Raw genomic sequence first — 55767 nt, forward strand, 5'->3', positions numbered from 1 at the left:
TCGACCTCCTGGAAGGAACCCGGGTCCAGGAGCAGCTCGATCCGCTCCCGTGCCGTCAGCTTGCCCTTGGCGTGCTGCGCCGCGGTCGCCTTCTCGCTCGGGCCGGCCAGCACGCGTTCGCGTATGCCGGCCAGTTCCGCGATGTGGGACTTCATCTCTGCCTGCCTCTGCGGTGAGGTGACGTGACATCGGACGCCGCCCGCGGGGCCGCCGTGACGGCGCCCCGGACCCGATCGTGACAACGCGGTCTGACCGGGCGCTGACGGGCCGCTTACGGCCACCGGACCCTCCCGGCGGTCACACCGGTTGCAGCGCCGTCGGAATGCGCGGATCGCCCGTGAGCGCCGGATCGTGCGACAGGATCGCCAGCTCCACCTTCCGCAGCGCGGGCGACGGCTGTATCCCCAGCTCCTCGTCGAGCCTGCGGCGCATCCGGCGGAAGACGTCGAGCGCGTCGGCCTGCCGGCCCGAGCAGTACAGGGCGATCATCAGCTGCTCGCAGAAGCGTTCCCGCAGCGGGTGGTTGGTATGGGCCTCGGCCAGCTCCGCGAGCAGGGACGCGTGCCGCCCGAGCCCCAGTTCGGCGTCGAACCGCAGCTCCATCGCCCGCATCCGGTACTCCTCGTAGCGCGCCCCGGCCAGCTGGCACATGGTGCCGCCGGGGAAGCCGCCGAACACCGGCCCCCGCCACAGCGCGAGCGCCCGGCCGAGCATCCGCGCGGTGTGCTCCGCGTCCCTGGGCCCGGCCGACTCCGCCTGCCGTACGGCCCGTACGAACTCGGCGGCGTCCAACTCGCCCTCGCCGACGCCGAGCCGGTAACCGGCCGGGTGGATCGTCACCCGCGAGGCCGGCCGGTCCGGCTCCAACGACCGCAGTCTGCGCCGCAGTCGGCTGATGTGGGCCTGGAGGGCGTTGGCCCGGTGGTCCGGTAAGGCATCACCCCACATCTCCTCGGCGAGGCTCTCCCCGGACACCGGCCGGCCCTCGCTGACCAGCAGGGTCTGCACCAGCGTGCGCTGCAGATCGCCGCACACGTCCGCCTCACCGGTGGCGGTGCGTATCTCCAGCGCGCCGAGAACGGAGAACCTCAGCATGTCTTTCCCCCTAGATGACAATTCCTCGCCGACGGTGATTTTCGGAGCGGTGCTGCCGTGAAAGAAAGAATGGGCGAACGCGCCGTGCCCCGGCGGGCCTCGATCCGTACCGCGGCCCGCCGGGGCATCTGCTCCGCCGGGACGGGGGGCGGCCGGCGGTTCCTGGGTGGTGCCGGTGCTCGAACGCGTTCGGACAGGCACCGGCCGGGTGGAGCCGAATTCGCGGGCGTCCGCAATTCCCGTCCGCCCGGGGCGGGAAGCGCGTCCGGTCGTGATTCCGGCCGTGGCGGAGAGGGCAGGATTCGAACCTGCGTGGGCCGTTCAGGCCCGACCAGTGCGATGCACACGGTCCCCGATCAACCACTCCGGGCACCTCTCCCCGTGTCCGGCCGCCGTTTTCCGCGCCGTTCACGTCAACCACATTGGCAGTGCCGGCTGACGGAATGCTGACGCGCTTCTGACACGGGTAAATGAATACCCAACTGCTCTTTTCCGGAGTGACGTCACGGTGCTGTACTCCCTTCGACGGAAAACGCTCCCGAAAGGGGTACGGGAATGACCGCGATCACCACCGAGACCGGCACCGACAGTCGGATTCTCGACGCGATACGCGCCCACACCACGAGCGAGAACCCGAGTTCCTTCCTCGCGCTCAACAGCGGAAACAGTGTCTTCACCGTCCCGGGCGCGGACGGTGTCGTCGTCTACCGCCGCACCGGCCGCTGGGCCGTCCAGTTCGGCGGCCCCTTCGCCGCCGAGGAGGACTACGACACGTTGCTGGACGCCTTCCGCAGTCACGTCCGGGACGAGGGCCTGGGGCTGGTCGGCGTGCAGCTCCAGCGCACCGACGCCGAGCGGTACGCGGCGCGCGGCTGCGTCGTCAACCAGGTCGGCGCCTCCTGGGCGGTCAGCCTGGCGGACTTCACGCTGCGCGGCACCAAGTTCATGCAGCTGCGCAACAAGATCTCCCGCGCGCTGCGCAACGGACTCCAGATCCAGGAGGTCGACGCGGCCGACGTCGCCGACGCCATCGCCGCGATCGACAAGGCGTGGCTCGGCTCCAAGGGCGGCGCGCACCAACTGGAGTTCCTGGTCGGCCAGATCGGCGGCCAGGCCCAGGCGCAGCGCCGGCTGTTCAGCGGCACCATCGACGGCGAGCCGGTCGCCTACATCTCCTACTCGCCGGTCTACGGCAGCCGAGCAGGCTGGATGCACGACCTCAGCCGGCGCATCCCGGAGGGCTCCCCGGGCCTGATGGAGGCCATCAACGCGCACGCCATCGAGATCTTCCGCGCCGAGGGCGTCGAGTGGCTGCACTTCGGTTTCACGCCGTTCACCGGGCTCGACGCCGCGTACGAACTCGACGGCCACAGCCCGGGGTTCCAGTGGCTGATGCACGCCCTGTGGGCCGAGGGCGCCGCGCTGTACCCGGCGCAGACCCAGCTGTCGTACAAGCAGAAGTGGGCCCCCGACCTGCTCATCCCCGAGTACGTCGCCTTCGACGGGCCGCAGGCCTCGCTGCCCGGCTTCGCGCACGTCTTCCGCGCCTGCAAGGCGTTCTGACCCGACTCGTCACAGAACAGGAGACCAGGACATGAGCCAGTCCACCGAGGAACTCTCGCACGCCGTGGTCGAGCAGCTGATGGCCGTCATCGGCGCCCCCGACGACGCGCAGGTCGCCGACGCCGCCGACGCCGCCGTGCGCGCCCTGGACGAGCGGCTGCGCGCCGAGGCGGCCGCCTGAGTGGCCGCGCCGCCGGCCGCCCGGGTGCCGGCCGGCGGGCCGGGGGTGGCCCGATCAGACCGGTATCAGTGCCACATCAGTGGTGCACGGAACGCTGGACGTACGTTCGCCCGGTGGTCCGGGTCCGGGAGCACCGCACTGTGCTCCCGTCGCCCGGGTCCGCCGGGCGGGCCACAGCCCGCGGCGGTGACCCCACGCGGGAGCTGAAGTCGACTCGCGGCGCCCGCAGGTCCGCAGGTCCGCGGGGCAGCGGCGCCGCCGCCCGCAATCGGGCACATTCTCCCAAGGAGAGCAACGCATGCAGCGTCCGCACATACAGGAAGCCGTGGCCGCGGCCGCGCCGGGCGGCGAACGCACCGGTGCCTCGGCCACGTTCGCCGAACTGCTCAAACGGGTCAAGGCCGAGGGTCTCCTCGACCTGGACCCGCGCTACTACGTGGGCAAGCTCGCCCTCAACACCGCCCTGCTGGCCGTCGGGTTCGTCGTCTTCTTCGAACTCGGCGACACCTGGTGGCAGCTGGCCACCGCCGTGTGGATGGGGCTGTGCGGCGGCCAGTCGGCGTTCATGTGGCACGACGCCGGCCACAAGGCCATGTTCCGCAGCAAGAAGGCCGCCTCCGCGGTCGGGTACGTGCACGCCAACCTGGTCAACGGGGTCAGCTACGGCTGGTGGGTCAACCACCACAACCGGCACCACAGCAATCCCAACCACCTCGACATGGATCCGGACATCGGCCGGCGCACCGCCATCTTCGACATCAAGCAGTACCCGACCCGCAAGGGCACCCAGAAGTTCGTGGTGCGCTACCAGAGCGTGCTGTTCTTCGTGCTCCTGGTGCTTGAGGGCTTCAAGATGCTGAAGACCGCGGTCAAGTCCATCGTCACCGGCAAGACCAAGCGGCCCGCGCTGGAGACCTTCCTCATCCTGCTGCGCGCCGCCGTCTACCTCACCTGCGTCTTCACCGTCCTGTCCCCGGCGCTCGCGGTCGCCTTCATCGTCGTCCAGCACGCCTCCCTGGGCGTGTACTTCGGCATGATCTTCGCCCCGAACCACAAGGGCATGCAGGTCCGCGACGGCGAGGAGGAGACCCTGGACTGGCTGGAGCGCCAGGTCCTCACCTCCCGCAACATCCGCCCCAGCCTGCTGACCGACTTCCTGTACGGCGGTCTCAACTACCAGGTCGAGCACCATCTGTTCCCGGCCATGCCGCAGAAGAGCCTGCCGCGCGCCCGCGAACTGACCATGGAGTACTGCGCCGAACGCGGCGTGCCGTACCACGAGGTCGGCTTCTGGGCCTCGTACCGCGAGGTCGCCTCCTACCTCCACGAGGTCAGCGCGCCGGTGCGGCGCGGTGACGTCGAGGAGCAGATCCGCCGCAGGGCCATGGAAGCGGCCTGATCCTCCCGAATCCCCTTGACCATCCCCCACGCACCCCCCACCTGGCCCCCGGGCCGCACGCCCGGGTCCGCCGGTGACCCGGGCGGTTCCTTCCCCAGAAGCACAGCGAAAGCTTGCGACGACAGCTTCCAAGGAGCCAGCCCCATGTCCCAGACCACGGCCGCGGCCGGCGGTCTCACCGCTCCCGCCCCGATCGGCGCCCGCCTGGACCGCATGCCGATCACTCCCCTGCACCGAAGACTCACCGCGGTCATCGGCGTCGGCCTGTTCTTCGACACCTTCGAGAACAACCTCTCCGGCACCATCGGCAAGGTGCTGCAGAGCGACTTCGGCTTCGGCGCGACCTCGCTCAAACTGGTCCTGGCCTCCGCGTTCGTCGGCCAGTTCATCGGATCCCTGACGCTCGGCCGGATCGCGGACCGGTTCGGCCGGCGCCGGGCCTTCCTGATCAACCTGGCCATCTACTCGGCCTGTTCACTGCTCGGCGCCTTCGCCCCCAACGCCGCCTGGCTGATCGTCACCCGCTTCCTCGCCGGGCTCGGCATCGGCGCCGAACAGGCCCTGTCCGACTGCTACCTGGCCGACGTGCTGCCCGCCGCCAAACGCGGCCGGTTCATCGCCTGGGCCTACACCCTCGCCTTCTGCGGGGTGCCCGCGGTCGGCTTCGCCGCCCTGTGGCTGGTGCCGCTGACCCCGCTCGGGGTGGCCGGCTGGCGCTGGCTGTTCGTGCTCGGCGCCCTCGGCTCCGCCGCCGTGTGGGTGCTGCGCCGTCAGCTGATCGAGTCACCGCGCTGGCTCGCCGCGACCGGCCGCACCGAGGAGGCCGACCGCCTGGTGGCCCGCCTGGAGGCCGAGGCGGCCGGTAGCGGACTGCCCCCGGCCCCGCCCGCCGCGCCGTCCGAGACCCCGGAGCGGGACACCCGGCTGCGCGACATCTTCCGGCCCCACCTGCTGCGCCGCACCCTCGTGCTGTGGGTGTTCTGCGTCCTGTCGGTCGTCGGCTACTACGGCTTCGGCACCCTCGCCCCGCAGATCGTCGCCGCCAAGGGCTACGGTCTCGTCGCCGGGCTCGGCTTCACCGCGCTCTCCTTCCTCGGCTACCCGGTGGGCTCCGCGCTCGCCCTGCCGATCGTGGACCGCATGGAGCGCCGTACCCTCGTCGCCCTCTCGGCCGCCGCGATGGTGGCCGCCGGACTCGGCTTCGCCTACGCCCGGTCGGCGCAGCTCATCGTGGTGTGCGGCTTCGCGTACACCCTGTTCAGCAACGTCTTCTCCAGCGTCTCGCACGTGTATCTCTCCGAGCAGTACCCGACCGAGATCCGGGCCACCGCCGCGGGTGCCGCGTACTCCCTGTCCAAACTCAGCGCCGGCGCCCTGCCGTTCGTGCTGCTGCCGGTTCTCGACGCGCACGGCCCCGGCGCGCTGTTCGCCGTCATCGCCGCCGCCATGGCCGTCCTGGCCGTCACCGTGCTGTCCCTCGGTGAGCGCACCACCGGTGTGGCCCTGAAGTGAACAACCTTTGTTGTGAAAGGAGTTGAGCATGGCATACGTCATAGGTCTGCCCTGCGTCGACATCAAGGACCGCTCCTGTGTCGACGAATGCCCCGTGGACTGCATCTACGAGGGCAGCCGCGCCCTGTACATCCACCCGGAGGAATGCGTGGACTGCGGCGCCTGCGAGCCGGTGTGCCCGGTGGACGCCATCTACTTCGCGGACGACCTGCCCGAGGAGTGGGGCGACGACCACGCCGCCTCCAACGCCGAGTTCTTCGCCACCCTCGGCTCGCCCGGCGGCGGCAGCGCGGTCGGCCCCCAGGACCATGACTCCCCGCTGGTGAGCGCCCTGCCCAAGGGGGTGTCGGCGGCATGAGCGGCATCCTCGCGGGCAAGCGGGTCCTGGTGACCGGCGTGGTCACCGACGCCTCCATCGCCTTCCACGTGGCCCGGATCGCGCAGGAGGAGGGCGCCGAGGTCCTGCTCACCGGCTTCGGCCGGCTGTCCCTCATCGAACGGTTCGCGGCGAAGCTGCCGAAGCCCGCTCCCGTCGTCGAGCTGGACGTCACCGACCCGGACCACCTCGACACCCTGGCCGAGCGGCTCGGCGCGCACACCGACGGACTCGACGGGGTCGTGCACTCCATCGCCTACGGCCCCCAGGGCGCCTTCTCCTTCCTCGACGGCACGTGGGACGACGTCTCGACGGCCGTGCACGTCTCGGCGTACTCCCTCAAGTCCCTGACCACCGCCTGCCTGCCGCTGCTGAAGCGGCGCGGCGGCTCGGTCGTCGGGCTCACCTTCGACGCGGCCGTGGCCTGGCCGCACTACGACTGGATGGGCGTCGCCAAGGCCGCCCTGGAGTCCACCAGCCGCTATCTCGCCCGCGACCTGGGCGAGTTCGGCATCCGGTGCAACCTGGTCGCGGCGGGCCCGCTGCGCTCCATGGCCGCGAAGTCCATCCCCGGCTTCGGCGAGCTGGCCGACGTCTGGACCACCCGCCGGGCCCCGGCCGGCTGGGACCTCACCGACCCGGACCCGGCCGCCCGCGGAGTCGTCGCCCTGCTGTCGGACTTCTTCCCGCGCACCACCGGCGAGATCGTCCACGTGGACGGCGGGGTGCACATGACGGGCGCCTGAGCGCGCACACGGGAAGGGGGCGGGTGCCGGACCGGCACCCGCCCCCTTCCCGTGGTGTCACTCGGTCGCGCCGCCCGGCAGGATCCGCCGGAAGCCGGCGTACGGCTCCAGCGCCTTCGGCAGCAGCACCGAACCGTCGTCCTGCACGCCCTGCTCCAGCAGCGCGGCCACGGTCCGCCCGATCGGCAGCGCCGAGCCGTTCAGCGTGGCGGCCGGCGTCTTGCGCCCGTCGGCCCGCTTGACCCGGATGTCGGCGCGGCGCGCCTGGAAGGTGCCGCAGTCGGACACCGAGGAGATCTCCCGGAAGGCGTCACCGCCGGGCAGCCACACCTCGATGTCGTACGTCATCCGCGCCGAGAAGCCCATGTCGCCCGCGGGCAACAGCACGGTACGGAAGGACAGTTCCAGCCTGCGCAGACACTCTTCCGCGTGCCCGACCATCAACTCCAGCTGCTCCTGAGCCTGTTCCGGAGCGCAGATCCGCACCAGCTCCACCTTCTCGAACTGGTGCAGCCGCAGCACCCCCCGGGTGTCGCGGCCGTACGCCCCCGCCTCCGCGCGGAAGCAGGGGGTGCGGGCGGTGAACGCGTACGGCAGTGCCCGCGCGTCCAGCAGCTCCCCGGAGACCAGGTTGGTCAGCGGCACCTCCGCGGTCGGGATCAGGAACAGCTCCCGCTCGCCGACCTGGGTGCGGAACAGGTCCTCCTCGAACTTGGGGAGCTGCCCGGTACCCGTCATGGTGTCCCGGGAGACCAGGAACGGCACCGACTGCTCGGTGTAGCCGTGCTCGCGGGTGTGCAGGTCGAGGAAGAAGTCGGCGAGGGCGCGCTCCAGGCGGGCACCGGCGCCGTGCGCCACGCTGAACCGGGCGCCGGACAGCTTCGCCGCGGCCGACGCGTCGAGGATGCCGAGGGCCTCGCCGATCTCCGCGTGGTGCCGGGCGCCGGCCGCCGGACGCGGCGCCGGACCGCCCCGCCGTACCTCCACGGCCTCCTTCTCCGAATCGCCGTCCGGTACGCCGTCCAGCGGCAGGTTGGGTATCCCGAGCAGCAGCTCGGTCAGCGCGCCCGCGGCCGTGCGGGCGGTGCCCTCCGCCTGCTGCACCTCCGCGCGCAGCGCGCGGGCGGCCTCCTTCTCGGCCTCGCTGGGCGGGCCCGAACGGCGGGCCTTCGCCGTCCGGTTCAACTCGGTGCGTAGCCGGGTCACCTCGGCGTTGGCGGCCGAACGGGCGCGCAGCGCACCGCCCACGGCGTCCAGGTCGAGGTCGTAGCGGCGGCGGGCCAGGCGGCGGACGGCGTCCTCGCCGGCCTCGATCAGCTCATTGGGATCGTGCATGGCGGTCTCCTGACGGTGCGGGGGCGAGGTCCGGGACGGGGGTGGCGGTGTGCCGGGTGCCGAGCAGCCGGTAGCGCAGCGGATGGGCCGCGCGCAGCCGGACCGCGTAGAGGAGGCCGCCCACCGCGACCAGCGGCAGCAGCCAGGGCAGCGCGGCGATCACCTTGGAGGGGGAGCCGGTGAGCATGTCGAAGTTGCCGACCACCAGCCACACGGAGGTGGCGAGCCCCGCGAAGCCCAGCAGCGGGGCGAGGGTCTCCTTCCACCAGTGCCCGCGCCCGGCGCGCAGCCGCAGCCCGAGCACCGACAGCGCGGCCAGCGCCTGGAGCGTGACGATGCCGAGGGTGCCGAGGCCGAGCATGCTGGTCGTCAGGTCGGCGTACGGGTCGAGGCCGGCGACCGCGAACCCGGCCAGCACCAGCGCGGTCACCACGCTCTGCGCGACGCTCGCCCGGTGCGGCGAGCGGTGCCGGGCGTGCTCGGCGCCCAGCGCCCGGGGGAGCAGCCCGTCCTGGGCGAGGACCTGGGCGTAGCGGTTGGCGGCGCTGTGCAGGGCCAGGGTCGCCGCGAACAGGCTGGTGCACAGCAGGACCTGGAGCATGGTGCTGCCCGCCGTGCCGAGGAAGTCGTCGCCGAGCCCGAAGAACAGGTCGCCCATCTGCTTGCCCGCGACCTCCCGCACGTGGTCCGGGCCGATCGCGCCCACGGCCAGCCAGCTGGTCAGCGCGTAGAACCCGGCGATCAGCGCGGCGGCCGCGTACGTCGCCCGGGGCACGCTGCGCTCCGGGTCGCGGGCCTCCTTGCCGTACAGCGCCGCCGACTCGAAGCCGATGAACGACACGAACGCGAACATCAGCGAGACGCCGACGCCGGGACCGGCGGCGGTGTGCGGGGAGAACGACGTGGCGGGCAGCGCGTGCAGCCCGTGCCGGACGAGGATCGCCACGTCCAGGGCCGCCAGCACCCCGATCTCGCCCAGCATCAGCAGGGCCAGCACCCGGGCGCTCAGCGCGATCTCCCGGTAGCCGAGCACCGCGGTCAGCACCAGCCCGACCGCCGCGCACCACTCCCACGACACCGTCAGCCCATGGGCCGCCAGCACCAGCTGGGTGAAGTACCCGAGCGCACCGGCCAGCCCGATGGTCGCACAGTTGTACGACAGCAGGGCCAGGTAGCCGGCCGCGACCGCCGGCGGCCGTCCGAGCCCGTCGGCGACCGAGGCGTAGAACCCGCCGGACCCTCCAGTGCGCCGGGCGCTGACCGCGTACCCGACCGAGAAGCACAGCAGGGTCACCCCGGCGAACAGGAACGCGGCGGGCACCCCGGCCCCGTCCCCGAACGCGAACGCGAGCGGAACCGTACCGACCATCGCGGAGAGCGGCGCCGCGGCGGCGACGATGAGGAACAGGATGTGCGCCGTGCCGAGCCGCCCCGACGCGGGCGGCGAACCACTGGTGGACATGGCTACTCCAGTTATGGGGAGAAATGGGGACGTACGGGCAACAGCCGCCCGCGGTGCATCTCAGCGGACGGCTGTTGAAGCGCCCCCGAAGGGGCGCGGGGAACCGCGCGAGCGACCACGAACGAACCGCGGCCGCCGTACGGCGAATCGGGGCAGGCGCTCAGGCCGGTGCTATCGCCAACGCGGTGTTCTGCCCCCCGAAACCCAGCGAATTGCTCAGCGCCAGATCGATCGGCATCTCGGTCAGGGTCTGCGCCAACTTGATGTCCATCCGGGAGTCCGGCATCACCAGGTTGGCCGTGGGCGGAATGAGTTCGTGCTCGACGCTGAGCACGGCGAACGCGGCCTCCACCGCACCGGCCGCGCCGAGGAGATGCCCGGTGACCCCCTTCGTGGACGTCACCACCGGATCCCCGCGCAGCGTCCGCTGGATCATCCGCGCCTCGGACAGGTCGTTGAGCGGCGTCGACGTGCCGTGCGCGTTGACGTGCTGGACGTCGTCGGGATCGGCGCCCGCGTCGGCCAGCGCCGCGCGCACCGCCGCCTCGATGCCGGCGCCGTCGGGATGCGGCGACGTCATGTGGTGGGCGTCGGCCGTCGCGCCGTACCCGATGATCCGCCCGTGGATGTGCGCGCCGCGGGCCCGCGCGTCCGCGACGCGCTCCATCACCAGGATTCCGGCGCCCTCCCCGGCCACGAACCCGTCGCGGTCGGCGTCGAAGGGGCGGGAGGCGGACGCCGGGTCGTCGTGCCGCTTGGACAGCGCGCCCATCTGGGCGAACCCGGCCATGACCAGTGGGGTGATCATGGCCTCGCTGCCGCCGGCCAGCACGATGTCGCAGCGGCCGAGCGCCAGCAGGTCCCGCGCGGTGCCGATGGCCGTCGCGCCGGAGGCGCACGCGGTGGCCACCACGAGGTTGGGTCCGGTCGCCCCGAACTCGATGGCCGTCTGACCGGCCAGCATGTTCGGCAGCTGCATCGGCAGCAGCAGCGGCGACACCCGGCTCGCGCCCTGCTCGCGCAGCACGTGGTGCTGCTCCTCGACGGTGCCCGGACCGCCGTCCGCGCAGCCGAGGACCACGCCCACCCGGGCGCCGTCCCAGGTCTGCGGGTCGAGGCCCGCGTCGGCCACCGCCTCGTGGGCGGCGACCAGCGCGAACTGCACGAACCGGTCCAGGCGGTGGGCCCGGCGTGCGCTGAGCAGGGCTTCGGGGTCGAAGCCGGGTACCCGGCAGGAGATCTGTACGGGGTTGTCCGCCAGCACCGGATCGAGGGCCGCGGCCGGTCTGCCGTCGCAGACCGCCGCCCAGCTCGGCCCGACCCCGATCCCGCCGGGGGTGATCAGACCGAGCCCGGTGACGGCGATGTCCATCGCGGCCATCAGACCTTCGCGCTCCGCTCCTCCATCAGCCGGACCATGTCGGCCACGGTCTCGGCCTCCAGGAGGTCGTCGTCGCTGATGTCCAGGTCCAGCTCGGACTTCAGCAGCAGCGACAGCTCCACGACGGCCAGCGAGTCCAGCTCGATGTCCTCCCGGGTGGCCTCGGGGGTGATGGCCTCGGGCGACACCTTGAGCTTGTTGGACAGGATTTCCTTGAGCTGCTCCAGCATGTCGGTTCCTTTCAAGGATCTTGCTGACGGACGGTCAGATGGTTTGCAGCTCGGGCCAGGTGAGGGTGGCCGCGCCCCAGGACAGCCCGCCGCCGAACGCGGTGAGCAGCACCCGGTTCCCCGCCGTGAGCCTGCCTTCGGCGGTGGCCTCGGCGAGCAGCAGCGGGATCGACGCGGCACCGGTGTTGCCGACCCGCGCGATGTTGCTGAGCCGCCGCTCCTCGGGAATGCCGAGCCGGTCCGAGACGGCCGCCAGGATGCGGGCGTTGGCCTGGTGCGCCGCGAACCGGTCGACGTCGGCCAGACGCCAGCCGGCCCGCTCGGCGGCCTCGGTGGACGCGCTGGTCATACGCTCCACCGCGTGCCGGTAGGTGTCCCGGCCGAGCATCCGGAAGTAGTGGTCCTCCGGGGCGGCCGGGCGGCCCGAGGAGCGCTGCCTGGAGCCGCCCGCCGGGACCTCGATCAGATGGCTCAGCTCGCCGTCGCTGCCGAGCACCAGCGGCCCGAGCGCGCCGGGTTCGTCGGGCGAGCCGGCCCGCAGCACCACCGCGCCCGCGCCGTCCGCGAAGATCACGGCGGTGGTGCGGTCCTCCGGGTTGATGATCGTGGTGAAGGCGTCGGCGGCGATCAGCAGGACGCTGTCGGCGACCCCGGAGGCGATCAGTCCGGCGGCGGACGCGAGGCCGTAAAGGAACCCCGAGCAGACGGCCGCCACGTCGAAGGCGGGCACCTGGCCGAGCCCCAGCCGCGCGGCCACCTGCGGGGCGGTCGCCGGGCACGGCTGGTCGGGCGTGGTGGTGGCCAGCACCACCGCCCCGACCTGCTCGTCGCCCGCCGACTTCAGGGCCCTGAGGCCCGCCTCCACCGCGAGGTCGCCGGTGGAGGTGCCGGGGGAGACGAAGAACCGCTCGGCGATGCCGGTACGGGTGCGGATCCAGTCGTCGGAGGTGTCGAGGCGCCGCGACAGGTCCTCGTTGGTGACGATGTTGGGCGGGACGTACGATCCGATCCCGGTGACGACAGCGGCCCGCCCGGTGCTCATGCGCCGGCCTCCGAGGCGAGGACCTCGACGGGCAGGCCCATGTACGCCATGCGGACCTCGGCCATCTCGTCCGTCCACCGCTCCGCCATGTCGTAGCGCTGCTCGGCGGTGGTGTCGAGGAGGCGGACGCCCGGCCAGACCTCGTAGTCGCCGATCAGGTCGGCGTGCTTGAACATGCCTTCCTGGAACAGCTCCTCGCGGTGGATGACGAACTCCCGGTCCGGGATCTCGTCCCACAGCTTGACGCCCGAGCGCAGGATCTCCAGCAGCCGCGGGGTGTACTCGGGGTGCTTGACGACGTGGTCGCGCAGGATGGTGCTGGCCACGGTGAGGTGGCGGATCTCGTCGATGGCGGTGCCGCGGGAGATCTCGCCCGTCGCCGGGGACAGCGGGGTCCACTTGCGCTCGCTGAGCTCGGCGGCGGGGGCCAGGACGCCCTCGATGATGATGGCGAACACGGCGACGCCGCCGGGGAAGTCGGCCTTGTCGCGGACGACGTCCAGGGTGAAGTCCACCACCGGGTCCAGGACCCGCTTGCGGTAGTCCCGTGCCATCTCCTCGATGTCGCGCAGCAGTGTGCTCTGCGGGATGCCGAGGTCCACCAGGTGCTGGCGGAAGACCCGGGCGTGCCGGGCCTCGTCGATCAGCTGGGTGGCGTAGAACTCCATCTCGGGGATGCCGGGCGCGATGGTCACGTAGTGGCCGAGCAGCCGGGTGGCCAGCTCCTCCGCGAGCGCCCGGAAGCCGAACTCCAGCACCAGGGCCTCGCGCAGCGGTCCGGGTGCCTTCAGGAAGTCGGGGGTGAGGGCGTTCTCGTGGTGGCCGGTGACACCCCTGTCGCGCAGGGTGCCCTGGGCGACGGAGGTGATCCAGTAGGCGAGGTCGCACTCCTCGGGGCCGAGGGTGAGTTCCTTCGCGCCGTCCAGCAGGCCGGGGGCTTTCTCCCAGTCGGCCTCGGGGGCAACGGGTGCGGTCATGATGCGGCGGTCTCCTTCGCCGGACGCAGGGCACCGGCGTACAGCCCGCCGGTGTAGCTGAGCAGCGGCAGGCCCTCGTCCGCGGTGGCCCGGACGACGTGGCCGAGCAGCAGCTCGCTGTCGCCCGCGGCGTGCGCGGAGTGGAACCGGCAGATGTAGTGGGCGAGGGCGCCCGCGATCAGCGGGGCCTGGGCGTAGCGGTCGGCGGTCCAGGCGAGGCCGGCGAAGGCCGCGCTGCCGTCGGGCCGCGAGCTGTCGGCGAACCGCCGTGCCACGTCGGCCTGTTCACCGCCGAGCACATTGATCGCGAACCGGCCCTCGTGGGCGGCGAGCCGGGCGAAGGACGAGCCCGCCCGCAGCACCACGCCGACCAGCAGGGGCGAGCGCGAGACCAGGGTGACGGTGCTCGCGGTGGTGCCGTGCATCCGTTCCTCGGGGCCCGTCGTCAGCACGGACACCGCGGAGGCCAGGTGGTACAGGGCCCGTCGGCGCTCGGCCGGGTCCTGCCGCACCGCCCGGCGCACCGGGGTCGTGGCGGTGGTCATCGCACGGCCTCCGTCTCGCGTACGACGGGACGCGCGGGGACGTGTCCGACCGGCACCGGGTCCATCTCGTGCCCGACCGGCTTGGGGTGGGGCAGGCCCAGGTCGTCCAGGAGGTGCAGGTAGCCCTCCTGGCGCACCGGCTCGAAGGGCAGCGCGAAGGACTTCATGAAGTTGCCGAACAGGCCCCGGTCGCCGAAGAGGTGGAACGGCAGCACCAGCAGCGCCCACTCCGGCTTGACCAGCCAGCACCACAGCGCGGCGACCGCGCCCTGCGTGATGAGGCTGTGCATGACGTTGTAGAGGACGTAGTACGCCTTGTGGATCGGCCGGCCGCCGCTCTTGCGGAAGGCGATGGCGCCGGGGATGTAGCCGATCAGGTCGATGTAGAGGAACAGCCCGAGCGCCGGCAGCCAGCGGATGTCACCGAAGTGGTAGACGATCATGCCGGTCGTGACGGCGAGGCCCACCAGGTACTCGGCGCGGTGCAGCGAGTAGGTGCGCGGGGTCTCGAAGGGGTTCGCCTGGTCCATGGTCAGCTCCTTCGCCCGGTGCTACGCGCCGACCGTGGCGGGCGTGTTCAGCTCGATGCCGCCCTGGATGCGCACGGCCGGGTAGAGGCCGGTCAGGGCCCAGGCGACGGTCTCCTTGATGACCCGCTCGGCGATCGGGTCGAGGATGCCCTCCAGGCTCGGGATGCCGAAGTCGAAGTCGGCGTCGAAGCGGACGGTGACGTCCGCGCCGTCCTGCCGGACCGACCAGACCCCGGTGAAGGAGTCGAAGTCGCCGTCGGACTGCTCGAAGCGGATCTCGCCCTCCTCCGGCAGCACGGTGTCGTCCTCGGTCCAGCGCAACAGGCCGCTGCGGAAGTGCAGCTCCCAGCTGGAGGAGGGCTTGGGGTCGGGGTACGAGGAGTGCACGGTGGTCGCGTTCACGTGCGGCGCGAGGTCCGGGTACTTCTCCCAGCGCCGTACGGCGTGCAGGACCTCCTCGGCCTGCTCCGCGGGTATCAGGGCTTCGAGTTCGACGTGCCGCACGATCAGTTACCGCCTTCCGGCATTGTGGCCGCACCCTTGATCAGGTCACGGGTGGCCAGGTCGAAGGAGTTGACGAGGTAGTCGACGTCGGTGTCGTTCAGCACGGCGGGCGGGGTGAACCGCACCACCGAGCTGCCGTTCATGGAGTGGTTGGCGACCACGCCGTGGTTGAACAGCTCGATCAGCAGCTCGCCGGCGAGGCCCGCCTCGACCAGCTCCACGCCGATGAGCAGCCCCTGGCCGCGGACGTCCACCACCAGCTCGGGGATGTTGCGGTGGGCGACCTCCGCGATCCGCGGCAGCAGCCGGGCGCCGAGGTCCATGGCCCGGGTGACCAGGCGCTCTTCCTTGACGGCACGGACCGCGCCCTGCACCGCTGCCATCAGCACCGGCTGCCCGGAGAAGGTGGCGGTGTGGACGTAGGGGTCCTTGTCGAAGGGACGGAAGGCCTTGCGGGTGGCGATGGCCGCGGACACCGGCATCACCCCGCCGCCGAGCGCCTTGCCGGCCAGCAGCACGTCCGGCACGACGCCTTCGAGGTCGGCGCCCCACCACTCGCCGAGCCGCCCGAACCCGGACTGCACCTCGTCGAGGATGAGGAAGCCCTCGTACTCGCGGACCAGTTCCTCGACGCGCTTGAGGTAGCCCTTGGGCGGGATGATCACGCCGCCCTCGCCCTGGACCGGCTCCAGGATCACGCAGACCTCGCCCGGGTGGGCCTTCAGCTCGGCCTCCAGGGCGTCCGCGTCGCCGAACGGCAGGTGCAGGAAGTCGGGCACCAGCGGGCGGAAGGGCGCCTGGTAGACGTCCTTGGCGGTCGCCGACAGGGCGCCCAGCGTCTTGCCGTGGTAGCCGCCGCGCATCGACACGGTCCGCTTGAAGCCGCCCGCGCGGGCCAGCTTCAGACCGGTCTCCACCGCCTCGGCGCCGGACAGCGCGAAGTGCACCCGGTCGAGCCCGGCCGGCAGCACGGACACCAGCGACTCGGCGGCACGGGCGACCGTCGGCTCCAGCAGGATGCGGGTCGCGGTGGGGTGGGTGCGCAGCTGGCGCTCCACCTCCTCCATGACGATCGGGTGCCGGGCGCCCATGATGAACACGCCGTAGCCGCCCGCGTTCAGGAAGCGCTCACCGTCACTGGTGGTGAGCCAGGCGCCCTCGGACGCCACCTCCATGTGACTGCCGAACAGCTCGGCGAGCGTGGCCCGTCCCTTGCTCAGGTGGGCCCGGTACAGGTTGAGGATCTCGGCCTCGTCGTCGACGACGGGGGCGTGGGGGGAATCGTGCATGACGGTCACGTGTCACTCACTCCCAAAGAGGGGACTTTTGACGTCGGCGATGGGGGCGCCCCGTCAGGGGCGCGGGGTTCTGCTCGATGTGCGGCCACAAACGGGCCCGCGGCCGGCCGACTACGCGAGAACCAGCGGCCCTCCGTCGAAGTACGTCAGCAACGGCTCCGACGCGGCGATCCGGGACGGCGGGTGGAAAGCCAGCGCCCGGGTGGCCGCGGCGGACTGCGCCGACGCGGAGTTCGTGATGAACTCCAGCCCGCCCAGCAGCTCCAGCGCCCGCGCCACGATGTCCGGCAGCGCGTTCTGCACGGCGTACCGGGCGACCAGCACCCGCGCCACCGACTCCTCGTCGCCCGGCTCGGGACCCGTGGCCCGGGCCACGCCCTCCAGGAGGGCCAGCGCCGCCTCCATGTCGACGGCCAGCGCGGCCCGCGTGTCCGCGCTGCCCCGCTTGCGGGTCAGCACCTGCTCGACCAGTGCGGCGGCGGCACCCGCGTATCCCGCGGAGATCAGCATCTCGAACCAGACGAACCCGGCGGACTGGAGGTCGTCCAGGCGCGTGGGATCGTCCGCACCGGCCCGCACCACCATCTCGCTCGGCACGAACACGTCCTCCAGGCGCACCTCGTCGCTCTCGGCGCCGGCCAGCAGGTCGTTGCCCCAGAACTCGTGCACCGTCAGGCCCGGCGCGTCGGCCGGGACCAGGGCGAGCGCCAGCTCGGGCTCGCCGCCGTCCTCGCCGTGGATCGCGGTGGACGCGGTCAGCAGGCTCATCGAACGGGACAGGCTGCACGGCTTCTTGGAACCGGACAGCAGGAAGCCGCCCTCCACCGGGCGCGCGGTCACGGCCGGCTTGAGGATGTTCGCCGCGGTACGGCCCTCCGACCAGCCGGAGGCCAGCACCTGCTGGTCGGGCACGATCTGGTGCAGCAGCTGGGTCTGCGCGGCGGTGAGCCGGCCCGACTTGACGGCCAGCGAGTACAGCATGGCGGCGGTGAAGTGGTGCATGGAGACGGCCGCGACCAGCGAGGGGGAGATCGCGCCGAGCGCCAGCTGCACGCGCAGCGCCTCCAGCGGGGCCGCGCCGTGGCCGCCGTAGGTCTCGGGAATCAGCAGGCCCACGCCGCCGTGGATGCGGAACAGGTCGATCACCGAACTGCCGGGTTTCTCCCGTTCTTCGTACGGGAGTTGCTCCAGCTCCTTGAGCAGTCCGGGGTGGAACCGCTCGCACACGGTCCGGGCGACATCGAGGGAACGCACGGGAAAACCTCCGAGGACTGGGTGGGGTCAGGCGCCGAAGACCGCGTCGTACGGGCTGACGTCGCGGGCGATGCTCACTCCCTGGACGTGGGAGGTCTTGAGCATCGGGTAGTTGGCCTCGCCGAAGGCGCCGCCGGTGCGGCCGGTGCCGCCGTGGCTCGGCAGATAGGGCAGGAAGCCGATGTGGGAGTCGTTGACCTTCAGCAGACCGCCGTTGACGGTGCGCCGCACGAACGTCTCGACCACGTGGTCCGAGCGGGACCACAGGGAGTTGCGCAGCCCGTAGTCGTTGCTGTTGACGAACTGCAGGAACGATTCGAGCAGGGCGTCGTCATGGTCGCGGTCGGCGACCACGATCGGGATCAGCGGGAAGAAGGTCTCCTCGCGGACCACGTCGTACGTGCGCGCCCGGTCCAGGCCGTCCACCCGCACCACCGTGGGCTGGAGGAACACGCCCGTCTCCGAGACCGTGCCGTCCACCTCGGTGCGGTTGCCGCCGGTGACCAGCTCGGCGCCGTTGTCCAGGGCCTGGCGCAGCAGCCGGAAGAAGCGCTCGCTGCGCCGCACCGGCGACAGCAGCACGTCCTCCTCCTCGGGCAGGCCCGGCTTGATGCCCTTGACCTGCTCCTTGACCTCGGCGATCAGCGCCTCGGCGACATCGGGGTGGACCAGCACGTAGTTGGGCACCATGCAGATCTGCCCGGAGCCGTAGAAGGCCTCGGTGATGGCCTCGGCCGCCCACTTCACGTCGGCGTCCTTCCACACCACGATGCCGTCGTTGCCGGCGAGTTCGAGGATCGGCTTCTTGCCGTGGGCCACGCAACTCTGCTCGAAGCGCAGGCCCTCCTGGCTGCCGCCGATGTAGAAGATGTCGTTGATCAGCGGGTCGGCGACCCAGCGGTCCATGGTCTGCTTCGGGTTGGAGCAGACCGCGTTGAGCACGCCGGGCGGGGCGTCGAACTCCTCCAGCAGCGGGGCGACGATGTCGCGCAGCAGCCACATGGTGGACAGCGCGATGCTGCGCGGGGCGCGGACGACCACCGCGTTGCCGGCCATCAGCGCCAGCACGCACAGCGCGGCGCTGGGCAGCGGGGCGTTCTGCGGCGGGTTGAAGGCGACCACTCCGTCGGGCTGGCGGTGGAGGATCAGCCGGCGGCCGTTGTACTCCTTCTCCACCCGCATCTGCTTGGCGTACCAGCGCAGCGAGCCGGGCGCGTAGATCTGGAGCAGGCAGCTCAGCTCCCAGCGGGCGAGCTTGACCGGGTGGGACTCGGCGACCAGCATCCGCAGGAACTCGTCCTCGTGCTTGATCAGTTCCTCGCGGAACCGGGTGCCGAGCCGCATCCGCCGCTCCAGCGGCACCGCCGCCCAGTCGGGGGCCGCCGCGGCGGCCGCCTGGCTGGCCAGGTCGATGGCGGCGTCGTCCGCGATCGCGCAACGCCCGACGACATAGGGGTGCTTGGCCGCCTCGGACTCCGGGTCCTGTTCGAGGGAGCGCTTGAGGCTCACACTGGTGAACACGTCTTCCAGCAGCGAACGCCCGCTGACGGTGTACACCCAGCCGTCGCCGGCGACGTCCTTGCCCGCGATGTAGAGGTCGTAACTCTTCAATCCGGAAGGTGCCTCAGCACTCTCCTCCTGCGCGGCTTCGCGAAGCATCTCCAGCCTTTCGGATATGGCGTGTGGATTTCTTGAAGCAATGCGAGCGTGACAGCGGAATCTGATCCGGCGCTGACACCCGACTGATCCAGCCAACCGGGCACGCCCGCGCCGTCAGTGGGACGTCAGCCGCCGCTGCTTGCATGAGGCGCATGTCACCCGTCGACAGCACCATCCATCGGTTGCGCGAGCTGCCGCGCAGCGAACTGACCGAGGAAATCGAGACAATCGTCCTCAGGAAATTCAAGGTCGTTCTCCTCATGGACGATTCCGAGGACCTCCCCGTCGACGTCTCCTACTTCGACCTCGGGCTCACCTCGCTGCGCCTGACCGAGATACGCCAGAGCCTGGAACAGCTCCTGGACCTGTCGATCAACGTCAACGTGCTCTTCAACGAGCCGACCATCACCCACCTCGTGGACCACCTGACCCAGGCCATCCAGGAAGCTTGAGGAGTCGTTCCATGCCGCGTACGGAATCAGAGCAGGCGCCCGAGCCGGTCGCGATCGTCGGAATCGGGCTGCGGTTCCCCGGCGGCAGCGGCTCACCCGACGAGTTCGACGACTTTCTGCGCGAGGGCCGCAGCGGAATCCGCCCGATCCCCACCGATCGCTGGGACGTCGAGGCGTTCACCCCGACGGGGCCCGACGACAAGGGCAAGATCCGCGCCTCGGCGGGCGGCTTCCTCGACCGCATCGACCTGTTCGACGCGGGCTTCTTCAACATCTCGCCGAAGGAAGCCCGTTACATGGACCCGCAGCAGCGGCTGCTGCTGGAGACGGCCTGGCAGGCGCTCGAACACGCCGGTATCGACCCGGCCCCGCTGCGCCGCGGCAACGGCGGGGTGTACATCGGCGCCAGCTCCATCGACTACGCCCTCGAACTGGACTCACTGCCGTACGAGGAGCTGGACGGCCATCTGGCCTCCGGCATCACCATGTTCCCGCTCTCCGGGCGGCTCTCCTACTTCCTCGGCTGGCGCGGCCCGAGCATGAGCGTGGACACCGCCTGCTCCTCCTCGCTGGTCGCCCTGCACCTGGCCGTGCAGGCGCTGCGCGGCGGCGAGACGGACATCGCGCTGTGCGGCGGCGTCAACGCCCTGCACCACCCGCGCATCCCGGTGATGTTCTCCAACGCCCAGATGCTGTCCCCGGACGGCCAGTGCAAGACCTTCGACGAGGCGGCCGACGGATACGCGCGCGCCGAGGGCTGCGGCATCGTCGTCCTCAAGCGGCTCGGCGACGCCGAGCGCGACGGCGACCGCGTCCTCGCCCTGGTGCGCGGCACCGCCGTCGGCCAGGACGGCGACAGCGCGGGCCTGACCGTGCCCAACGGGCCCGCGCAGGAGAAGGTCATCCGCAGCGCGCTGGCCGCGGCCCACCTCGCGCCCGAGGACATCAGTTACGTCGAGGCGCACGGCACCGGCACCCCGCTCGGCGACCCCATCGAGTTCGGCGCCATCGGCGACGTGTTCGTGGACTCGCACACCAAGGACCGCCCCGTCGTGGTCGGTTCGGTGAAGACGAACCTCGGCCACATGGAGCCGGCCTCCGGCATCGTCGGCGTCATCAAGACCGTGCTCCAGCTGCGCGCGGGGACGATCTATCCGCACATCAACCTGGACAACCCCTCCGGGCGCATCCCCTGGGACCTGTACCCGCTGCGGGTGCCCACCGCGTGCGAGCCCTGGAAGGCCGAGGTGAAGCGCGCGGTCGTCAACAGCTTCGGGTTCGCGGGGACGATCGGGGCCGTGGTGCTGGAGGAGGCACCGGCCCGGGTTGCCGAGGAGCCCGAACTGCCGGGCGCGGCACCGCTGTTCACCCTCTCCGCGAAGAACGCGGGCGCCTTGCGCGAACTCGCCGGTCAGTACCGGCGGTTGCTGGACGAGCGGCCCGAGACCTCCCTCGCCGCGCTCTGCCACAGCGCCAACACCACCCGCGCCCACCACCCCTACCGGGTCGCCGCCCCGGTCGCCGACCGCGCCGCCCTCGTCAAGCTCCTCGACCAGGCCGCGGAGCAGGAGCACGAGGGCCCCACCGGCATCCGCAAGACCGCGTTCATGTTCACCGGCCAGGGCTCCCAGTACGCCGGCATGGGCGCCGCCCTGTACGAGGCGCTCCCCGTCTTCCGCGCCCAGGTCGACGCCTGCGACGAGCTGTTCGCCGCCCACCTCGGCCGCTCCGTGCGCGCGCTGCTGCTCGGCACCGCCGCCGACCCCGAGGCCATCGACCGCACCGAGTACACCCAGCCCGCCCTGTTCACCCTGGAATACGCGCTCGCCCAGCAGTGGATGGCCTGGGGCGCGAAGCCCAACGTGCTCCTCGGGCACAGCATCGGCGAGGTCGTCGCCGCCGCCGTGGCCGGGCTGTTCAGCCTCCCGGACGCCGTCAAGCTGGTCGCCGCCCGCGCCCGGCTGATGCAGGCGGTCACCGCCGAGGGCGGCATGGCCGCCGTCTCCGCGCCGCTGGAGGATGTCGCCCCGCTCCTGGAGGACCACGACGACCTGGCCGTCGCCGGCGTCAACGCCCCTGACCAGACGGTGATCTCCGGCGGCGTCGCGGCCCTGGACGAGGTCGCCGCCGTCCTCACCGGGCGGGGCGTGCGCGTCGAGCGCCTCAAGGTCTCCCACGCCTTCCACTCCCCGCTGATGGCCGAGGTCTACGACGACTTCCGCACCGCCCTCGACGGCATCGAGTTCCACGAGCCGAGGATCAGCCTCATCTCCAACGTCACCGGACGCCTCGCGCGCTTCCGCGAGATCGGCAACGTCGGCTACTGGGTGCGGCACATCGGCGAGCCCGTGCGCTTCCTCGACGGCATCCGCGCCGTCGCCAAGCGCGGCCGGCACGCCCTGATCGAGGTCGGCCCGCAGGCCGGGCTCACCGCGCTCGCCCGCCGCTCGGTCACCGTCGAGGACCACCTGTGGCTCGCCAGCCTGCGCCGCCGCGACACCACCACCGCGACCACCCTGACCGCCCTCGCCGAGTACTACGCGGCCGGGCTCAGCGTCGCCTGGGACGGCTACCACGCCGGGCACCCCGTCCCCGCCCGCGTGGACCTGCCGACGTACGCCTTCCAGCGCAAGCGCTACTGGCTGCCCTCCGCCACCCCGCGCCGCTCCGCCGCGAACGGCACCGCGCGCCACCCGCTGCTCGGCACCGAGGAGCGATTCGCCAGCGGAGTGCGGGAGTTCACCGCCGAGTTCACCGCCGAGGAGCTGGGCGCGCTCGCCGACCTGGCCGCCGACGACCGCACCGTGCTGCCCGCCGGCGCCTACGTCGACCTGCTGCTCGCCGTCCAGGACGCGGTCCAGGGCCACGCCCGCAACGCCGTCCGCGACCTCAGGCTGCTCGCCCCGCTGGAGCTGGCCGCGGAGACGGTCGCCGCGCTCACCACCCGCTGGCGGCCGCGCCCCGGCGGCGGTGCCGAGATCGAGGTGTACTCGCTGGTCGGCGGCGAGGAGAACCTGCACGCCACCGCCACGGTCGCCGCCGAACCCGAACCCCTCGTCCCCGTCTCGGAGCTGGCCGAGCTGGACGCGGGCCTCGCGCCGGCCGCGCAGCACATCGACGACGAGGACATCTACACCGACCTCGCCTCCGTCGGCCGCCCCCAGGGCCCCCGCATGCGCCTGCTCCTCAAGGCCGCCCGGCACGGCGACGGCCTGGTCACCGGCGAGCTGACCGGCCGTGACGCCAGTGCCGTGGAGCACGTCCCGGCCGAGCTCCTGGAGGCCGCCGTGCAGGCGCTGGTCGTCCTGGACCCCGAGGGCCCGGTGTTCGTGCCCCGCGAGATCGCCTCCGTACGGCACTTCCGCAAGCCGCGCGGCGAGCAGCTGCGCGTCCTCGCCCGGGTCCGCGGCGAACAGGACCGGCGCCTCGCCGACGTGCTGCTGCTGGAGAACGGCGACCCGGTCGCCGAACTCCTCGGGGTGCGCATGGCCCGTCCCGAGGGCCGCGGCGGCCGCCGCCGGTTCCTGCACCGCCCCGAGTGGGTGCGCCGCGCCCTGCCCGCGCGTGGCGGTGCCGCCGCCCGGCACATCGTCCTCCTCGACCCCTCGGCCGCCCGCGCCGCCGAACTGGCCGGCGAACCCGGCCTCAAGGTCACCTGGCTGCCCGACCTCACCGATCTCAAGGCCGCCCTGGAGGACCCCACCGTCACCGATGTCTGCCGGCTGTGGCACCAGCGCCCCGAGCCGATGTCCGCCGACCGGCTGCGCGCCGAGTGCGAGGACAACTACCGCGAACTCCTCACGCTCATAGGTGCGTTGGAGACCGCGAACCGGCCGCCCCGGCTGTGGCTGGTCACCGAGGGAGCCCAGTGGCTGCCCGGCGACCCGGCGGGCGACGGCGGCCACCTCGGCGCGGCCACCCTGTGGGGCTTCGGCCGGGTGCTGCTCACGGAGTACGCGCAGTACCGGGCCACCCTGGTCGACCTCGCCCCGGGCAGCGGCCTCGCCCCGCTCGTCGAGGAGTGGCGGGCCGAACCGGCCGGCGAGTACCAGGTCGCCCACCGCCCCGGCCGCCGCTATGTGCGCCGGCTGCTCGCCGGCGACGCCAGCCTCACCTGGACCGGGGGCTTCGAGCTGCGCGCCCCCGACTCCGGTGACCTGTCCGACCTGGTGCTCGCGCCGGTCGCCGACCGGGCCCCGGAGGCGGACGAGGTGCAGATCCGGGTGAGCGCCGTCGGCCTGACCGCCGAGGACGCGCGCGCCGCCCTGGACACCGGGCGCGCCGAACGCGCCGAGGAGACGGGGGATTCCGGGGAGATCGAACTCCCGCCGGTGCTCGGCCGGCTGGCCCGCGGAACCGTGCTCGCCGCGGCCGACGGCACCGGCTTCGCGCCGGGCGACGAGGTCCTCGTACGGCACGACGGGACCTTCCGCGCCACGCTCACCGTGCCCGCCGTCGCCGTCGTACCGGCCGCCGGGGACGACGACCGCGCGCTCCGCTTCCGCCTGGACGAGACCGGCGAGGCCCTGCGCACCGCCCTGTCCGACCCGTCCGGACCGGCCTGGGTGACCCTGCCCGAGGACCTGGCGGAGCGGCCCGAACCGGCGGACGAGGGCCCCGCCGGACTGCGCCCCGACCGCACCTACCTGGTCACCGGCGGTCTCGGCGGCCTCGGCCTGGTCACCGCCCGCAAGCTGGCCGCGCTCGGCGCCCGCCACCTCACCCTGGTCAGCCGCGGCGGCAAGGCCACCGAGGAGGCCGCCCCGCTCCTCGCCGACCTCGCGGCCGACGCCGAGATCGACGTCGTGCGCGCCGACATCTCCCGCCCGCAGGACGTCGAGCGGCTGGTCCGGCACATCGAGGCGGGGCCGTACCCGCTCGGCGGGATCGTGCACGCCGCCGGTTCCTACGACAAGAAGCTGATCTCCGAGCTGACCTGGGAGTCCATCGACGCCCAGCTCGCCGCGAAGGCGTACGGCGGCTGGCTGCTGCACGAGGCCGCCGAGACCTCCTTCCCCGACCTGGAGTTCTTCGTCACCTACTCCTCCATCGCCTCCGTCCTCGGCGGCGCCACCCAGGGCCACTACGCCGCCGCCAGCGCCGGGCTCGACGCGCTCGCCGAGTGGCGCGGCCGGCGCGGGGTGCCGGGCCTGTCGGTCAACTGGGGCGCCTGGGCCCGGGTCGGCATGTCCGCCCGGCTGGAGGAGCACCTCAGCCAGGAGATCGAACGCAGCGGCGTCCGCTTCTTCTCCCCGACCCGCGCCCTGGACACCCTCGCCCGCCTGTGGGGCCGCCCCCGGACCCAGCGGATCGTCGGCGAGTTCGACTGGGACCGCTACGTCTCCGGCAGCGTCAACGGCGACCTGTTCTACGACCGGCTCGCCCGCCAGGGCGCCGGCGAGGACGGCACCGGCCTCGACCTCACCGCCCTCACCGCGCTCCCCGACGCCGAACGGCTCGCCACCGTCACCGGCGTGGTCCGCGAGAAGGTCGCCGCCGTCCTGCACCTGGAGGAGGGCGACGAACTGGACCCCAACAGCGAGTTCGTGTCGCTGGGCCTGGACTCCCTGATGGCCCAGCAGGTCAAGGCCGCGCTGGAGCAGGCGTTCCGGCTGCCCCTGCCGGCCTCCCTCACCCACGACCATCCCACGGTCCGCGCGCTCGCCCAGTTCGTCGACGGGCAGCTCGCCCCGGCGCCGGCGGCGTGACGGCCGGACAGTCAGTCAGACGGTCAGACAGAGACGGCACACCATCATGAGCGACATACCGAGGGAGCGCTGGACGCTCCACCACTTTGCCCGCGCCCACGCCGACACCCGCCCCGACCACCCCGCGATCATCTGCGAAGGCCGCGTCACCACCTACGACAAGCTGCACCGCGACAGCAACCGCGCCGCCCACGCCCTGCACGCCAGCGGGGTGCGGCGCGGCGACCGGGTCGCCTACCTGGGCCGCGAGTCGGCGAACTACTACCTCGTGATGATCGCCTGCGCCAAGGCGGGCGCCGTCCTGGTGCCGGTCAACTGGCGGCTCACCCCGGGCGAGGTCGACCACATCCTGCGCGACTCCGGCGCCGCGCTGATCTTCGTGGACGACGAGTTCTGGGACACGGTCGCGGCCGTACGACCCCAACTGCGCGGCCTGCGCCGGGTGATCCGCGTCGACGGCACCGACGCCGACGGCGAACCCGCGCGCGGCGCCGGGCTGCTCGCCTGGGCCGCCGACCAGCCCGAGAGCGACCCGGTGCCCGGCACCGGACCCGACGACGCCGTCATCCAGATCTACACCAGCGGCACCACCGGGCTGCCCAAGGGCGCCATCCTCGCCCACCGCAGCTTCTTCACCCTGCCGCACGCCAGCCGCGAGCGGGGCGTGGACTGGATCGACTGGCTGCCCGAGGACGTCGCCCTGATCTCCCTGCCGGGCTTCGGCGTCGCCGGCATCGGCTGGTTCCTGCACACCTTCAACGCCGGCGGCACCAGCGTGATCATGCCGCAGTTCGACCCGCAGGAGGCCGTCCGCCTCATCCGCGCCCACGGCGTCACCACCACCTTCGCGGCACCCGCGATGCTCCAGGCGATGGCGTCCGAACGCGGCGCGGGCCCCGAGGCGTTCGTCTCCCTGCGCAAGATCGCCTACGGCGCCGCGCCCATGTCCGAGACGCTGCTCAAGCAGTGCCTGGAGACCTACCGCTGCGAGTTCGCGCAGATCTACGCCAGCACCGAGACCGGCAGCGTCGCGGTCTGTCTGCCGCCCGGCGACCACCACGCCGGCAGCACCCGGCTCACCTCGGTGGGCCTGCCCTGCCCCGGCAACGAGATCAAGGTGATCGGCCCCGACGGCGAGAGCCTGCCGCCCGGCGTCATCGGCCAGGTCTGCGTGCGCGCGCCCTCGCGGATGCTCGGCTACTGGAACCTGCCCGAGGCCACCGCCCGCACCCTGGTGGGGGAGTGGCTGTACATGGGCGACGCCGGATACCTCGACGAGGACGGCTACCTCCACCTCTGCGACCGCATCAACGACACGATCATCGTGGCCGGGCAGAACATCTACCCGGCCGAGGTCGAGAAGGCCCTCGCCGCGCACCCGGCGGTCGCCGACGCGGCCGTGGTGGGCCTGCCCGACGAACGCTGGGGCGAAAGCGTGCACGCGGTGGTCGTCCTGCGCCCCGGCACCAAGGCGACCCCGCGCGAGCTCCTGCTGTCCCTGCGCGGCCGCATCGCCGACTACAAGATCCCCGGCACCTACCACTTCGCCGACACCCTCCCGCGCAACCCCTCGGGCAAGATCCTGCGCCGCGCCGTGCGGCAGCAGCTGACGGCGGCGACGAGTGCGCCTGCCGGGAGTGCCGTATGACCACGTTCCCCGACGTCCCCGCGGAGAGTGACAAGCCCATGAGTACCGAACCGCTGCGGATCGGCATCCTCCTCCCCACCCGTGAGCAGGCCATCAACGGCACCTACGCCGCAGCCCCCCTGCTCGACTTCGCCAAGAACGCGGAAGCCCTCGGCTTCGACTCGCTGTGGGCCGGCGACTCCCTCACCGCCCGCCCCCGCCTCGACCCCCTGATCGTGCTGTCCGCCGCCGCGGCGGCCACACGGCGCATCACCGTCGGCACCGCCGCCCTCACCCCCGCCCTGCGCCACCCCCTCATCGGCGCCAACATGATCTCCAGCCTCAGCCACGTCGCCGCCGACCGGCTGATCCTGGGCCTCGGCTCGGGCTTCCCGATGGCCGAGACCGAGGAGGAGTTCAACTCCGTCGGCGCCTCCTTCCAGGGCCGCGTCGGCCGCCTGGACGAGATCGCCGCACTGTGGCGTACCGCCTGGCGCGCCGGCGAGGACGGCGAACCCGCCGCGTTCGAGGGCAGGTTCTGGCAGGCCGAGCACCTGGACCGGCTGCCCTCGCCCGCCGTCCCCGGCGGCCCGCCGCTGTGGCTGGCCGGCAGCGACACCCCCAAGGTGCTCGCCCGCGCCGCCACCCGCTACGACGGCTGGCTGCCCTTCCTGCCCGACGTCGACGCCTACGGCCGCGCCAGTAGCCGTCTGGGCGAACTCGCCGCGGAGGCGGGGCGCACGGTGGTCCCCGGGCTGTACGCCACGGTCACCGTCAACAGTGACGAGGCCGCCGCCGAGGCCGAGTTGGAGCACTACATCAGTCACTACTACGGGCGCTCCCTGGAGCAGATGCGCACCATCCAGGCCTACGCCTGGGGCAGCGCCGAGAAGTGCGCGCAGTGGCTCGGCGGATACGTCCGCGCCGGCGCCCGGCACCTGGTGATCCGCATCGGATCCCTCGACCCGGAGCCCCAGTTGAAGGAGATCGCCGAGGTGCTGCTGCCCGCGGTACGCGCCCTCGGCGCCGGACCCACCCTAGGGAGCACGCAGTCGTGACCACCGCCATCGGCACCATCGGCAGCCAGATGTCCAGCGAGGGACACTGGTTCCACCCCGTGGAGCCCTCGCCCGACGCCTCGATCCGGCTGTTCCTGCTGCCCCACGCGGGCAGCGGCGCCATCATCTACCGCGACTGGGAGCGCCTGCTGCCGCCGGACATCGCCCCGCAGGCCGTCACCCTCCCCGGCCGGCACAACCGCCGGGAGGAGGAGACGTACGAGAACTTCTGGCCGCTCCTCGAAGCCCTGCACGAGGCCGTCCTCAACGACCTGGACGACCGGCCCTTCGCCTTCTTCGGCCACTGCCTCGGCGCCCAGCTGGCCTTCCGGCTCGCCATCCGCATGGAGGAGGAGGGCGGTCCGGCCCCGGTGATGATCGGCATGTCCGGCTGGTCGCCGGTCGGCTTCTTCAAGCCGACCGAGGAGCAGAGCCGGATGCCGGAGGCCGAACTCGTCGAGTGGATCAAGAAGTTGGGCTCCTTCCCGGCCGCGGTCTACGACAACCCCGAGATGCTCGCCCTCGTCGTACCGGCCCTGCGCGCCGACCTGCGCGTCGCCGGTGACTACGACGACGACGGCGCCGGCGTCAGCTGCCCGCTCGCCTCCTACGGCGGCCGCAGCGACCCGCTCCAGGAGACCCCGGACGCCATGACCCACTGGGCCGCGCGCACCCCGTCGTACCTGGGACACAACGAGTACGAGGGCGGCCACTTCTACATCGACACCCACGCCCAGGCCGTCACCGCCCACTTCGCACACCGGCTCCAGCGGACCGTGGCCACCGCTGTGAGCTGACCGGGAAGGGCGCGTCAGCGCCGTGTCAGCGGCCTGCGAGAAGGTGGCAGGCGGCCCGCCGACACGGCGCTCGTCGGTCTCTCCCCGACGTCCCGCCGAGGCCACCCATCCGAGAGAAGCAGCAGCATGAGATTCGACAAAGACCTCTTCATCGCGTCGGCCGGGTCCTGGATACCGGACACGGTCACCGTGGCACAGGCCACCGCCGAGGGCCTGGTCGACGAGGAGCACCGCGACATCGGCTTCGAGAACATCGCCGTCTCCGACGACCTCTCCGGCCCCGAGATGGCCGTACGCGCCGGTCGCCTCGCCCTGGAGCGCTCCGGCGTCGCGCCCGGGGACGTCGGCCTGGTCCTGCACTCCTCCGGCAGCTACCAGGGCCACGACATGTGGCCGGCCGCGTCCTACGTCGCCCTTGAGACCGTCGGCCCCGGCGCCCCCGGCTTCGACCTCCAGCAGCGCTGCAACGCCGCCCTCGGCTCGCTGAGCCTGGCCGCCGGATACATCAACTCCGGCTTTGCCACGGAGGTGTTGCTCACCACCGGCGACCGGTTCGCCGCGCCCTGGGTCGACCGCTGGAACGTCCAGCTCAACCTCATCTTCGCGGACGGCGGCAGCGCGCTGCTGCTGTCCGGGCGCACCGGCTTCGCGCGGGTGGTCGCCGCCACCCTGGGCGCCGACAACTCGCTGGAGCGCTGGAACCGTGGCCTCGAACCCTTCGCCCTCCAGCCCGGCGCGGAGGTACGGCTGATCGAGCGCGGCATGCAGCACGCGGCCACCAAGGAGGCCGAGGGCTCCTGGGAGCGCTACGAGGCCGCCCTGATGTCCACCACCTCGCGCGTCCTGGACGAGGCCGGCGTGACGACCGAGGACATCTCCCGCGTCGTCACCCCGCACGTCCACCGCAACAAGACCCCCGAGAACTACGACCTGCTGGGCTTCACGGAGAAGCAGAGCACCTGGGAGGTCGGCCGCAAGTACGGGCACGTCGGCCCCGGCGACCAGTTCCTCGGCATCGAACACCTCGTCCTGGAACGCGCCGTCGGTCCGGGTGACCTCGTCCTCGTCGTCGCGGCCGGTGCGGGCTTCAGCTTCTCCGCAGCCGTACTGGAGATCCTGCACACCCCGTCCTGGTGACGGGAGGGGCGGCTCCCCAGTCCTCCCACCGAACGAAGAAAGGAACGGCCGTCATGGCCCTACAAGAACCCCGGGAAGCCGCCCCGGACCAGAACGGGAACCCGTCCGGTGCCGCGCGCGCCCCGCGGGACGCCGCCGCACCGCAGGTGCCCGCGACCCCGCACTGGGCGATGCTGCCGATCATCCTGATCGGCACCTTCGTCATCACCCTCGACATGTTCATCGTCAACGTGGCGATCCCCGCCACCCAGCGTGACCTGCACGCCGGTTCGTCCGCCGTGGAGTTCATCGTCGCCGGGTACGCGCTCGCGTACGCGGCGGGTCTGATCACCGGGGGCCGGCTCGGCGACCTCTACGGCCGCCGGCGGATGTTCCTGATCGGCGTGGCCCTGTTCACCCTCTCCTCGGCCTGGGCCGGCAGCGCGCCCACCGCCGGGCAACTGGTGGCGGCCCGCGTCGGCCAGGGCCTCGCCTCCGCGCTGATGGGCCCCCAGGTCCTCGCCATCATCGGCACCGTCTACAGCGGGCCCGCCCGCATCCGCGCGTTCAACGCCTTCGGTCTGACGTTGGGCCTCGCCGGTGTGTTCGGCCAGCTCATCGGCGGTGTGCTGATCCACCTGGACATCGCCGGGCTCAGCTGGCGCACCTGCTTCCTGGTGAACGTGCCGATCGGCGTCGCGGCGCTGGTCGTCGCGCCGCGCGTGGTGCCCGAGTCCAAGGCGCAGGGCAAGTCCCGGCTCGACCCGCTCGGCATGGTGCTGGTCTCCGCGGGCCTGGTGGCCGTCGTACTGCCGCTCGCCGAGGGCCAGCAGAAGGGCTGGCCGCTGTGGACATGGGTGTGCCTGGCCGCCTCGCCGGTGCTGCTCGCCCTGTTCGCCCTGTACCAGCGGCGGCTGGCGGCGGCCGACCGCGGCCCGCTCGTCGACCCGGCGCTGTTCCGCCAGCGCTCCTTCACCGTCGGCGTGATCACCGCCGTCGTCTACTACTCCGGCATGGCCTCCTTCTTCCTCGTGCTCGCCCTCTACCTCCAGCAGGGCTGCGGGCTCAGCGCGCTCGACTCCGGCCTGGTCTTCCTGCCGCTCGGCGTGGGCTTCCTCGGCGTCTCGCTGACCGCCAAGCAGATCGCGGCGGCCCTCGGCCGGCAGACCCTCGCGGTCGGCGCGCTGGTGGTGACGGCCAGTCTGATCGCGCTGTACGCCGCCGTGGAGCACATCGGCACCCACGGTCCGGTGGCCTGGCTGGTGCCGGGGCTGCTGGTCGGCGGCGCGGGCATGGCGATGGTGATGGCACCGCTGGCCACCGTGGCCCTCGCGGGCACCGACCCGCGTTACGCGGGCGCGGCCTCCGGCGTGCTGTCCACGGCCAACCAGGTCGGCGGCGCGATCGGGGTCGCTGTGGTGGGCGTGGTCTTCTACCACGTCCTCGGCCGCGGCACGGGCCCCGACGCCTTCGCCGACGCCTTCCGGGCCAGCGTGTACCTGCTGGTGCCGTTCGCGCTCGGGGTGGTCGCGCTGGTCCAGCTGTTCCCGCGGCCGCCCAAGAAGGCCCCCACGGCCTGAGCCGTGCGGCCGCGCGGGCTTCCCGCGCGGCCACCCCGCCACCGCATCGCGCGCCCGCCGCTTCGAACGGCGGGCGCGCGGTCGGTTCGCAGGGCGCCCGCCTGGTCCGTTCGACGGCGCCCGAGCGCTCGGTTCCGGCCACCGGCGTCCGTTCGCCGACCGGTGCGCCTGTCCGGTCCTCGCCCCCGTCGCCGGGCCCCGTCAGCCGCGTGTCAGCGCCAGGTCAGGACCCCTTGGCAGAGTCATCCGTGTTCCGTCCACCGCCGGTGCGTCCGACGTGAGGAGAGCGCCCGTCATGGCAGACACCGCAGCACCCGGACCCACCCGGGCCCTGATCCTGGCCAACCCGGCCTCTGGCAGTCACAGCCCTGAACTCATCAACGAGATCCAGGAGTTGTGCGCGTCCTGCCTCGACCGGGCCGAGGTCCACTCGACCACCGGACCGGGGGACGCGACGGTCGCCGTGCGGCGCGCCCTGGAGCGCGCCGACGACGCGCCCGACCTGATCGTGGCCGTCGGCGGCGACGGAACGGTCCGCGAGGCCGTCCAGGGACTGGTGCCGGCCGACGGCGGGGCCGGCCTCGCGGTGGTGCCCGGCGGCACCGGCAACTCCGGCTACAAGATGCTGTGGGGCGAGCGGCCCTGGAGCGAGTCGCTCAAGGCGATCCTCACCGACCACGGCGTCGGCGGTAGTGCCCGGCTGCGCCGGCTCGACCTGGCCCGCCTCGTCGAGACCCGCAACTACGTGTATCTGGGCGCCTGTTCGGGCGTCATCGCCGACGCGCTGATCACCGCGAAGAAGGTGCCGCTGACCGGCCGCGAGCGCTACGTCCGCGCCTTCGCCGACACCGCCGACGGGTACGAGCCGTACCCCGGGCGGGTCACGGTCGACGGCCGGATCGTGCACGAGGGCCCCACCGTCCTCGCCAACGTGGGCGGCGGCCCCTACCGCGGCGGCCGCTTCCAGGTACTGCCCGACTCGCTGCTCGACGACGGACTGCTCGACGTCTGCGTCATCGGCGGCGACATCCCGGCGGCCGAGGTCCCCGAACTGACCCTGGACGCCGCCCATATGACCCATCCGGCGACCGTGTACGCACGGGGCCGCCGGATCACCGTGGAACGCACCGACGGCCGCCGCCTCCCGCTGGAGCACGACGGTGAGTACCAACACGGCATCGGCGCCGCGGCCACCTTCGAGGTGCTCCCCGGAGCCCTCCCCGTGTGGGCGCCTGCCACCCCCTGAACCAACCGTCCGAAGAACCGAAGAAGCACCACCAAAAAGGAGATCGCCCGCATGAGCGACCTGACCACCACCGTCACCCGCTACCTCGACATCTGGAACGAGGCGGACGCCGACAAGCGTGCCGCGGCCATTGCCGAGCTGTTCACCGCCGACGCCCCGTACATCGACCCGCTGGCCGCGGTCGAGGGTCACGCGGGCTTCGCGGCCGTGGTGGCCGGCGCCCGTGACCAGTTCAAGGGCCTCTCCTTCGAACTGCACGGCACCGTCGACGCCCACCACAACCAGGCCCGCTTCCAGTGGGGCCTGGTGACCGAGCCGGGCGCCGAGCCGATCGCCATCGGCTTCGACGTCCTCGTCGCCGACGAGGCCGGCAAGGTCAAGGCCGTCTACGGCTTCCTGGACAAGGTCCCGGCCGCGTAACACCGCCACGTGTCGCGGGAGCACCGGACCGATCCGGTGCTCCCGCACTCGTGTCGAGGCCGCCGGCCTCCCCTCGACGCACGCACGGAAGGTACCCGCCATGACCGCCGTCCTCGCGGAGAGCGTCGCCCGCGCGCTGTGCGCCGACTGGGCCGAGCAGGCCGAGGCGCCGCCCCCGGCCGCCCGCCGCCCTTCCGGTGCGGACACCCCGCTGCGCGAACTGTCGCACTGGGCCGCCACATTGCGCCCGCAGGCCGTGCCCTGCCGGGTGCTCAAGCTCGCCGCGAGCCAGGTGCTGTCGCAGATCGCCTCCATCCGGGCCGGACTCCGACACCCGCTCGGCCGCAAACTGGTGGCCGCCTTCGGGCATCCCATGCAGCGCGACCCCCGACAGGCCGCCGGGGTCTTCGCGGCGCTCGGCTCCTGGCTCAACCTGGACGACACCGCGTACGCCGGACACCTGTCGAACTCCACGGTCGCCGTGCCGCTCGCCTTCGCCTACGCCCGCCGCCTGGACGGGCTCTCGCTGCTGACCTCGGTGGTCGCGGCCAACGAGTGCGCGGCCCGCATCACCGCCTCCGCGACGCTCGGGCCCCTGCGCGGCCAGAGTGCGGTGCACACGCACCTGGCCGGCGCGGTCGCCGGCCGGCTGCACTGCGACCGGGCGCCCGCGAGCCTGTACGAGAACGCCTTCGGGCTGGCCTTCGCCATGCCCAACTGGCCCTTGATGCGCGCCTTCCTGGCCAGCGACGCCCGGCTGTTCAACACCTTCACGCCGGTGCGCACCGCGATGGACGCCTGCGACGCGGCGTACGCTGGGCTGCGCGGCGCGCCCGACATCATGGAGCACAGCGACGGCTTCCTCGCCCGCTTCGCCACGGTGCCGCTGCCGCAGGCGGTGGCGAAGGGGCTCGGGCGGCGCTGGCACACGGACACGCTGTCCTTCAAGATGCACCCCGGCGGGCCCGGCATCGACGCGGCCGTGGACTGCGCGGCGGAGATCCACCGCGAACTCGGCGCGGTGCGCGCGGCGGACGTCGCCGAGGTCGTCGTCGAGGCCTCCCTGTACACGCTGTTCGCGGGGGAGCGGGCCGCGAGCTACGTCACCGGGCCCGGGTCCCCGCTGGGCGCACTGGTCCTGGACGTGCCGTACCCCGTGGCCACCACCCTGCTCACCGGCGGGTTCTCCGTGGACGACTTCTCCTCCCCGCGCGTGGACGACCCGGACCGCTGGGCCCTGGCCAAGCGGGTCCGCCTGGAGCACGACACCGAGATGACCCGCGAACTGTTCCTGTCCGACGCCCCGTTCGGCGAGGCCGTCCGGGAGGCGGGGGATCTCGCGGTGCCGTGGCTGCGCGGCTTCGGCGGCGACGAACTCGTGGACCTGGTCGGCGCCGTCCGCGCCGACAACCGTGACTTCTCCCGCTCCACGAAGGCCACCGGCGCCCGCGTCACCGTCCGCCTCACGGACGGCCGCACGGTCTCCCGCACCCGCCTGATCCCGGTCGGCGCCGCGGGCCCGGAGACGCGTGCCTCCCACGCCGACCTGGTCCGCGAGAAGTTCCTCTCGGTGGGCGGCTCCCAGGAGGTCGCCGACACGGTGGACCGCCTGCACCGGATGCGCCCGGGGGCGGTACGACGCTGGATAGAGACGGCGTTCCTGGACTGAGGGCGCACGCAGCGGTCCGGGCGCCGGGACACTCCCCGGCGCCGGCGGGGCGCCGCCTGACCCCTGGCCGAGGCCCCCCGCCTTCCGCCCCTGGCGCCTCCGACTCCTACTCCCGCGCCCCCCGGACCACCGGTCGGCGCAGCGTCGCGACGAACTTGTACCGCGACCCCCGGTACACCGCCCGCACCCACTCCACCGGCACTCCCTCCGCGTCCCGCGAGTGCCGGGAGAGCAACAGCATCGGCAACCCCACATCCGTCGCCAGCAGCGCGGCTTCCCGCGGCGTGGACAGCGAGGTCTCGATCGTCTCGTCGGCCGACGACAACCGCACCCCGTACACCCCGGACAGCGCGGTGTACAGCGACGGACAGGACGCCAGCACCCCCCGCAGCCCGGGGAACCGCCGGGACGACAGATGCGACGTCTCGATCGCCATCGGCTCCCCGCTGGCCAGCCGCAACCGCTCGATCCGCAGCACCCGTTCCCCGGCCGCGATCCCCAGCAGCCCCGCGAGCCGCTCGTCCGCCGGCACCTCCCCGACGTCGAGGACCTGCGACGCGGGCGACAGCCCCTGGGCCCGCATGTCCTCGGTGTGCGAGGTGAGGTGCAGCGTCCGGTACAGCTTCGGCTGCGCCACGAACGTCCCCTTGCCCTGGACGCGGTCCAGCCGCCCCTCCCCGACCAGCTCCTGGAGCGCCTGCCGCACGGTCGTCCGGGAGGTGTCGAACCGCTCGGCGAGCACTCGCTCCGCCGGTACCGCCGCACCGGGTTGCAGCGCCTCGGTCATGGCGAGCAACCGCTGCTTGATCCGGTAGTACTTCGGCACGCGCGCGCCGCTGACGTCGGTGGTCATGCCTGCCTTCCGGCTGTGTCGATGGGCTCCCGTTATAGCGACCAAGTGCCCTATGGTCTAGTCCAACTGAACGGACCGGGCGAAAAGGACGGACATGCCTGCGAGCCCGGACCGCGAGCGGACGAAAGTACTCCGGTGACTTTCTCGTAACGGCCTCCATCCGCCCCCGGGGCCACCCTTGACACCCCGAAAGGTCTAGGCCAAGCTCCACCGTACTGGTCTACACCATTAGCGGCCAGGTCCCAGAGCCCTACGTGCAACAGCGTCGTACGCAGGTCACCGCCGGGGGCGTGGGGGGTTAGTGGCATCCCTGAGGAGGGTGGCGTGAAGCGCAAGCTCGCTTCCGCGATCGTGATCGCGGGCATGATGGTCTCCGTTGCGGCGTGTGGCGGAAACGACGGCAACGACAGCAAGGACGCGGGGCCGGACAGCTGGAAGGGCCAGACCCTGACCGTGTGGACCATGGACGGCTCCGCGCCGCCGCAGTGGTCCAAGGACGTCCAGGCGGCGTTCGAGAAGAAGACCGGCGCCAAGCTGAAGTTCGAGATCCAGAAGTGGGACGGGATCCAGCAGAAGATCACCACCGCCCTCTCGGAGGACAACCCGCCGGACGTGCTGGAGGTCGGCAACACCCAGACCCCCGCCTACGCGGCCACCGGCGGCCTCGCGGACCTCGGCGACCTCAAGCAGTCCATCGGCGCCGACTGGACCGCCTCGGTCTCCAAATCGTCCGTCTACGACGGCAAGCAGTACGCGGCGCCCTGGTACTTCGCCAACCGCGTGGTCGTCTACAACAAGAAGATCTGGGACCAGGCCGGCATCAAGACGACGCCGAAGACCCGTGACGAGTTCCTCAAGGACCTCGACACCATCGGCAAGAAGACCGACGCCGAGCCGCTCTACCTGCCCGGCCAGAACTGGTACTTCCTCGACGGCCTGATCGTCGGCCAGGGCGGCGACCTGGTGAAGAAGCAGGGCGACAAGTACGTCTCCAACCTCGCCGACCCCAAGGTCGCCGCGGCCATGGAGATCTACAAGAAGTACGCCTCCTACTCCAAGGCCCCCAAGGACAAGGACGAGGCCACCCCGCAGCAGGCCACCGTCTTCGCCAAGGGCAGGACCGGCGCGTTCATCGGCATGGGCTGGGAGGCGGCCACCGCCGTCCAGGCCAACAAGTCCATCGAGAAGGACCTCGGCTACTTCACCGTCCCCGGCGCCACCGCCGACAGGCCCGAGGGCGTCTTCCTCGGCGGCTCCAACCTCGCCGTCGCCCAGAACAGCAAGAAGCAGTCGCTGGCCAAGGAGTTCCTGAAGATCGCCCTGTCCGACCAGTACGAGGGCGAACTGGCCAAGCTCAGCGGGGTCATCCCGAACAAGGAGTCCCTGGAGAGCAACCTCAAGGGCAACGCCGCCGCGGAGGCCGCGGCCCCGGGCGCCTCGGTCGGCGGCACCACCCCGCTGATCCCCGAGTGGGCCGCGGTGGAGAACACGCCGAACCCGATCAAGTCGTACATGACCGCCGTGCTGAACGGCAAGTCCCCGGCCGCCGCCGCCAAGGACGTCGAGGGCGAGATCAACCAGCGCCTCGCCCAGCAGAACTAGCCCCGCGCCGGGGGCGTCACCACGACGCCCCCGGCTCACCTGCGCCGTGCGCGTCCCCTGGCGCCCGCAGGGCACACGGACGCCGTACGGCCACGGAAGAGACGACGACTCATGCCAGTGCAGACCGAAGGCACGGACACGGCCGGGGGGCCCGCTGTCCGCAAGGGCCGGGTGCCGGCGCCGCCGCGCGGTGCGGACCGGGCCTCCCGGTCCCCGGCCGGCCGCCCCGCCGCCGCTCCCTATCTCCTCCTGCTGCCCGCGTTCGCGGCCACCCTGGTCCTGCTGGGCTGGCCGCTGGTCAAGAACGGCATGCTGTCGTTCCAGAACCTCAACCCGCGGCAGCTCATCCAGCACCTCACCGAGTGGAACGGCTTCCACAACTACCAGCAGGTCCTGACCGGTCCGGACTTCTGGAAGGTCGTCGAGCGCTCGGTCTTCTTCACGGCCGCCAACGTCGTCCTGATCATGGCGATCGGCACCCTGATCGGACTGCTGCTGGCCCGCCTCGGCAAGAAGATGCGCCTCACCCTCCTGGTGGGCCTCGTCCTCGCCTGGGCCATGCCCTACATCGCGGCCACCACCGTCTACCAGTGGCTGTTCGCCCAGCGCTTCGGCGTCGTCAACTGGGTGCTGGACAAGCTGGGCTGGCACTCCATGGCCGACTACAACTGGATGGGCGGCCAGTTCTCCACCTTCTCCGTGATCGTCCTGCTCATCGTGTGGCAGTCGGTCCCGTTCGTCGCGATCAACCTCTACGCCGCGACGACCACCATCCCCAAGGAGCTGTACGAGGCCGCCGCCCTGGACGGAGCCGGCGCCTGGCAGAGCTTCACCTCCGTGACCCTGCCCTTCCTGCGGCCCTTCCTCTACTCCACGACCTTCCTTGAGGTCATCTGGGTCTTCAAGGCGTTCCCGCAGGTCTTCGCCATGAACGAGGGCGGCCCCGACCGTCTCACCGAGACCCTGCCGATCTACGCCTACGTCGAGGGCGTCGGCAACCAGCACTTCGGGGTCGGCGCGGCGATCTCCTTCCTGACCATCCTGGTCCTGCTCGTCATCACCTCGTACTACCTGCGCATGGTGCTCAAGCAAGAGGAGGACGAGCTGTGAAGCGCTCGCTCTTCGGCCGTGTCTGGCCCAACGCGACCGCCGTCGTCCTCTTCGTCGGCTTCGTGTTCCCCGTCTACTGGATGTTCGCCACGGCCTTCAAGCCGACCGGCGACATCATCGCCGAGAACCCGGTGTGGTTCCCGACCCACTTCACCTTCGGCCACTTCGACAAGGCGGTGCACGCCGACCACTTCTGGACGCTGGTCGGCAACTCCGTCACGGTGACGCTCTGTTCGGTGCTGCTGTCGCTCGTCATCGCCCTGTTCGCCTCCTTCGCGCTCGCGCGGATGCGGTTCAAGGGGCGGCGCGGGTTCATCGTCACCTTCATGCTGGCGCAGATGGCCCCCTGGGAGGTCATGATCATCGCCATCTACATGATCGTGCGCGACAGCGACATGCTGAACAGCCTGGTGCCGCTCACCGTCTTCTACGCGATGATGGTGCTGCCTCTCACCGTCCTGACGCTGCGCGGCTACATCGCCGCCGTGCCGAAGGAGCTGGAGGAGTCGGCGATGGTCGACGGCTGCACCCGCTTCCAGGCCTTCCGCAAGGTGATCTTCCCGCTGCTCGCGCCCGGCCTGATGGCGACCTCGCTGTTCGGGTTCATCACCGCCTGGAACGAGTTCCCGCTGGTCCTGATCCTCGACAAGGACATCGAGAAGCAGACCCTGCCGCTGTGGCTGTCCCAGTTCCAGACCGCCTTCGGCGACGACTGGGGCGCCACTATGGCCGCATCGTCCCTGTTCGCGCTGCCCATCCTGATCCTCTTCATCTTCCTGCAACGCAAGGCTGTCAGCGGTCTGACCGACGGCGCCGTGAAGGGATGACGCCCGATGACCACACTCGCCACCGGCCCCGACACCCTCACCCGCGACGCCCTCGCGGTGCTGCAACCGGGCTTCGACGGCACCACCGCCCCCGACTGGGTGCGCCGCCGCCTCGGTGAGGGCCTCGCCTCCGTCGCCCTGTTCGGCCGCAACGTCGTCACCGAGGAGCAAGTCACCTCGCTGACCGCCCAGTTGCGGGCCGAGCGGGACGATCTGCTGGTCGCCATCGACGAGGAGAGCGGCGACGTCACCCGTCTGGACGTGCGCACCGGCTCCGCCTTCCCCGGCAACCACGCCCTCGGCGCCGTGGACGACGCCGACCTGACCCGCGCCGTCTCCCGCGAGCTGGGGCGCCGCCTGGCCGCCTGTGGCGTCAACTTCGACTGGGCGCCCTCCGCCGACGTCAACGCCAACCCCGACAACCCCGTCATCGGCGTCCGCTCCTTCGGCGCGGCCACCGACCTCGTCGCCCGGCACACCGCCGCCTGGGTCGAGGGCCTGCAGTCCACCGGCGTCGCCGCCTGCACCAAGCACTTCCCGGGCCACGGCGACACCAACATCGACTCCCACCACGCCGTACCCCGCATCGACGTCGATGCGGAGACCCTCCTCGCGCGCGAACTGCCGCCGTTCCGCGCCGCGATCGCCGCCGGCAGCCGGGCCATCATGAGCGCGCACATCCTCGTCCCGGCCCTCGACCCCGACCGCCCCGGCACCCTCTCCCGCCGCGTCCTCACCGAGCTGCTGCGCGGCGAACTCGGTTACGAGGGGCTGATCGTCACCGACGGCATGGAGATGCGCGCCATCTCCGGCACCTACGGCCTGGAGCACGGCGTGGTCCTCGCCATCGCGGCCGGCGCCGACGCCATCTGCGTGGGCGGCGGACTGTGCGACGAGGGCACGGTGCTCGGCCTGCGCGACGCGCTCGTGGCCGCCGTACGCTCCGGCGAACTGCCCGAGGAACGACTTGCCGACGCGGCCGCCCGGGTGCGCGAGCTGGCCCGCTGGACGGCCGGCACGCGCGAGGACGCGGCACGGACGGAGCCGGCACCGGAGATCGGCCTCACCGCGGCCCGGCGGGCGCTGCGCCTGACCCGGGCCGGCGCCGCCGTTCCCGTCGACTCGCCCGTCTACGTCGCCCGGTTCAACCCCGAGCCCAACATCGCCGTCGGTGACCAGACCCCCTGGGGCGTGGCCGCCGAGCTGAGACGTCTGGTGCCCGGCAGCGCCGACGGCTCCTTCACCGGCACGGACGCGGGGACCCTCGCCCTCGCCGCCGCCGGTGACCGCCGGATCGTCGCCGTCGTCCGCGACGAACACCGCCACGCCTGGATGCGCTCCGCCCTCGACACCCTCCTCGCCGCCCGTCCCGACACCGTTGTCGTGGAGATGGGCCTGCCCCAGGCGGCACCGCGGGGGGCCCTGCACATCGCCACGTACGGCGCCGCCCGGGTGTGCGGGGTGGCGGCGGCGGAGGCGGTCGTGGCGGGCTGAGCGGGAGGACGGGGGCGTGCTGGGGTTGGTGGTGCGGGGCGTGGGGGTGGCTTGGGGTTGGTGGTGCGGGGGCACGGGGATGGGCTGAGCCTGGTCGGCGCGAGGGCGCGCCGGGTGGGGCTGGGGACCCACCCCCGCCTCGCCTTCTACACGCCGGCCCACCGTCTCTCCCTCACCGCCGCCCCCTGCGTCTCCTGGACGGCGGCTTTCCGCACCGCGAGGCGATGAGAGCGATCGCGGAGCACAATCTGAGACGGGTTCTGGATCACGAAGACGTGACGAATCTTCATTGAATCGCCAACTACCTTCACAGATTCTTCACTTACTGTCATGCTCCTCGGTCGGAACGTCGAACCAGCCGAGGGAGCCCACCACATGGACGAGAACAAGCCCACCACCGATTCCGGCACGAGCGCGCCGTTCGCGACCGGCGGAGCGGTCGTGCCCGGCGCCGGCGCCGGTGCCCCTGCCATGACCCGCCTGCCGGGTCTGGCGATGAAGCGCCGGGGGCCCGTGGCCGTGTGGCTGGGCCTGCCGATCGTCACGCTCGGGATCTACCAGCTGGTGTGGTACTACAAGATCCACAAGGAGTTGCAGGAGTTCGACAGACGCCAGACCCTCAATCCTGCGGGCAGCATGCTGGTCCTGTTCTTCCTGGGCTGGACCCTGATCGCCCCGCTGGTCTCGTTCCACAACACGGGCAAGGCCATCGCGAACGCCCAGCGCGCGGCCGGCCTGCCGGTGACGTGCAGCCCCGCCGTGAGCATGTGGCTGGCCTTCGTCTTCGGCCTGAACATCTGGTACATGCAGCGCCAGCTCAACCTGGTCGTCGACGCCTACCCGGGCGCCGCCCCGGGCACCGAGGTCCAGCTGGCGGCCTGACCCCGGCCGGTCACGGCGGCAGCACCTCGCGGAGCCTGCGGCGCGAGCCGATGCCCAGTTTCCGGAAGACCTTCGCCAGGTGGTACTCGACCGTGCTCGCGCTGAGGAACAACGCGGCCGCGATCTCCTGGTTCGTGGCCCCCTCGGCCGCCAGCCGGGCCACCCGTGCCTCCTGCGGGGTGAGCCCGGGGTCGCTCTCGGGGGCGTGCGCGGGGGTACGACCGCCCGTCGCGGTCAGTTCCAGGCGGGCGCGCTCGGCGAAGGTCGCCGCGCCCATGCGGACGAACAGCTCGTGCGCCGCGCGGAGTTGGCCCCGGGCCTCCTGCCGGCGGCGACGGCGGCGCAGCCACTCGCCGTACAGCAGGCGGGTGCGCGCCACCTCGGGGGTGAGACCGGCGGGGGCGAGGTGGGCGAGGGCCTCTTCGAACAGGGGCTCCGCGTCGGCGGCCAGCAGGGCCCGGCCACGGGCCAACAGGCCCAGCGCCCAGGGCGTGCCGCTCGCGAGCGCCCGTTCGGTGAGCCGGGCCAGCGCGCGCTCGGCCGTGTCGCGGTCGTCGTTGCGCACGGCGGCCTCGACCAGGTCGACGAGGGCGAGACCGCCGAAGTGCGGCGGGTCCTGCTCGAAGACGGCCTGCGCGGCCGCCTGTGCCTCCCGGTAGTGGCAGTGGCCGAGTTCGAGCAACGCCAGTGAGGAACGCGCCAGTTGTACCTGGAGGCCGCCCGCACGCCCGGAGTCGGGACCCGCCAGGGCCGCCACCGCCGCGCGCGTGCGCTCGTCGTCGCCCCGCCACGCGTGCAGCATGACATCGCTGGGATGCGAGCGGCGGGGGTCCGCGCCGGTCGCCTCCGAGACGTCCTTGAACTCGGCGAAGTGCTCCTCGGCGGCGGAGAGGTTTCCGCGGAACAACTCCCAGGTCGCCAGGGCGTGCGCCGCCACCTGAAGCATCCGCAGCGCGCCCTGGCCGCGCGCCGCGGCGGCGTACCGCCGGGCGCAGGCACCGAGCGTGTCGAGGTCCCACAGCTCGATCGCGCCGATCATCCCCAGCAGGATCCACCGGGCGGCATCCGTGAACTCGGCCCGCTCGGCCTGCATGGCGGTGAGCGCCTCGCACAGGATCGGCGCGGCGGCCGGATGCCCCACGGCGATCAGCGTCGCGTGCCCGGCCAGCAGCAGGTCCGCCACGCCGGGCTCGCCCGGGACCGGCGGCGCGTCGAGCGCGCTGCGGGCGATGTCCAGGGCACCGGCCCCGACCTGCGCGTGCCCGTCCACACTCCCGGCGTCGCCGGGCACCCCGGCCCCGGCGTGCGCGCCCCGGTCCGTGCTCGTGGTGTCGGCGGGCGTGCCGTTCCCGTTCCACGCGTGCCCGGCCGCGCCCCCGGCGTCAGTGGGGGCATCCGCCCCGCTCGGTGCCTTCCCGGCCGCCCCCACGGCCTCGGCGGGTGCTCCGGCCCCGGCCCGCGCGTTCCCGGCCACGCACACGGCGTCGATGGCTTCCAGCAGCGTGTCGTGGGCGGCCCGCGGGTCCGTCTCCAGCAGGATGCGCGCGGCCGCCAGCAGGCTGTCCACCGCGTCGTCCCGGCCGAGCAGCACGGAGATCAGCCCGTGGAACCGCCGTGCGTGCGCGTCGATCCGGGGGGTCCGGTGCTCCGGCGACAGCAACTCCAGCAACTGCTCCGCCCGGTACGGCGCACCGGCCGTCAGCGCCGCCGCGCAGGCCGCGAGCAGCCGCACGTCACGCGTGACACCCTCCGGGGACAGCTCGGCGGCGCGTTGCAGGAAGGCCGCCTGGGCGAGATACCCGCCGTGCTCGCGGGCGCGCTCCGCGCAGGCCTCCAGCTCGGCGGCGACCGCCTCGTCGGGGCCGTGGGTGGCGGCGGCCCGGTGCCAGGCGCGCCGCTCGGCCTGGGCCGGCCGGTCCAGCTCCGCGGCCAACGCGGCGTGCACGCGCCGCCGTTCGAGGCGCGGCGCACCGCCGTAGACGGCGGACCGGATCAGCGGGTGCCGGAAGTGCGCCGTGCCGTCGAGCGCGCGATCGGCCAGCAGATCCAAGCGCCGGGCGTCCTCGAACGCCTGCGCCACCTCGTCGTCGGTGGCGGGCCGCAGCCGTTGTACGGCGCGACGCACCAGGTCGGCGTCCCCGGTCGGGTCGGCCGCGGCGGTCAGCAGCACGGTGCGCACGAGCGGCGGCAGCCCCCGCGCCTGGGCCAGGAAGCGGGCCTCCACCCGGCGGTCGAGGGGCAGCGGCTCGCCCTCGGTCAGCTCGCCGGCCGCGACCGAGCGGGCCAACTCCCTGATGGCCAAGGGGTTTCCGGCCGTCTCGGTGAGAATCCGCCGTGCCACGACGCGGTCGATCCCCCCGTCCACCTGGGCCGTGAGCAGCGCCAGCGCGTCCGGGTCCGGCAGCCCCGCGAGCTCCAGTTCGGGAAGGGCGCCGAAGGGGGTGCGCGGAACGTCGGTCTCCCGGATGCCGAACAGCATCACGATGGCGTCGGCGTGCAGCCTGCGGCTGACGAACGCGAGGACGTCGAGCGACTCCCGGTCCACCCACTGGGCGTCGTCGCAGACGATGAGCAACGGCTGCTCGGCGGCGACATCGGCGAGCAGGGTCAGGGCGGCCAGCCCGACGAGAAACCGGTCCGGGGGCGGGGCCTCGCTCATCCCGAACGCCGTTTCCAGCGCGTCCCGCTGGGGCGCGGGCAGCCGGTCCCGGCGGGGGAGGAACGGCAGCAGCAGACGGTGGAGCGCGGCGAAGCCGAGTTCCTGCTCCACCTCGACCCCGGCGACCTGGCTGACCCGGAAACCGGAGGCGCGGGCGGCCGCGTACTCCAGCAGAGCCGTCTTGCCGATGCCGGCGCCGCCGTGCAGGACGACGACTCCGCTGAGGCCCTCGCGCGCCCTGCCGAGCAAGCCGTCCAAGGCAGCCCGCTCGGTCCCCCGATCGTACAAGAGCATGATCGAACCCTAGCGGACCTCGGTCTTCACGCCTCCCTCACCGAACGAACGCGCCGGCCACCGCGGTGGCCGCACCCGACGACTGGGGACTTTCCCTGATTCGCGGCTCCCCGCACCGCGGCAGGGTGGGGGACGAAGACCGGTACAGGGCGTGGAGGCGGGAAACATGGTGTCGGACGTATGCACTTCGGGTCTGGGATTCCTCCAGGTCTCCACCCTCGTGCGGGAACCCGGCGACACACGAGGGACCGTCTGGCCGGGGCCGGAGTGGTCGAGCGGCGTGCCCGGCCCGGGGACGAACCGGCCGAGCGGCGCACCGGCACCGGGGACGGTCGTGCTCAGCGTGCAGGACGCGGGAGCCACGGTCCTCACCCAGGGCGACCGCAGCGCCGAGCTGGCACCGGGGGACATGATCCTCAACGACCCCACCAGACCGTGGGAGTTGGTGCACGAAGAGCCGATCAGGATGCACGTCTTCCGGGTGCCGCAGGGCGCGCTGGCGGTCTCCGCGACCGACCTGCGGCGCGTCCTCGCGGTGCCGATCCGGCCCCGGGACGGCGGTGCGGCCGCGCTCCTGTCCCCGATGCTCCGCTCCCTCGCGTCGACCGTACGACCGTGCCCGGACTGGCTCGCGGAACGGCTGGCGGGCCATACGGCGGACCTGCTGGCCACCCTCGTGACCGAGCGCAGCGCCGACTCCGCGGGCGGGCCCGCACCCGGCCCCGCGGACCCGCTGGTGGCCCGCATCCGGCGGTACGTCGACGACCACCTGGCCGACCCCGGACTGTCCCCCGGGACGATCGCGGCCGCCCACTTCGTCTCGGTGCGCCACGTCCACCATCTCTTCGCCACCCAGGGCACCACCCTCGGCCGCTGGATCCAGCAGCGCCGCCTGGAGGAGTGCCGACGCGAACTCGCCCGCCGAGGAAGGCTGTCCGTCTCCGCCGTGGCGCACCGCTGGGGGTTCGTCAACGCGGCACACTTCAGCCGCGCGTTCCGGCGGGCGTACGGGATGTCGCCGACGCAGTGGCGCCGGTCGAGCACACCGCCCGTGTCCACGGACAGGGGTCCCGGCGATGTTCGCCCCCGGACAAACCCCCGCCCGCTCCCGCGGTGAGTTCACGAACCCCTGAACTCCCCTCGCACGCCCACCGTCGGCGCGGCGGTGCCCCTGACTCCCGACCGCCGTCGTGCCCGCCCCCGCAAGCCGTCCCCCGAAAACCGACAACCATGGATCGGCCGGTGACGGCCGTTCCGGCTGTTACCGGGGAGGGGACGCTACCGGACGCGGGCGATTGCCGGGGTTGTGGTACCTGGCTGCTGTACCGCAGGATTCCGGTGGGGGTGACCATGGAACGGCATGTGCTGGAGCAGTTGTTGGCCGGTGACGACGAGGTGTCCGTGGCTGCTCTGGCCGCCCTCCGCAGCGGCGCCACCTACAGCGTGTGGGATACGGCGCATCCCGCACAGCAGCACGCCGGGGTCTTCGCACGCCGACTTCAGCGCATGCGACTGCGCGGAGTGGAACCTCTTGGGCTGGACCGAATGGTGCGGCTCCTGCGCGAGCACGGCCGACCGGTGCGCGGAGGGATGATCGATTCTGCCGATCGGAAATGGACCTACCTGTTCTACTTCACCGAAGACGGCAGCGCACTGGTGGCCTGCGCCCGCTTGCAACGGTGGGTCGAGCAATCACCGCTTTAGGAGTCAGGCGGGGGTGTCTTGCAGGTGACCTGCAGCTCTGTCGGTGGAGCTGCCTGGCACGGGCGCGCCCGCCAGGCAACCGTGTTGACCGTGGCTGACTCCTGCATCCGGCACGGCTGCGGCACGCGACCATGTGGTTTTGGACCAGAGGGCCCTTCAGTCCAGGATGAGTTGTCAGTCTTCTCGGCCCAGTCACCTCACCGCGCGCACAGCCGATGCAGGGACGCGCGGCTCTCCTCGTCCGCGCCGCGGTAGACCAGCAGGCGCAGTTCCGGGTCCTGGAGCGGCAGCAGGACTTCGAAGTCGACGGTGATTGCACCGGCGACCGGATGCCGCAGCAACTTCTGGCCGCGTCCGTTGACGCCGACCTTCCGTTCCGACCACAAGCGGGCGAATTCCTCGTCCTGTGTGACAAATTCGGCGATGAGGCGGGACAGTTCCCGGTCCTCCGGGTGCGCGGCCCATGCCGCGCGCAGGTGGGCGATCCCGTCCCGCAGCACCTGCTCCCGGTCGGCGTAGAAGCCGCGCATCGCCGGGTGCAACAGGCACAGCCTCATCGCGTTGCGCCGTGACGGCGGCACGGTCTCGAAGTCCGGTAGCAGCCGGGCCATTTCGGGGTTCCAGGCGAGAATGTCGTAGCGGTGGTCCAGCAGCATGGCCGGCAGCGGCGAGAGGTCACCGACCAGGCGGGCCAGCGACGGCGCCGCATCGGCGGCCGGCCCGCCGGTGGTGCCGGGGCGGCGGTGCCCGGCCAGGTCGAACAGGTAGTCGCGTTCACTCGGATCCAGGCGTAAGGCCCGAGCCAGCGCCGCCAGCACCTCTGCCGAGGGCCGCAGCCCGCGGCCCTGCTCCAGCCGGACCACGTAGTCGGTGCTGACCCCGGCCAGTTCCGCGACCTCCTCTCGGCGCAGCCCCGGTGTCCGCCGGGGCCGCCGGGGCGACGGCAGGCCCAGCCGGTCGGGGTCGAGGCCTTCGCGCCTGCTGCGCAGGAAGGCGGCCAACTCCTGGGCGGGGTCCATGGTTCGGGTAATCATGACCGGTTCAACCACCAGGGTGGGGCCGGTCTTCCCAGGAAGTGCCGTCCCTTACTCCCGGGCCGCCGCCGCCACAGACTCGGTCCTGGCAACGGAACACGAGCACAGGAGGACCTGATGGCACTGACCCTCGACGCCTACCGGCTGCTGGGCCGCTCGGGACTGCGGGTCTCACCGCTGGCCCTGGGTACGGCGACCTTCGGCACCGAGTGGGGCTGGGGTGCCGAGCGGGCCGAGGCCCGCAAGCTGTTCGACCACTACGTCGAGCTCGGCGGCAACCTCCTCGACACCGCCGACACCTACACCGACGGCAGCTCCGAGCGCCTGCTGGGCGACTTCGCCCGTGAGAAGCGCGAACGCCTTGTGCTGGCGACCAAGTACTCGACGCTGCGCCGCCCCGACGACCCCAACTCCGGGGGTGGTCACCGCAAGGCCCTGTTCGGCTCGGTTGAGGGTAGCCTGCGGCGGCTGGCCACCGACTACATCGACCTGCTGTACCTGCACGTCTGGGACTTCCGCACGCCGGTCGAGGAGATCCTGCGCGGCCTGGACGATCTGGTCCGGCAGGGCAAGGTGCTGTACGTGGCGATCTCCAACACCCCGGCCTGGCAGGTGTCCCGGATGCAGGCGATCGCCGACCTGCGCGGTTGGTCGCCGCTGGTCGCGCTTCAGCTCGAGTACAGCCTGATCGAACGCACCGCGGAGCGCGACCTGATCCCGATGGCCCGGGAACTGGGCCTGGGCGTGGTCCCGTACTCACCGCTGGGCGGCGGGGTGCTCAGCGGAAAGTACGGCCGGGACGACGTGGCCGCGACGGGTGACGGCACCGACGACGGCACCCGCAGGGGCCTCAACCTCGCCCTGGGCACGCTCACCGAACGCAACCTGGCCGTGGCCGGGGTCGTCCGGGATGTCGCCGCCGATCTGGGCCGCACCCCGGCCCAGATCGCGCTGGCCTGGACCCTGCGGAACCCGGGCGTGGCGACCACGCTGATCGGGGCCCGCACTCCCGCCCAGTTGGAGGAGAACCTGGGCGCCCTGGAGGTCGAGTTCACGGCCGCCCAGCTGGCCCGCCTGGACGCGGCGAGCGCGATCGAGCTCGGCCAGCCGCACGACCTGCTGGCGAGCGACCACATCCGCCGGGTGACCACGGGCGGCCTGAGGATCGAGACCCGCCGCTGACGGTCAGCCGTCAGCGGCGGGAGCCGCGGTTGGTTCACCGTCCGTGCGAGCCACGCCCGGATCGCTTCCGCCGTCGGACTCCGTCGAACCCAGTGACCTTCACCGTTCTGACGCCCCCCGGTCGGAGGCGAGTCTGGTCGGCGCCGACCGAGCTGGTTCCAACTCTCGTGACCAGGTCCAACCAGCGTGTCATGGCTCAGCCACGCGGTTGCCGGGCAGGGGCCGGCCGACCACGACGACCAGGCGGGTGTCGGCGTCGATGACGACTTGATGGTTGGTCGAGTACCGGTAGTTCTTGGACTGCTCCGCCACCGCGTGGTCCCGGGTAGAAACCAGGGTGCCGTCCACGATGAGCACGGTGTCCTTGGCGAACCGCTTGCGGGGTTGGAGCGCGAGCTTCGACCCGAGGTGGTCGATGATGCGGTCCGCTGCTGACTTGGACACCGCGAAGAGCGTGGCAAGCTGGCGCATCGTCAAGTTCGTCCGCCAGTAAGCCGCGACCAGCAGAACCCGATCCTCCAGCGGGAGGCTCCACGGCCGCCCCTCCGGAGCGCATCAGCACCCTCGCGCCGCAGTACGGTCACCAGCTTGCCGAACAGGCGAGGACTCAGCCCGGTGTACGGGGCTATCCAGGACGGCTCCGAAGCCGTGATCACACCAGCCACGCGAGATCATTTCACTCGTCACCGGGGATTCCGTTCACGGCAGTTCCAGCCTCGCGCTTTCATGAAGCTGGCTGTCCGACGGGTGGTCGGTTAAGCGAAAAGTGCCTCTGACCAGCGAGAATGTGGATTGTCGAGGTCCTTGTTCCTGCCACCGTCGGAGGCACTTCTCAGGTGAAGAAGCGTATCGGGTCCTATCCACGCGTCCGCATCGAGGGCGGTGGCCGCGGGGTGGTGTCCCAGGCCGGGGCCGTGCTGCTGGTCGAGACCGTCCGCAAGGCCGGGCTGGACCGGGCGATATCGGCTGCGCTGGCGCCGTGGCGTCGGCCGCGGGCGGTGCACGATCCGGGGAAGATCCTGCTGGACGTGGCACTCGCGGTCGCGCTGGGCGGGGACTGCCTGGCGGATGTCGGGATGTTGCGGGCCGAGCCGGCCGTGTTCGGGCCGGTGGCCTCCGACCCGACGGTCTCCCGGCTCGTCGACACCCTCGCCGCCGTCGGGCCGAGGGCCCTGGCCGCGATACGGGGCGCTCGGGCCGAAGCACGCGAGCACGTCTGGAACGTGGCCAAGAACGCGGCCCCGGACGCCGCCGGGCAGGTGACCGTGGACCTGGACGGGGTCCTCGTGCTGGCCCACTCCGAGAAGCAGGACGCCACCGCGACCTGGAAGAAGACCTTCGGACACCATCCGCTGATGGGGTTCGTCGACCACGGAACCGGTGGCAGCGGGGAGCCGGTGGCCGGCCTGCTCAGGCCGGGCAACGCGGGCAGCAACACCGCCGCCGACCACATCGCCACGGCCCAACCGGCCCTGGCCCAGTTGCCGAAGACTTACCGCAGAGGCCGGCGGACGCTGATTCGTACCGACTCCGGAGGCGGCACCCATGAGTTCGTGGCCTGGCTCGCGAAGCGCGGCCGGTGGCTGTCGTACTCGGTCGGCATGACCATCACCGAGCAGATTCACCAGGCCGTACTCAAGGTCCCCGCCCCGGCCTGGACGGCGGCGGTCGAGCCCGGCGGCGAGATCCGAGGAGTTCAAGCGGGACGCGATCGCGCTCGTTGATTCTTCGGGCAAGACGGTCACCGCCGTTGCCCGGAAACTCGGCATCAGCTCCGAGTCCCTGCGCGGCTGGTACCGCCGGGCGAAGGCGGACCGGGGCGAGGGCGAGTCCGGTGAGCTGTCCAGCGCCGAGCGTGAGGAGCTCAAGCGGCTGCGCAAGGAGGTCCGCGGACAGCAGCAGACGATCGAGATCCTGAAAAAAGCGACGGCCTTCTTCGTGAAGGAGAACGACCGGTGAGCGAGCTGTACCGGTTGATCTATGCGGAGAAGGCGACGTACCCGATCGTCCTGCTGTGCCGGGTGCTGAAGGTCGCCCGCTCCTCCTACTACGCCTGGTGCGAGGGCGAGGCCGCCCGTCGTGCCAGGCAGGCCGCCGACGACGCGCTCGCGCACGAGATCACTGTGGTGCACATCGCTTCCCGGCACACCTACGGTGTCCCGCGCGGGCCGATGTGTATTCACTGCCGCGATCGCTGTGGATCACGCAGCCGGGTTCGAGTCACGCCGAACTGCGCTGCCTGGGCCGGCGGGTGAACCGCAAGCGCGTCGCCCGCGTGATGCGTGAGCGCGACATCCGCGGCGTCACCCGGCGCAGGCGACGTTCGCTGACCGGGCCTGATGCGAAGGCGGAGCCGGCCCCGGACCTGATCGGCCGCGACTTCCATGCCGAGCGCCCCGGAACCAGGCTGGTCGGCGACATCACCTACCTGCCCACCGCCGAGGGATGGCTCTACCTCGCCTGCTGGCTGGACCTGGCCACCCGCGTTCCGGCACCGAATAGGCAAGTTGGGACTGCGGCAGAGCTGCGGACGCACCGGATCATGCTTCGACAACGCCGCCGCGGAAAGCTTCTGGGCTGGCCCATCGTTGATCGCTTGGAACAGCGTTCGGTGACCGGTTCCGGAGGCAGCCGGTGCGTGGAGTGGTCGGCCTCTCGTCAGAGCGGCTGGCCGTCGACGGGGTCGCCGGAGCCGGGCTTGAACGTCGTGCCGAGGTCGTACTGCGCGATCCCGAAAGGCCGAAAATCGGCATCGGCAAGGACCCGGCAGAGGAACTCTGAGGTGGACATGTCGTACCGATGCCATCCGCCGACGTCATTGGACCGAGCAAGGACGGGATGATCGCTCGGCCGGTCGGCATCGATTAGTCAGAAGTACTCATCGGCCCATTCGGCGGAGCCCCACTCAACCAGCCCCCTGCCACCCGGCGCGTAGATCGCAGGGCTCGACGGTGGAGGCCACACGAGAACGAGGCCGCACAGCAGGCCGTCCGTGTCGGACGGCTCTGTCGGCTCGTACGTCAGTCGATGGTCAGTTCGCCCATCGCGCCCCAGCCGTCCGCTCCCGCGATGGTGGTGCTCACGATGTCGGGGGTGCGGCGCAGCAGGGGACGCATCGCTTCGAGGCCGGCGCGGAAGTGATCGGAATTGACGTGCGCCTCGCCGGTGCCGTCCTGGAATGCCTCGACGAGGACGTAGGTGTTGGGGTCCCCCAGGCTGCGGGACCACTCGAACCACAAGTTGCCGGCTTCGGCGCGGGTGGCCTGGGTGAAGGCTTCGACGTGCTTCGGCCACTCGTCGGCGTGCTCGGGCTTCACGGGGAACTTGACGACGATAAAGATCATCCGCCGATGATAGGCCATCCCGCCCGATTTGCTGTGAGGCAGGACATTGCCTGAGCGACGGCTGACAGCGATCGCGTCCGCCTATCTGGCCGGTGAGGTCGACCCCGGTCAGGGAGGCGTTGACCAGCGCGGCAGCAATGAAGGCCAGGCCAGCCGACCGCTTCGCGAAGATGCTGCCCAGCAGCAGCAATCCGGAGATCGGCGGGGGCACCGCCGCCCTGCAACTACCCGGCCCGGACGGCTCCGCAGCCGGGCAGCTCACCGCCGCACTCGTCCAGGCGCTGCGCGAGCGTCAGGAACGAGCCCAGGCCCTGGCCGGGGCCGCACGGACCGCGGTGCTGGTGGAAGCAACCCCCGCCCTGAAGGCGCTGTCCTTCCACCCGCACCTGCTTCGCCTTCTGGCGGGGGATGCGGTCGGCGCTGTGGCCGCGTATGAGGAGCTACTGATGCGCAGCCTGCGGCTCATGGGCCCCGCCCATCCACATAACCTGAGTGTTCGGGAGAATCTTGCCCGCTGGCAGAGGAGGCTACGGGGCGGACGTTGGTGACGGGCAGGTGCCCGGGTCGGTGCCGTACAGGATCGAGTCGGGGTGTGCTTGTGCACCACTCGACGTGTGGTGTGTCGGCGGGCCGTCGAGCAGATCGGGCTCATGTTCCTCCATGACAAGTCCGTGCCCGCGGCCGTCGCGACGGGCCTGGTGACCGCTGGAGGCGGCGTCCCCGTGCCGCACGAGCTGATCGGCTGACCGGCGGCGCCGCGTCGGGTACACCCGCTGCTCCCGACCCCGCAGCCTCTCTCGGACGTCAGGCGGCGTGGAGCTCGTGGGCGGGGCTGCCGCGTCCCTCCACCCACTCCCGGCCGTCGGCAAACCGCGCCTGTCCCTACGTATCAGGCTGTAGCACGAACACGCCTGCTTCTCTGAACTTCTGTAGCCCGACAGTCCGCCCGACGGCCCTGGCCGTCGACATGCCGGTGGGCTCTGACAGCATCACGCTCATGACCGACATCGATGACCTCGTACAACGCGTTGCCATCCGGGCCGCATCGGACGGTGAGGATCTTCCCGCGCCTGTCGGAGATGCCCAGATCGCGCAGGCCGAGGAGCAACTGGGCTTCGCGCTGCATCCCCTGCTCGCGCGCCTGTATCGCGAGGTCGCTGACGGCGGCTTCGGCCCTGACTACCGACTGCTGCCGCTGCTTGGTCCAGGCTCCAGCGTCGCCGGCGAATACCTGACGCGACGTGAGGCGTCCGTTGGAGTGGAGCACCCGGAGTGGCCCGAAGGCGTCGTACCCATCCTGACCTGGGGTTGTGGTATGTACGCAGGCGTTGATTGTCTCAGCGAGGACGGTCAGGTCCTGCTCTTCGAGCCGAACCCGTACAGCGGCGGATCGTGGGATCAGTGCTGGTTCCTCGACTCCGCCGGCCTCGCAACGTGGCTGGAGACATGGCTCTCGGGGACCAGCTGGTTCGAGGAGGACGCCGTCGACAGGGACGACCTGGTCGAGCCTCAGCCATGGGACCAGGCCGCAAGCCGACTGTCCTCCGGAGGATAGCGGAACACCGAGGCCGAGGCCGAGGCCGAGCGCGGCGACGCCCGTGACCACTTCGTCTCGTCGAAGTTCAACTGCCTACTGCGGCGCCGCCTCGGTCCCCGCCACGCCACCCATCCCGAAGCATTCTGACGACGGCTTCCACCGTAGTCCGGCCTCAGGGGGGCGCCAGGACCGTGGTGGGGCGCCAGGCCCGCCTGATCTCGGCGGTCGGAAATGGCGTCCGCTTGCTCTCGGTGAGCAGACGGCGGGCGAACTCGCCGAAGATCACGGCAGCTCGGGAATGCCGGTCCATGATCGCGGCGATCTCGCGTGGGACGCCGTCGGGCAGGTGGCCGGCGATCCACTCGCGCAGGAACGCCTCGCGTTCCATACCGCCGCGCAGACCATCGGACAGATGATGGCGGAGCAGATGACTTGTGGCATGGCAGAGGTCATAGGAGAGATGGTCGGAGAGGAACTCCGCCTCCGCCGCTGACAGTTCGAAGCCGGAGCTCAAGGCAAGTCCGAAGTCCGCGAAGTACAACAGCCGACCGTCGGTCAGGACATTGGCGAAGTGGGCGTCGAAGTGGACGAGTCCGTGCGAGCTCATGAAGGCGGTCCCCCGCGAAAGGGCCTCCTCCACCCACGGGTACGGCGCCCCCTCCCCGCTCTCCGGCGCGGCGGACCGGTAGTCGTGCAGCCAGTCGGCGAGTGTCTGCGGGACGTGCTCCAGGAAGAGAACCAGGCTGGACGAAGACCGGCCGATGGCCTCCAGACGTTCGCGCACGGCTGATGAGCCCTCCCAGTGCGCGACCGCCCCGTCGATGCCCCCGAATTCATCGGCGAACCCTTCGGGCGGGGAGTCGGGCAGGACGCGCCAGTGGTACATCAGCGGAAAGCCGTCGTACTCGTTCCCGAGGACCCAGTTGGTGGTCATGACGTGCACCGCCAGTTCCCGCCAGGCCCCGAACCCCGCCGAGCCCACCCCGTAGTGGTAGAACATCGGAAGTCCGAAGAGGTTCGCCGTCGACCGCACGTTCTCCGGCCGCAACTCGGTGTCCGTCAGGGGAACCCTCTTGACGAACACCCGCGTGCCATCGATGTCCAGCTCCGCCGACCTGCCGCCGATGCCGGAACCGAACGGGGCCGCGGCGGCCACGACCTCGCTGAGCCGACGGTCACTCAGAAGGGACAGGCGCGTGCTGACGGTCCCATACGTGGCGAGCCGCGCGGCATACCGCGGGTCCGGAGGGTGCATCGACGACTCCTCGGTGCCCCGAACCAGGGCCTCGGTGATCTCGCGGACGTGATCGACCCTATCCGCCAGGGCTGCAAAAAGGGGCAGGTGCCCGAGGCCCCGCGGGCCGACAACGCCCCAAGGACCGGCACATCGACTTCCTGGGCCGCTGCCTGTTGCTTGCACGCATGCGCTGGGTGCGCGGGGTGATTCAATCGCTGCCGGTCTCCCCCCAGAAGGGAATATCCAGACAGCTAGATATATTGATGCAGTGCGGGAGGAGGCACGGAACATGACGACGGCAGGGACCATGACCAGCACTGGCGAACCGATGCCGACCGGAGAGGCACAGGTGCTCGCCACGCTGCTGCAGACGCTGGGCGACCCGACGCGGCTGCGCATCCTGACCGCGCTGGACATGGCGTGCGTGCCGGTGAGCGCGATCGTCGAGGCGACCGGCGTGCGCCAGCCCACCGTCTCCCACCACCTGCGGATCCTGCGGGATCGCGGCCTGGTGCGCGGCGAGCGGCGCGGCGGCTACGTGTTCTACTGCCTGGCCGGGGACGGGCTGCGGGCGGCGCTGGACGGACTGCGGCCGCTGGCATGGCCCTCGGACGACGCGCAATGACCGGCACGGCGATCGAGGTGTTCCGCCGGACGGGATGCGGCCGGCGCGCCGGGGCGCGGCGCTGGCCGGCTGGCCTCCGCCTGCCCTTCGTCGTCCACGAGGTGGTCGACGATCCGGTGTCCGCGCAGCGCCTGACCGGCCTCGGCGTCGCCACCCTGCCCGTCGTGCCCACCGCCGACGGCCGCGCGGCGGCCGACCCCGACCCGGCGGCACCGATCGCCGCCCTGCCGCTGCTCGCCGCCGCCCATGTCGCCCGCCGGACCGAGGGGAGGCATCCCGGCGATGGGGCCGCATTACCAGCACCGATGCCGATCTTCCCGCCAGTGGTGCTCGCCGCTGCGCACCACCCCCGCCCCTCCCCCATAGCCCATACCGGAGGCCCCGATGACGACCGGAGATGACCTGCGCGACGCGCAGCGTGCCCACTGGCAGGCTACTTTTCAGGCGAACCCCGAGATGTACGGCACCGAGCCGAGCGAGCCTGGCGCTTACGCCGCAGACCTGTTCGGCCACGCCCACGTCCGCGACGTGCTCGAACTCGGCGCCGGACAGGGCCGCGACACCCACGCGTTCCTGCGCGCCGGGATGGCCGTGACCGCCCTGGACTACTCGCCGAACGCG

51 protein-coding genes, 1 tRNA gene and 2 pseudogenes (1 of these 54 only partly in view) are annotated in these 55767 nt (G+C 71.8%); 32 read left to right on the forward strand and 22 right to left on the reverse strand.

Going from position 1 to position 55767, the window contains the following annotated elements:
• From ACWDD7_RS02585 to ACWDD7_RS02595, 3 genes are all read right to left on the reverse strand, one after another.
• The coding region (locus ACWDD7_RS02585) for a carboxyl transferase domain-containing protein (protein WP_450455853.1) at window positions 1-242 on the reverse strand (242 nt) is incomplete at its 3' end.
• A 55-nt stretch (window positions 243-297) separates the two neighbouring features.
• Window positions 298-1095: an AfsR/SARP family transcriptional regulator gene (locus tag ACWDD7_RS02590; protein WP_450455855.1), complete on the reverse strand. Its 798-nt coding sequence runs from the start codon at window positions 1093-1095 to the stop codon at window positions 298-300.
• Window positions 1096-1379: 284 nt separating this feature from the next.
• Window positions 1380-1474: transfer RNA gene (locus ACWDD7_RS02595), tRNA-OTHER, on the reverse strand.
• A 176-nt stretch (window positions 1475-1650) separates the two neighbouring features.
• Here ACWDD7_RS02595 and ACWDD7_RS02600 point away from each other — a divergent pair.
• The 6 genes from ACWDD7_RS02600 (at window position 1651) to fabI (ending at window position 6872) form a co-directional block, all read left to right on the forward strand.
• Window positions 1651-2658, forward strand: a complete 1008-nt coding sequence (locus tag ACWDD7_RS02600) for a DUF2156 domain-containing protein (protein WP_450455857.1) — start codon at window positions 1651-1653, stop codon at window positions 2656-2658.
• Window positions 2659-2689: 31 nt separating this feature from the next.
• On the forward strand, window positions 2690-2839 hold the full coding sequence (locus tag ACWDD7_RS02605) for a hypothetical protein (protein WP_285553123.1): 150 nt from the start codon (window positions 2690-2692) through the stop codon (window positions 2837-2839).
• 298 nt (window positions 2840-3137) lie between these two features.
• On the forward strand, window positions 3138-4238 hold the full coding sequence (locus ACWDD7_RS02610; protein ID WP_450455860.1) for a fatty acid desaturase family protein: 1101 nt from the start codon (window positions 3138-3140) through the stop codon (window positions 4236-4238).
• Between the two features lie 144 nt (window positions 4239-4382).
• Window positions 4383-5750: an MFS transporter gene (locus ACWDD7_RS02615; protein ID WP_450455862.1), complete on the forward strand. Its 1368-nt coding sequence runs from the start codon at window positions 4383-4385 to the stop codon at window positions 5748-5750.
• A 28-nt stretch (window positions 5751-5778) separates the two neighbouring features.
• Window positions 5779-6108, forward strand: a complete 330-nt coding sequence (gene fdxA / locus ACWDD7_RS02620) for a ferredoxin (RefSeq protein WP_450455864.1) — start codon at window positions 5779-5781, stop codon at window positions 6106-6108.
• Window positions 6105-6872, forward strand: a complete 768-nt coding sequence (gene fabI / locus ACWDD7_RS02625; protein ID WP_450455866.1) for an enoyl-ACP reductase FabI — start codon at window positions 6105-6107, stop codon at window positions 6870-6872. Before fdxA ends, fabI begins: the two co-directional genes overlap by 4 nt.
• Window positions 6873-6929: 57 nt before the next feature.
• Here the strand turns inward: fabI and serS are convergent, their stop codons facing one another.
• The 12 genes from serS to ACWDD7_RS02685 form a co-directional block, all read right to left on the reverse strand.
• Window positions 6930-8207: a serine--tRNA ligase gene (serS, locus tag ACWDD7_RS02630; RefSeq protein WP_351876818.1), complete on the reverse strand. Its 1278-nt coding sequence runs from the start codon at window positions 8205-8207 to the stop codon at window positions 6930-6932.
• A complete protein-coding gene (locus ACWDD7_RS02635) occupies window positions 8191-9669 on the reverse strand; it encodes an APC family permease (RefSeq protein ID WP_450455868.1) in 1479 nt (492 codons plus the stop codon). The genes serS and ACWDD7_RS02635 overlap by 17 nt, the downstream gene beginning before the upstream one ends.
• A 160-nt stretch (window positions 9670-9829) precedes the next feature.
• The gene (locus tag ACWDD7_RS02640; protein ID WP_392211674.1) at window positions 9830-11050 is read right to left on the reverse strand and encodes a beta-ketoacyl-[acyl-carrier-protein] synthase family protein; all 1221 of its coding nucleotides are present in this window, start codon (window positions 11048-11050) and stop codon (window positions 9830-9832) included.
• Complete coding sequence (locus ACWDD7_RS02645; RefSeq protein WP_046422004.1) at window positions 11050-11280, reverse strand: phosphopantetheine-binding protein; 231 nt, start codon at window positions 11278-11280, stop codon at window positions 11050-11052. Before ACWDD7_RS02645 ends, ACWDD7_RS02640 begins: the two co-directional genes overlap by 1 nt.
• 34 nt (window positions 11281-11314) lie before the next feature.
• On the reverse strand, window positions 11315-12322 hold the full coding sequence (locus tag ACWDD7_RS02650; protein ID WP_351876821.1) for a beta-ketoacyl-ACP synthase III: 1008 nt from the start codon (window positions 12320-12322) through the stop codon (window positions 11315-11317).
• Window positions 12319-13299: a ferritin family protein gene (locus tag ACWDD7_RS02655; RefSeq protein ID WP_351876822.1), complete on the reverse strand. Its 981-nt coding sequence runs from the start codon at window positions 13297-13299 to the stop codon at window positions 12319-12321. The genes ACWDD7_RS02650 and ACWDD7_RS02655 overlap by 4 nt, the downstream gene beginning before the upstream one ends.
• On the reverse strand, window positions 13296-13844 hold the full coding sequence (locus ACWDD7_RS02660; RefSeq protein ID WP_392211677.1) for a flavin reductase family protein: 549 nt from the start codon (window positions 13842-13844) through the stop codon (window positions 13296-13298). The genes ACWDD7_RS02655 and ACWDD7_RS02660 overlap by 4 nt, the downstream gene beginning before the upstream one ends.
• Window positions 13841-14374 carry a hypothetical protein gene (locus tag ACWDD7_RS02665; protein WP_351876824.1) on the reverse strand — a complete coding sequence of 178 codons (534 nt, stop codon included), beginning with the start codon at window positions 14372-14374 and terminating at the stop codon, window positions 13841-13843. Before ACWDD7_RS02665 ends, ACWDD7_RS02660 begins: the two co-directional genes overlap by 4 nt.
• Before the next feature lie 21 nt (window positions 14375-14395).
• Window positions 14396-14878 carry a type II toxin-antitoxin system RatA family toxin gene (locus tag ACWDD7_RS02670; protein ID WP_450455870.1) on the reverse strand — a complete coding sequence of 161 codons (483 nt, stop codon included), beginning with the start codon at window positions 14876-14878 and terminating at the stop codon, window positions 14396-14398.
• Between the two features lie 2 nt (window positions 14879-14880).
• Window positions 14881-16167: an aspartate aminotransferase family protein gene (locus ACWDD7_RS02675; protein WP_351876826.1), complete on the reverse strand. Its 1287-nt coding sequence runs from the start codon at window positions 16165-16167 to the stop codon at window positions 14881-14883.
• A 120-nt stretch (window positions 16168-16287) separates the two neighbouring features.
• Window positions 16288-17430 carry an acyl-CoA dehydrogenase gene (locus tag ACWDD7_RS02680; RefSeq protein WP_450455872.1) on the reverse strand — a complete coding sequence of 381 codons (1143 nt, stop codon included), beginning with the start codon at window positions 17428-17430 and terminating at the stop codon, window positions 16288-16290.
• Between the two features lie 27 nt (window positions 17431-17457).
• On the reverse strand, window positions 17458-19089 hold the full coding sequence (locus ACWDD7_RS02685) for an aldehyde dehydrogenase family protein (protein ID WP_392211681.1): 1632 nt from the start codon (window positions 19087-19089) through the stop codon (window positions 17458-17460).
• 152 nt (window positions 19090-19241) lie between these two features.
• On the opposite strand from ACWDD7_RS02685, the gene ACWDD7_RS02690 reads away from it, so the two are divergent.
• From ACWDD7_RS02690 to ACWDD7_RS02735, 10 genes are all read left to right on the forward strand, one after another.
• A complete protein-coding gene (locus ACWDD7_RS02690; protein ID WP_450455874.1) occupies window positions 19242-19541 on the forward strand; it encodes an acyl carrier protein in 300 nt (99 codons plus the stop codon).
• A gap of 11 nt (window positions 19542-19552) precedes the next feature.
• Window positions 19553-25249, forward strand: coding sequence for an SDR family oxidoreductase (locus ACWDD7_RS02695; RefSeq protein ID WP_450455876.1), 5697 nt, complete (start codon window positions 19553-19555; stop codon window positions 25247-25249).
• 46 nt (window positions 25250-25295) lie between these two features.
• Window positions 25296-26897, forward strand: a complete 1602-nt coding sequence (locus ACWDD7_RS02700) for a long-chain-fatty-acid--CoA ligase (protein WP_450455878.1) — start codon at window positions 25296-25298, stop codon at window positions 26895-26897.
• On the forward strand, window positions 26894-27934 hold the full coding sequence (locus ACWDD7_RS02705; RefSeq protein ID WP_450455880.1) for an LLM class flavin-dependent oxidoreductase: 1041 nt from the start codon (window positions 26894-26896) through the stop codon (window positions 27932-27934). The genes ACWDD7_RS02700 and ACWDD7_RS02705 overlap by 4 nt, the downstream gene beginning before the upstream one ends.
• A 29-nt stretch (window positions 27935-27963) precedes the next feature.
• Complete coding sequence (locus ACWDD7_RS02710) at window positions 27964-28731, forward strand: thioesterase II family protein (protein WP_450456346.1); 768 nt, start codon at window positions 27964-27966, stop codon at window positions 28729-28731.
• Window positions 28732-28857: 126 nt separating this feature from the next.
• Window positions 28858-29868, forward strand: a complete 1011-nt coding sequence (locus tag ACWDD7_RS02715; RefSeq protein ID WP_450455882.1) for a ketoacyl-ACP synthase III family protein — start codon at window positions 28858-28860, stop codon at window positions 29866-29868.
• A gap of 53 nt (window positions 29869-29921) precedes the next feature.
• Window positions 29922-31427: an MFS transporter gene (locus ACWDD7_RS02720; RefSeq protein WP_450455884.1), complete on the forward strand. Its 1506-nt coding sequence runs from the start codon at window positions 29922-29924 to the stop codon at window positions 31425-31427.
• A gap of 295 nt (window positions 31428-31722) precedes the next feature.
• On the forward strand, window positions 31723-32673 hold the full coding sequence (locus ACWDD7_RS02725; RefSeq protein WP_450455886.1) for a diacylglycerol/lipid kinase family protein: 951 nt from the start codon (window positions 31723-31725) through the stop codon (window positions 32671-32673).
• 51 nt (window positions 32674-32724) lie between these two features.
• On the forward strand, window positions 32725-33093 hold the full coding sequence (locus ACWDD7_RS02730) for a nuclear transport factor 2 family protein (protein ID WP_351877919.1): 369 nt from the start codon (window positions 32725-32727) through the stop codon (window positions 33091-33093).
• Window positions 33094-33193: 100 nt separating this feature from the next.
• Window positions 33194-34762, forward strand: a complete 1569-nt coding sequence (locus ACWDD7_RS02735) for an MmgE/PrpD family protein (protein WP_450455888.1) — start codon at window positions 33194-33196, stop codon at window positions 34760-34762.
• A 106-nt stretch (window positions 34763-34868) separates the two neighbouring features.
• Here ACWDD7_RS02735 and ACWDD7_RS02740 read toward each other — a convergent pair whose 3' ends face one another.
• On the reverse strand, window positions 34869-35615 hold the full coding sequence (locus ACWDD7_RS02740) for a GntR family transcriptional regulator (protein WP_450455890.1): 747 nt from the start codon (window positions 35613-35615) through the stop codon (window positions 34869-34871).
• Between the two features lie 324 nt (window positions 35616-35939).
• Between ACWDD7_RS02740 and ACWDD7_RS02745 the strand changes: the two genes are divergently transcribed.
• The 5 genes from ACWDD7_RS02745 to ACWDD7_RS02765 all read left to right on the forward strand — a co-directional run bounded on the left by ACWDD7_RS02745 (window position 35940) and on the right by ACWDD7_RS02765 (window position 41530).
• The gene (locus tag ACWDD7_RS02745) at window positions 35940-37217 is read left to right on the forward strand and encodes an extracellular solute-binding protein (protein ID WP_351877925.1); all 1278 of its coding nucleotides are present in this window, start codon (window positions 35940-35942) and stop codon (window positions 37215-37217) included.
• A gap of 111 nt (window positions 37218-37328) precedes the next feature.
• Window positions 37329-38327: a carbohydrate ABC transporter permease gene (locus tag ACWDD7_RS02750; protein WP_450455893.1), complete on the forward strand. Its 999-nt coding sequence runs from the start codon at window positions 37329-37331 to the stop codon at window positions 38325-38327.
• Entirely contained in the window at window positions 38324-39154 is an 831-nt protein-coding gene (locus ACWDD7_RS02755) for a carbohydrate ABC transporter permease (protein WP_392211692.1), read from the forward strand. Before ACWDD7_RS02750 ends, ACWDD7_RS02755 begins: the two co-directional genes overlap by 4 nt.
• A gap of 6 nt (window positions 39155-39160) precedes the next feature.
• A complete protein-coding gene (locus ACWDD7_RS02760) occupies window positions 39161-40648 on the forward strand; it encodes a glycoside hydrolase family 3 protein (RefSeq protein ID WP_351877931.1) in 1488 nt (495 codons plus the stop codon).
• Between the two features lie 375 nt (window positions 40649-41023).
• The gene (locus tag ACWDD7_RS02765) at window positions 41024-41530 is read left to right on the forward strand and encodes a DUF4234 domain-containing protein (protein ID WP_450455896.1); all 507 of its coding nucleotides are present in this window, start codon (window positions 41024-41026) and stop codon (window positions 41528-41530) included.
• 10 nt (window positions 41531-41540) lie between these two features.
• On the opposite strand, the gene ACWDD7_RS02770 is transcribed toward ACWDD7_RS02765, so the two are convergent.
• Window positions 41541-44483: a helix-turn-helix transcriptional regulator gene (locus ACWDD7_RS02770; protein ID WP_450455898.1), complete on the reverse strand. Its 2943-nt coding sequence runs from the start codon at window positions 44481-44483 to the stop codon at window positions 41541-41543.
• A 166-nt stretch (window positions 44484-44649) separates the two neighbouring features.
• Between ACWDD7_RS02770 and ACWDD7_RS02775 the strand changes: the two genes are divergently transcribed.
• Both ACWDD7_RS02775 and ACWDD7_RS02780 read left to right on the forward strand, forming a co-directional pair.
• A complete protein-coding gene (locus ACWDD7_RS02775; protein ID WP_450455900.1) occupies window positions 44650-45600 on the forward strand; it encodes a helix-turn-helix domain-containing protein in 951 nt (316 codons plus the stop codon).
• A gap of 233 nt (window positions 45601-45833) precedes the next feature.
• Window positions 45834-46187: a hypothetical protein gene (locus ACWDD7_RS02780; protein WP_450455902.1), complete on the forward strand. Its 354-nt coding sequence runs from the start codon at window positions 45834-45836 to the stop codon at window positions 46185-46187.
• Between the two features lie 197 nt (window positions 46188-46384).
• Here ACWDD7_RS02780 and ACWDD7_RS02785 read toward each other — a convergent pair whose 3' ends face one another.
• Window positions 46385-47221, reverse strand: coding sequence for an MmyB family transcriptional regulator (locus ACWDD7_RS02785; RefSeq protein ID WP_450455903.1), 837 nt, complete (start codon window positions 47219-47221; stop codon window positions 46385-46387).
• A 117-nt stretch (window positions 47222-47338) separates the two neighbouring features.
• Between ACWDD7_RS02785 and ACWDD7_RS02790 the strand changes: the two genes are divergently transcribed.
• Complete coding sequence (locus tag ACWDD7_RS02790) at window positions 47339-48403, forward strand: aldo/keto reductase (protein WP_450455905.1); 1065 nt, start codon at window positions 47339-47341, stop codon at window positions 48401-48403.
• Window positions 48404-48607: 204 nt separating this feature from the next.
• Here ACWDD7_RS02790 and ACWDD7_RS02795 read toward each other — a convergent pair.
• A pseudogene (locus ACWDD7_RS02795) lies at window positions 48608-49068 on the reverse strand (transposase family protein); the annotation flags it as partial.
• A gap of 171 nt (window positions 49069-49239) precedes the next feature.
• Here ACWDD7_RS02795 and ACWDD7_RS02800 point away from each other — a divergent pair.
• The 3 genes and pseudogenes from ACWDD7_RS02800 to ACWDD7_RS02810 form a co-directional block, all read left to right on the forward strand.
• Window positions 49240-50094: pseudogene (locus ACWDD7_RS02800) on the forward strand (IS1380 family transposase); the annotation flags it as partial.
• 19 nt (window positions 50095-50113) lie between these two features.
• Window positions 50114-50362: a transposase gene (locus ACWDD7_RS02805; protein ID WP_450456347.1), complete on the forward strand. Its 249-nt coding sequence runs from the start codon at window positions 50114-50116 to the stop codon at window positions 50360-50362.
• The gene (locus tag ACWDD7_RS02810; protein ID WP_351877276.1) at window positions 50359-50658 is read left to right on the forward strand and encodes a hypothetical protein; all 300 of its coding nucleotides are present in this window, start codon (window positions 50359-50361) and stop codon (window positions 50656-50658) included. Before ACWDD7_RS02805 ends, ACWDD7_RS02810 begins: the two co-directional genes overlap by 4 nt.
• Window positions 50659-51061: 403 nt before the next feature.
• On the opposite strand, the gene ACWDD7_RS02815 is transcribed toward ACWDD7_RS02810, so the two are convergent.
• Window positions 51062-51193, reverse strand: coding sequence for a hypothetical protein (locus ACWDD7_RS02815; protein ID WP_351877280.1), 132 nt, complete (start codon window positions 51191-51193; stop codon window positions 51062-51064).
• 230 nt (window positions 51194-51423) lie between these two features.
• Window positions 51424-51747, reverse strand: coding sequence for a putative quinol monooxygenase (locus ACWDD7_RS02820; RefSeq protein WP_351877275.1), 324 nt, complete (start codon window positions 51745-51747; stop codon window positions 51424-51426).
• A 119-nt stretch (window positions 51748-51866) separates the two neighbouring features.
• Here ACWDD7_RS02820 and ACWDD7_RS02825 point away from each other — a divergent pair, with 119 nt between their 5' ends.
• Both ACWDD7_RS02825 and ACWDD7_RS02830 read left to right on the forward strand, forming a co-directional pair.
• Entirely contained in the window at window positions 51867-52295 is a 429-nt protein-coding gene (locus tag ACWDD7_RS02825) for a hypothetical protein (protein WP_450455906.1), read from the forward strand.
• A 449-nt stretch (window positions 52296-52744) separates the two neighbouring features.
• On the forward strand, window positions 52745-53302 hold the full coding sequence (locus ACWDD7_RS02830; RefSeq protein ID WP_450455907.1) for an SMI1/KNR4 family protein: 558 nt from the start codon (window positions 52745-52747) through the stop codon (window positions 53300-53302).
• Between the two features lie 154 nt (window positions 53303-53456).
• On the opposite strand, the gene ACWDD7_RS02835 is transcribed toward ACWDD7_RS02830, so the two are convergent.
• On the reverse strand, window positions 53457-54539 hold the full coding sequence (locus ACWDD7_RS02835; protein WP_351877274.1) for a protein kinase family protein: 1083 nt from the start codon (window positions 54537-54539) through the stop codon (window positions 53457-53459).
• Window positions 54540-54810: 271 nt separating this feature from the next.
• On the opposite strand from ACWDD7_RS02835, the gene ACWDD7_RS02840 reads away from it, so the two are divergent.
• The 3 genes in view from ACWDD7_RS02840 to ACWDD7_RS02850 are tightly spaced (each overlapping or abutting the next) and all read left to right on the forward strand, a layout consistent with a single transcriptional unit that may run on beyond the window.
• On the forward strand, window positions 54811-55146 hold the full coding sequence (locus ACWDD7_RS02840; protein ID WP_392211699.1) for an ArsR/SmtB family transcription factor: 336 nt from the start codon (window positions 54811-54813) through the stop codon (window positions 55144-55146).
• Window positions 55143-55547, forward strand: a complete 405-nt coding sequence (locus tag ACWDD7_RS02845; RefSeq protein ID WP_450455909.1) for a hypothetical protein — start codon at window positions 55143-55145, stop codon at window positions 55545-55547. The genes ACWDD7_RS02840 and ACWDD7_RS02845 overlap by 4 nt, the downstream gene beginning before the upstream one ends.
• Window positions 55531-55767 carry the 5' end (the start) of a class I SAM-dependent methyltransferase gene (locus ACWDD7_RS02850; protein ID WP_392211701.1) on the forward strand. It continues 432 nt past the right edge of the window, so only the first 237 of its 669 coding nucleotides appear in the window; its start codon is at window positions 55531-55533; the stop codon falls past the right edge of the window. Before ACWDD7_RS02845 ends, ACWDD7_RS02850 begins: the two co-directional genes overlap by 17 nt.

The sequence above is a fragment of the Streptomyces sp. NPDC001056 genome, assembly GCF_053598955.1.

What these genes read in the sequence shown, in the direction of transcription:
- ACWDD7_RS02590 (WP_450455855.1), bottom strand. Translation starts at nt 1,095, where the DNA reads ATGCTGAGGTTCTCCGTTCTCGGCGCGCTGGAGATACGCACCGCCACC.
- ACWDD7_RS02600 (WP_450455857.1), top strand. Translation starts at nt 1,651, where the DNA reads ATGACCGCGATCACCACCGAGACCGGCACCGACAGTCGGATTCTCGAC.
- ACWDD7_RS02605 (WP_285553123.1), top strand. Translation starts at nt 2,690, where the DNA reads ATGAGCCAGTCCACCGAGGAACTCTCGCACGCCGTGGTCGAGCAGCTG.
- ACWDD7_RS02610 (WP_450455860.1), top strand. Translation starts at nt 3,138, where the DNA reads ATGCAGCGTCCGCACATACAGGAAGCCGTGGCCGCGGCCGCGCCGGGC.
- ACWDD7_RS02615 (WP_450455862.1), top strand. Translation starts at nt 4,383, where the DNA reads ATGTCCCAGACCACGGCCGCGGCCGGCGGTCTCACCGCTCCCGCCCCG.
- fdxA (WP_450455864.1), top strand. Translation starts at nt 5,779, where the DNA reads ATGGCATACGTCATAGGTCTGCCCTGCGTCGACATCAAGGACCGCTCC.
- fabI (WP_450455866.1), top strand. Translation starts at nt 6,105, where the DNA reads ATGAGCGGCATCCTCGCGGGCAAGCGGGTCCTGGTGACCGGCGTGGTC.
- serS (WP_351876818.1), bottom strand. Translation starts at nt 8,207, where the DNA reads ATGCACGATCCCAATGAGCTGATCGAGGCCGGCGAGGACGCCGTCCGC.
- ACWDD7_RS02635 (WP_450455868.1), bottom strand. Translation starts at nt 9,669, where the DNA reads ATGTCCACCAGTGGTTCGCCGCCCGCGTCGGGGCGGCTCGGCACGGCG.
- ACWDD7_RS02640 (WP_392211674.1), bottom strand. Translation starts at nt 11,050, where the DNA reads ATGGCCGCGATGGACATCGCCGTCACCGGGCTCGGTCTGATCACCCCC.
- ACWDD7_RS02645 (WP_046422004.1), bottom strand. Translation starts at nt 11,280, where the DNA reads ATGCTGGAGCAGCTCAAGGAAATCCTGTCCAACAAGCTCAAGGTGTCG.
- ACWDD7_RS02650 (WP_351876821.1), bottom strand. Translation starts at nt 12,322, where the DNA reads ATGAGCACCGGGCGGGCCGCTGTCGTCACCGGGATCGGATCGTACGTC.
- ACWDD7_RS02655 (WP_351876822.1), bottom strand. Translation starts at nt 13,299, where the DNA reads ATGACCGCACCCGTTGCCCCCGAGGCCGACTGGGAGAAAGCCCCCGGC.
- ACWDD7_RS02660 (WP_392211677.1), bottom strand. Translation starts at nt 13,844, where the DNA reads ATGACCACCGCCACGACCCCGGTGCGCCGGGCGGTGCGGCAGGACCCG.
- ACWDD7_RS02665 (WP_351876824.1), bottom strand. Translation starts at nt 14,374, where the DNA reads ATGGACCAGGCGAACCCCTTCGAGACCCCGCGCACCTACTCGCTGCAC.
- ACWDD7_RS02675 (WP_351876826.1), bottom strand. Translation starts at nt 16,167, where the DNA reads ATGCACGATTCCCCCCACGCCCCCGTCGTCGACGACGAGGCCGAGATC.
- ACWDD7_RS02685 (WP_392211681.1), bottom strand. Translation starts at nt 19,089, where the DNA reads ATGCTTCGCGAAGCCGCGCAGGAGGAGAGTGCTGAGGCACCTTCCGGA.
- ACWDD7_RS02690 (WP_450455874.1), top strand. Translation starts at nt 19,242, where the DNA reads ATGTCACCCGTCGACAGCACCATCCATCGGTTGCGCGAGCTGCCGCGC.
- ACWDD7_RS02695 (WP_450455876.1), top strand. Translation starts at nt 19,553, where the DNA reads ATGCCGCGTACGGAATCAGAGCAGGCGCCCGAGCCGGTCGCGATCGTC.
- ACWDD7_RS02700 (WP_450455878.1), top strand. Translation starts at nt 25,296, where the DNA reads ATGAGCGACATACCGAGGGAGCGCTGGACGCTCCACCACTTTGCCCGC.
- ACWDD7_RS02705 (WP_450455880.1), top strand. Translation starts at nt 26,894, where the DNA reads ATGACCACGTTCCCCGACGTCCCCGCGGAGAGTGACAAGCCCATGAGT.
- ACWDD7_RS02710 (WP_450456346.1), top strand. Translation starts at nt 27,964, where the DNA reads ATGTCCAGCGAGGGACACTGGTTCCACCCCGTGGAGCCCTCGCCCGAC.
- ACWDD7_RS02715 (WP_450455882.1), top strand. Translation starts at nt 28,858, where the DNA reads ATGAGATTCGACAAAGACCTCTTCATCGCGTCGGCCGGGTCCTGGATA.
- ACWDD7_RS02720 (WP_450455884.1), top strand. Translation starts at nt 29,922, where the DNA reads ATGGCCCTACAAGAACCCCGGGAAGCCGCCCCGGACCAGAACGGGAAC.
- ACWDD7_RS02725 (WP_450455886.1), top strand. Translation starts at nt 31,723, where the DNA reads ATGGCAGACACCGCAGCACCCGGACCCACCCGGGCCCTGATCCTGGCC.
- ACWDD7_RS02730 (WP_351877919.1), top strand. Translation starts at nt 32,725, where the DNA reads ATGAGCGACCTGACCACCACCGTCACCCGCTACCTCGACATCTGGAAC.
- ACWDD7_RS02735 (WP_450455888.1), top strand. Translation starts at nt 33,194, where the DNA reads ATGACCGCCGTCCTCGCGGAGAGCGTCGCCCGCGCGCTGTGCGCCGAC.
- ACWDD7_RS02740 (WP_450455890.1), bottom strand. Translation starts at nt 35,615, where the DNA reads ATGACCACCGACGTCAGCGGCGCGCGCGTGCCGAAGTACTACCGGATC.
- ACWDD7_RS02750 (WP_450455893.1), top strand. Translation starts at nt 37,329, where the DNA reads ATGCCAGTGCAGACCGAAGGCACGGACACGGCCGGGGGGCCCGCTGTC.
- ACWDD7_RS02760 (WP_351877931.1), top strand. Translation starts at nt 39,161, where the DNA reads ATGACCACACTCGCCACCGGCCCCGACACCCTCACCCGCGACGCCCTC.
- ACWDD7_RS02765 (WP_450455896.1), top strand. Translation starts at nt 41,024, where the DNA reads ATGGACGAGAACAAGCCCACCACCGATTCCGGCACGAGCGCGCCGTTC.
- ACWDD7_RS02770 (WP_450455898.1), bottom strand. Translation starts at nt 44,483, where the DNA reads ATGCTCTTGTACGATCGGGGGACCGAGCGGGCTGCCTTGGACGGCTTG.
- ACWDD7_RS02775 (WP_450455900.1), top strand. Translation starts at nt 44,650, where the DNA reads ATGGTGTCGGACGTATGCACTTCGGGTCTGGGATTCCTCCAGGTCTCC.
- ACWDD7_RS02780 (WP_450455902.1), top strand. Translation starts at nt 45,834, where the DNA reads ATGGAACGGCATGTGCTGGAGCAGTTGTTGGCCGGTGACGACGAGGTG.
- ACWDD7_RS02785 (WP_450455903.1), bottom strand. Translation starts at nt 47,221, where the DNA reads ATGATTACCCGAACCATGGACCCCGCCCAGGAGTTGGCCGCCTTCCTG.
- ACWDD7_RS02790 (WP_450455905.1), top strand. Translation starts at nt 47,339, where the DNA reads ATGGCACTGACCCTCGACGCCTACCGGCTGCTGGGCCGCTCGGGACTG.
- ACWDD7_RS02815 (WP_351877280.1), bottom strand. Translation starts at nt 51,193, where the DNA reads ATGTCCACCTCAGAGTTCCTCTGCCGGGTCCTTGCCGATGCCGATTTT.
- ACWDD7_RS02820 (WP_351877275.1), bottom strand. Translation starts at nt 51,747, where the DNA reads ATGATCTTTATCGTCGTCAAGTTCCCCGTGAAGCCCGAGCACGCCGAC.
- ACWDD7_RS02830 (WP_450455907.1), top strand. Translation starts at nt 52,745, where the DNA reads ATGACCGACATCGATGACCTCGTACAACGCGTTGCCATCCGGGCCGCA.
- ACWDD7_RS02835 (WP_351877274.1), bottom strand. Translation starts at nt 54,539, where the DNA reads ATGCACCCTCCGGACCCGCGGTATGCCGCGCGGCTCGCCACGTATGGG.
- ACWDD7_RS02840 (WP_392211699.1), top strand. Translation starts at nt 54,811, where the DNA reads ATGACGACGGCAGGGACCATGACCAGCACTGGCGAACCGATGCCGACC.
- ACWDD7_RS02845 (WP_450455909.1), top strand. Translation starts at nt 55,143, where the DNA reads ATGACCGGCACGGCGATCGAGGTGTTCCGCCGGACGGGATGCGGCCGG.